Source organism: Streptomyces angustmyceticus (assembly GCF_040701845.1).
Lineage (GTDB): Bacteria > Actinomycetota > Actinomycetes > Streptomycetales > Streptomycetaceae > Streptomyces > Streptomyces angustmyceticus_A.
Window position 1 is genome coordinate 712,401 of the sequence record NZ_JBFBHQ010000001.1, and the last position, 57,671, is coordinate 770,071.

Below are 57,671 nucleotides of genomic sequence, written 5' to 3' on the forward strand. Positions count from 1 at the left end.
CGTCGCGCTCGGCACCGTGCTCGGGCTGATCGTCGCCCAGGTCAAGGCGGTACGGGCCGCGATCGGGCCGATCCTGAGCGGTCTGCAGTCGCTGCCGTCGGTGGCGTGGGTCCCGGCCGCGATCATCTGGTTCGGGCTGAGCGACGCCACGATCTACGCGGTGGTGCTGCTCGGCGCCGTCCCCTCCATCGCCAACGGCCTGGTGGCGGGCGTCGACCAGATCTCCCCGCTCTACCTGCGGGCCGGCCGCACCATCGGCGCCACGGGTCTGACGGGCGTACGGCATGTGCTGCTGCCGGCCGCCCTGCCCGGCTACATCGCCGGCCTCAAGCAGGGCTGGGCGTTCTCCTGGCGCTCCCTGATGGCCGCCGAGCTCATCGTCAACGCGCCCGACCTGGGCACCGGTCTGGGCCAGTTGCTGGAGCAGGGCCGCGAGATCCAGGACATGTCCTGGGTGCTCGCCGCGATCTTGCTCATCCTCATCGTCGGCATCGGCATCGAGCTGCTGATCTTCGCCCCGATCGAACGCCGGGTGCTGCGCAGCCGCGGCCTCCTCGTGAAGAGCTGACCCATGGACGTACGGCCCCCTCGCCCCACTCTCCTCGTCGTCGCCCACGGCAGCCGCGACCCGCGGCACGCGGCGGCCGTCTCGGCGCTCTGCGCGCGGGTCCGGTCGCTGCGGCCGGGGCTGCGCGTCGAGGTCGGCTACCTCGACTTCAACGCGCCGCGGGTGCCGCGGGTGCTGGAGCGCCTGGCGGCCGAAGGAGAGCGGGAGGTGGTGGCGCTGCCGCTGCTGCTGACCCGGGCCTTCCACGCGAAGTCCGACATCCCGGCGGTCCTGCGGGAGGCGGCCGCGCGGCTGCCGCTGCTGACCGTCCGCCAGGCCGAGGTGCTCGGCCCCTCTCCTCTCCTGACGGCCGCGCTGGAGCGCCGGCTGTCGGAGGCCGGGCTGCGGCCCGGCGACCGCCGCTCGACCGGGGTCGTCCTGGCCTCGGCGGGCTCCTCTGACCCGGAGGCGATCGCAGTGATCGCAGAAATCGCGCGGGAGTGGCGGCACACCGCAGGCTGGTGTGCCGTGCGACCTGCGTTCGCCTCCGCATCTCTTCCCCGCACGGCCGATGCCGTGCGCGCCCTGCGCGCCGAGGGCGTCGCCCGGGTGGCGGTGGCCCCGTACGTCATCGCCCCCGGCTTCCTCCCGGACCGCATCGCCGCCGGGGCCCGCGAGGCGCGGGCCGACGTCCTCGCCCCCGTCCTCGGTCCGGCGCCCGAGCTGGCCCGCCTGCTGCTGCGGCGCTACGACGGGGCGGCCCTGGCCGGCGCCCGCGGGGACCTGACGGCGCTGACCGCCTGACGGGCCCCCGCGGCGCGGCGGGTCAGGGCTGCGGGGCGCGCAGCCAGACCGTCGTCCAGGCCGGCAGCTCGTCGCCGGTGACCGGGGAGGAGGCCAGCAGCACCTCGCCGGGGGGCAGCGGCCGGGGCTCGCCGGACAGGTTGGTCACGCACTCCCAGCCGCCCGAGCGGCGGAAGTGGAGCACGTCCGGGGCGGCGGTCGGCGCGTCGTCGGCCCACTCCAGCGCCTCGTCGGCCAGCAGCCGGCGGCGGGTGGCCAGCGCCGCGCGGTACAGCTCCAGGGGGGACGACGCCACGCCCTGCTGTGCCTCGACGGACAGTTCGCCCCAGCCCGCCGGCTGCGGCAGCCAGGAGCCCCCGCTGCCGAAGCCGTACGAACTGCCCTCGCGGCGCCACGGCAGCGGCACCCGGCAGCCGTCCCGGCCCTTGAGCCGTCCTCCGCTACGGGTCCACACCGGGTCCTGGAGGCTGTCCCGGGAGAGCTCGGCGACCTCGGGCAGCCCCAGTTCCTCGCCCTGGTAGACGTAGCCGGAGCCGGGCAGCGCCAGCATCAGCAGGGTCGCGGCCAGCGCCCGGCGCAGCCCGAACTCCCGGTCCAGGACGGGCTCCTGCCCGTCGGACAGCAGCCAGGCCTCCTCGTCGCGGCCGTCCGGCAGGCCGTACCGCGAGGCGTGCCGGATCACATCGTGGTTGGAGAGCACCCAGGTCGCGGTCGCCCCGGCCGCCCGTGCGTCGGCGAGTGCGGTGTCGATGGCGGCGCGCAGCTCCCCGGCGTGCAGCGAGGTCTTGAGGAAGTCGAAGTTGAAGGCCTGGCCGAGTTCCTGCGGGGTGGCGTACGCGGTGCGGCGCGAGGCGCGCACCCAGGCCTCGGCGACGGCGACCCGCGGCGGGTCGTACTCGTTGAAGACCTTGCGCCAGTCGCGGAAGATGTCGTGCACCTCGTCGCGGTCCCAGAAGGGGTGGCTGCCGTCCTCGGGCAGGTCGCCGGGCGTGTAGCCCTCGACGGTGCCGATGTCGCGGAGCGGCGCGGCCAGGTCCTTGGCCAGGCCGTGGGCCACATCGACGCGGAAGCCGTCGACGCCGCGGTCGGACCAGAAGCGCAGGGTGTGCCGGAAGTCGGCGCGGACCTCGGGGTTGTCCCAGTTGAAGTCGGGCTGCTCGGGGGCGAAGAGGTGGAGGTACCACCAGCCGTCGGGCAACCGGGTCCAGGCGGGGCCGCCGAAGCAGGAGACCCAGTCGGTGGGCGGCAGTTCGCCGTGCTCGCCCTTGCCCTCGCGGAAGACATAGCGCTCGCGCGCGGCGGATCCGGGCTCGGCGCGCAGCGCCTCCTGGAACCAGACGTGCTGGTCGGAGGAGTGGTTGGGGACGATGTCCACCATCACCTTGAGGCCCAGGCGGTGCGCCTCGGCCACCATGGCGTCGAAGTCGTCGAGGGTGCCCAGACGCGGGTCGACATCGCGGTAGTCGTCGACGTCGTAGCCGCCGTCGGCCAGTTGCGAGGGGTAGAAGGGGCTCAGCCAGAGGGCGTCCACACCGAGGTCGGCGAGGTAGGGCAGCCGGGAGGTCACGCCGGGCAGGTCGCCGATGCCGTCGCCGTCGGCGTCGGCGAAGCTGCGCGGATACACCTGGTAGACGACGGCCTGCCGCCACCAGTCGGTGGTGTTGCGGTCGGTGCCGAGGTGCTGTGCGGTCACGGAAGGGCCTTTCGGTACGGGAGCGGTCGCATGGGCACCTCCCAGCGCTAGCTGGGGGAGGAATACGGCGCGGTGCGGCGCCGGGTGCGGTCGGGTGCGGCTGGGCCGGCGGGCCTTCGGGGTGCCGGTCTCATCCCTTCACCGCCCCGGAGGTCATGCCCGAGACGATCGAGCGGCGGAAGATCATGACGAGGATGCCGATGGGCAGGGTGGCCGCCACGGCCCCCGCGAAGAGCGTCCCGTAGGGGACCGTGTACTGGCTGGTGAACAGGGCGATGCCGACGGGGACGGTGCGGTGCCCGTCCTCGCTGTTGAAGGTCAGCGCGAGCAGGAACTCCGACCAGGTCGCGGTGAAGGTGAAGATGCCCGCGGTGAACAGCCCCGGCCGGGCCAGGGGGGCGATGACGGTCAGGACGGTGCGCAGCGGTCCCGCGCCGTCCACGGTGGCGGCCTCCTCCAGCTCGCGGGGGACGCCGGCCAGGTAGTTGCGCATGATCCAGATGGCGAACGGGAGGTTGAGCGCGACATAGGGCACGATCAGGCCCGCGTAGCTGTTGAGCAGCCCCAACTGCCGCTCCAGCAGGAAGAGCGGGACGACCAGCGCGATCGGCGGGAAGACGGACAGCATCAGCAGCGCGGTCATGATGGCGCCGCGCCCCCGCAGCGGGGTGCGGCCCAGGGCGTACCCCGCGAAGAAGGACAGCCCCAGCACGACGACCGTGGAAACCGACGCCACCAGCACGCTGTTGAGCAGATAGCGGCCGATGCCGTTGCGGACGAACGCCTCGGCGTAGTTGCCGAGCGTCGCGGCCTTCGGCACCAGGGTCGGCGGGGCGGCGCTGATCTCGCCCGGTCCCTTGAAGGACGACGCGATCATCCAGTACAGCGGCAGTGCCGACAGCACGACGATCGCCAGACCGCCCAGGTTGACGGCGTTGACGTACCGGCGGATGCCGGACGCCGGGGCACTGCGGCTCATGCCCGCCCTCCTTCGTCGGCCTGCGTCCTGAAGACCCGCAGGAAGAGCAGACAGCAACTGATCACGATGACGGCGGTGGTGGTCGCCACCGCCGCGCCACGGCCGATGGCGAGGTTCTGGAAGAGCGTCTTGTACCCGAGGATCGCCAGCGACTCGGTGGCGGTGCCCGGACCGCCCTGGGTCAGGACGAAGGGCAGGTCGAAGATGCCGAAGGCCTGCAGGATGCGGAAGAGGACGGCGATGGCCATGATCGGACGCAGTTGCGGCAGGGTCACCTTCCAGAACGTCGTCCAGGTGCCAGCGCCGTCGATCTCTGCCGCCTCGTAGACGTCGCCGGGAATCAGCATCAGCCCGGCGAGGACGACAATCGCGACAAAGGGTGTGGTCTTCCAGACGTCGACCACCACCATGGCGCCCATGGCGGAGGCGGGCTGCCCGAGGATGTCCGGCTGATGGCCGAGGAACTGCTCGAAGAGCCAGGTCAGCCCGCCGTAGGTGCCGTTGAAGAGATACCCCCACAGCTGGGCGGCGACGACATTGATCAGGGCCCAGGGCAGCAGCAGGACCGCCAGCACCCAGCCGCGGGCGGCCCCCAGCCGTTCCAGGACGAGGGCGGCCGCGGTGCCCAGCACCAGTTCCAGCAGGACGGTGACGACGGTGAACCCGAAGGTGAAGAAGAGCGCCTGGCGCCACTCCGGGCTGCTCAGCACGGCGGCGTAGTGGTCGCCGGTCAGGGACAGGATGCGGAATCCGCCGTACTCCAGACGGACATCGGCGAAGCTCAGCAGCACCGAGAAGAGCACCGGGAAGACGGTCACGGCGGCGATGGTCAGCAGCGCCGGGGAGGCGAAGAGCCAGCCGGTGCGCGCCCGGCGGCGCCTGCTCACCCGGCCGGGACCGTCGCCGCGCGGCGCCTGCGCCGGAGGCGGACCGGCCTGCTCCGCGGCGGGGCGGCGCGATGCGGGGGCGGAGGATGTCATGGCGTTCACAGCGCTCTGCCTTCCAGCGCGGTCCGGATGTCGGCGCGGGCGGCACGCAGCGCCTGGGCGGGCGTTGCCCGGCCGCCGATCACGGCGTTGGCCCGGGTGTAGAGCGCCTTGCTGACCTGGGGGTAGTACGGGGTCTGCACCGGCCGGGCGACCAGATGCAGTTCGCGGACCCGGGTGAGCGTCGGATCGCCCACCGCCCGGGCCTCCGGCCGGGTCAGCACCTCTTCCATCGCCGGGATCACCCCGGCGTGCTTCAGCAGGATCATCTGCGCCTCCTCACCGGCACAGAACCGGGCAAAAGCAACCGCGGCCCCGAGGTGGCGCGAGTTGGGGTTGACGAAGTTGCTCCAGCCCCCGGCGCAGCTCACCCCGCGCGGACCGGCACCCTCGAACCCGGGGCGCGGCGCGACGCCGACCCGGCCCGCCACCTTGGAGGCCGAGCGGTCGGCCGCATTGCCCCAGGCGTAGGACCAGTTCCGCAGAAAGACGCCGCGGCCGCCGGTGAAGGCGTCCTGCGAGTCCGCCTCCACATAGGTGGCGACCGTCGAGGGCGTCACCCCGGTCTCGGTGAACTCCCGCATCAGCGCGAAGGCCCGCTCCGCGCCCGCCCCGTCGAGCGCCACCCGCCCCGCGCCGTCCAGCACGGGGGCCTGGGCGTCGGCCAGGAACTCGGCGACGTTGCAGGTCAGCGACTCCGATACGGACCCCTGCCAGAGGAATCCGTACGCGGCGTCGCCGGCCCGCTGGATGGTGCGCGCGGTCCGCAGCAGCTCCTCCCAGGTGCGGGGCACCGGCCGGCCGTGCTTGGCCAGCAGGTCCTTGCGATAGAAGAGGAAGGCGCTGTCGGTGTAGAAGGGCAGCGCGTACACGGCGCCGCGGTATTCGCTGACCCGCCGCAGGGCCGCCGGGTAGGACGTCCAGAAGTCCTTGGGCAGCAGCGTCTGCAACGGCAGCGCCAGGGAGTTGCTGCCGAACTGGGCGGGCCAGGTGGTGTCGCCGAGATAGACATCGGGGGTCGGTGAGGCGCCCGCGAGCTGGGTGGTGACCGCGGCGCGGTTGGCGTCGGTGGCGCTCAGGGCGTTCGATTTTCGGACATGGATGTGCGGATGGCGGCGCTGGAAGGCGCGGATGATCAGGTCCGCCACCACGGGGCCGTTCCGGGCGGGGATTTCGGACACCCACCAGGTGAGAGTGGCCGGGGTACGCGGGACCTGGGCGGCCTGGGTCAGCAGGGTGTCCAAGGGCTTGCCCGCGCAACCGCTGGTGAGCCCGGCTCCGGCGGCGAGAGCGCCGGCGAGCAGGGTTCTGCGGCTCAAGGCCATGAGTGCTCCTCACGTCTTGGCTGTCATCGATGACAGCGCTTGCAGGCTAGAAGTGGCCTTGTCGTCAGGTCAACGGCTCGTGAACGAGAGATTTCGAGGGAATTCCCTGGCAACGCTGTCATCGCCCTTTTGTGCTAGCGTCCCCGCATGTCCTCAGCGCAGAGCGAGGCCACGATGGCCGACGTGGCCCAGCGGGCGGGGGTTTCGGTGTCCACCGTTTCGCGCACCTTGCGCGGACTGCCGACGGTTTCGGACACGACGCGCGCCCGAGTGGAAGCCGCAGCCCGCGAACTCTCCTTCGCGATCACCCGCAGCGCCTCCAGCCTCGTCACCGGCCGCACCGGCAGAGTCGCCGTCCTGATGCCGGACCTGGCCTCGTGGTTCCTGAGTTCGGCGCTGTCCGGCATGGCCCCCGCGTTGCGCGAGGCGGGCCTTGAGCTGCTGGTCTACAGCGTGACCGATGTGCACGAACGGGCCGACTTCTTCGACCGGTTGCCGGCCCGCCGCAACGCCGACGCCCTGCTCGTGGTCAGCTTCTCCCTCTCCCCCGCCGAACGCGCCCGGCTGGACCACCTCGGCATGCCCCTGGTCTTCGTCAGCCAGCACGCCCCGGGCCGGCCCAGCGTCTACGTGGACGACGAGGACGCCGCCCTGCGCGGCACCCGCCATCTGATCAACCTCGGGCACCGGCGGATAGCCTTCCTCCAGACCTCCGACACCACGGGCTTCGCCTGGAGCAGCAAGAACCGCCTCACCGGGCACCTGCGGGCCCTGGCCGAAGCCGGGCTGGAGCACGACGAGTCGCTCGTCATGAGCGTGCCGGACTGGAAGGGCGGCGGCATGGCCCCGGCCGTGGGCCGGCTGCTGAGCCTCCCGGACCCGCCGACCGCCCTGTTCACCGAGACCGACGACATGGCCTTCCGCCTGCTCGCAGCCCTGCGCGAGGCCAACGTCCCGGTACCGGGCCGGGTTTCGGTGATGGGCTTCGACGACCATGTCATGGCCGCGGTCATGGGCCTGACGACACTGGCCCAGCCCGCCGTGGAAATCGGCCGCGCCGCCGTCCGCCTCACCCGCGCCGTCATCGACGACTCCGACGGCGCCCACGAACGCCACATCGTGCTGCCGACCGAACTCGTCCCCCGCGGCAGCACGGGGCCGCCGCCGGGCAGGGGGTAGGGCAACCTCGCCTCCCCGCCTCGGCTGTGCCCGCACGGAGTTGGCCGTGCCGAGTGGTTCCCGGATGTTGACGGACGGGGGGTAGGGCTACGCGCTGCCGGCTGACGTGTGAGCCGGCAGGGAGGGCGACGAGGAACTACGAGGCCGGACCCAGTGTCGGCACCGGAACTGCCGCGGACCCGCGGCCCCGTGTACGGGCGCGGAGGCCCCGAGCCCGGGGCGAGCCCCGGAGCCGAGTGCGGGCCCCCGGAGCTGAATGCGGGCCCCGGAGCCGAGTGCGAGCCCCGGAGCTGAATGCGAGCCCCGGAGCCGAATGCGGACCCCTGGTGCCTGGTCCGGGCGCAGAGCCGGTGCGGGGCGCGGGCCGGCTACTGCCCCCGGGCCGTTCACCGGACACGAACCGGCTCCATGCACCGGACCGGAGCAGGACCGGAGCAGGACCGGATGCGGGCCCGAGCCAGGCTGCCGGCCGCGGGTCCGAGCCCGTTCACCCACCCCGGACCCGGCGCCGGGCGCGGGCCCGCCCCCTACCCACCCGGCACCCGCTCAGCCCGGACAGACGACCCCGGACCGGGAAGCTGACCTAACTGACCTTGCTGACCACCCCTGACTCTTCAACAGCGCCCTTCCTTCGGATGTCATGGGGACCGCACGCCCGCCGGTGCGGCCGGAGACGATCTGGGGGAACTGATGCTGGACAGGAGTTATGTCGTGCCCTGGGGGAAGCGGGGCAGCATCTCGGCCGGTGCCGAGGCGGCCGTACTGACCGAACTGGCCCGCGACACCGTCCCGTTGCCTGCGGGCAGTCGGCGCGAGGCGTTCGAGCGCTCCTTCGCCGACACCGTCGGCAGCCGCCACGCGATCTCGGTGACCAGCGGCACGATCGCCCTCCGCCTCGCGGTCCGCCTGCTCGGCCTGGCCCCCGGCGACGAGGTGATCGCCACCCCGCAGACCCACCGGGCCACCGTCCAGCCGCTGTGCGACCACGATGTACGCGTCCGGTTCTGCGACATCGACCCGGCGACCCTGAACATCGACCCGGCCGCGCTCGAAGCGCTGATCACTCCTCGCACCAGGGCCCTGCTGCTGGTCCACTACGGCGGCTGCCCGGCCGAGATGGACACCATCATGGCGCTGGCGCGGCGCCACGGCGTCGTCGTGCTGGAGGACTGCGCACATGCGCTGGGCGCCCGCTACCGCGGACGGAGTCCCGGGTCGCTGGCCGACCTCGCCGCCTTCAGCCTCCGCAACGCCAAGAACGGCGCCCTGACCGGCGAGGGCGGCGTGATCACCTGCGACCGGGACGACTGGGCCGAGCGCCTCCGTCTCCTGCGCACCGCCGACCGGGACACCCGGATCGTGCGCACCCCGCCGGCCGGGGCGGCGCGGCCGGGTCTGCTGCCGTGGACCGCGCACACCGAACCCCTGCACCGCGGCTCCCCACGACGGCCCGGCAGCGACGCGACGATGCCGGACGCGGTGGCCGCCCTCGGACAGGCCCAGCTCACCGGGCTGAGGGCCGCCGTCGGCCGCCGCCGCGCCCTCGCCGCACGGCTCGACGAGGTGCTCGCCCGCTACCCCTTCATCACACCCCAGTCGGCACCCCCGCACAGCGAGCACGCCTACCACCTCTACACCTGCTTCGCCGACCGGCAGGAACTGCGCGACCGGCTCGTCCTGGCCCTGGACCGCAGAGGCGTGGAGATCCAACTGCGCTACTTCCCCCAGCATCTGCTGCCCCAGTGGCGCCACCGGGGGCATCTGCGCGGCGAGTGCCCGGCCGCCGAACGCAGCTGGTTCGACCAGCACCTCAACCTCCCCTGCCACCCGCTCCTGACATCCCCTCAGGAGGACTACCTCGTCGAGGCCCTGGACGCATCGCTGGCCGAACTGAACGGCGGACCACCGACGCCGGCGGCGCTGCCGATGACGGCCTGCGGTCGGTACTAGGGAGGCAGGCGGGGGTCCGGCCATGGCCAATCCTCCCTGCACGGTTCCTAGGTTGCGGTCGTCGTGGCCTCCACGTGCTTCTTGATGAGTTCGTAGGAGCGAAGGCGGTCGCGGAGGTCGTAGACGGGTGTGGTCAGCATCAGTTCGTCCGCCCCGGTCTCGACCGCCAGTTGCGCGAGCCGGTGGACGACGGTCTCCGGCGTACCGACGGCTTGCTGCGCACGGAAGCCGGCCAGTGCCCGTCGCTCCTCGGCCGTGAAGACATGGGCCGCCGCGTCCGCGGGCGTGGGGAACGGGATCTCGCTCAGGCCCTTGAGGAGCCCGGCCTTGACGACGTCCATCGCCCCGACGCGCCACGCGGCCTCCTCTTCCGTCTCGGCGCACACCGCCTCCACGCACACCAGCACCCGAGGTCGCTCGCACCAACGGGACGGGGTGAACCCGGCCCGGTAACGCTCCAGCACCGCACGGGTGTTGTCCGGCCGGATGTGGTGCGCGACGGCGATGGGCAGGCCGAGCTCAGCGGCGAGCGCGGCACCTGCCGTGCTGGAGACCAACAGCCACGGCTCCGGCAACGGGCCGAGGGCCACTTCGTCGACCAGAAAGGACAGGATCGCGGCCACGTCGCCGTGGTACTCCGCATCCGTCGTGGGCCCGGCTCCGCGGCGCAGCGCACGGGCGGTGGCTTCGTCGAACGTGCCGGGACCGCGGCCGATCCCCAGATCGATCCGGTCCTCGTGCAAGGCCGCCAGCGTCCCGAACTGCTCCGCGAGGGTGAGGGGCGCGTGGTTGGGGGCCAGTACACCGCCCGAACCGAGACGGATGGCCGAGGTCGAAGCGGCGGCGTGCGCGGTCAGCACGACCGGTGGGAACGCGCCGATGGCGGGCGAGTGGTGATGCTCGGCGTACCAGATCCGGTGGTAGCCCAGCCGTTCCAGCCCCTGCGCGAAGGCGGTGGTGTCGCGCAGGGTCTCCACGGCTCGGGTACCCGCCTGAACCATCGCGACTTCCAGCGCTGAGAGAGGTACTTCGATCATGTCGTCAGCATAGGGATCGAATGTTCGAGAAGGGCCCTGTTATTCCTGTTCATGACCACGAAGTTCCCTTGGTGGGGAGGAGTTGGAATGGCAGGCGAGTTCGGATGGGGGCAAGTGGAGTGAGGTGGTGGGCCGGATGCGGATTCGGCATCTCCCTATCGATGCACGGCATGCGCATCCGGCTTTCCCCGCGCCCGGTTCCCCGGCACCCGAACCGCCAGGCCATGGAGGCGCTATAGGAGTGCGGTCGCGCCTGCCCGCACCCCGTCGCGCGTCTTACCTCTTTCCGCTTCTCACGCCGCCCCTACGGGAGTTGTCCGCTCCGGACGGTAATCGGCCCGTCCCTTTTCGTAGACCGTGAGCCCGCGCGACAGCCGCAGCGGAACCAGCAGGAGTTCCACGATGAGGGCCTTCCAGGCGTAGACGAGGTTGACGGCTTTGGTCGCGTAGACGCACGGAATGTTGCCCAGCACGCCCAGGACCGGGAGTTTGCGGCGGTGGGCGGCGTAGAGGAGCGGGGGGATCGTCAGCAGCAGTTCGGCTCCTGCCCACCAGGCTAAGGCGAGTGGGAGTGGCTGGTGGACCGTCGCGGCGACCACGAAGGGTGTCGCCCACCAGAGCGGTGCGGTGAGGATCTCCAGGAGGGCGAGGAGCACCCAGACCGCCAGCAGGGGTTTGCGGACGACCAGCCGTCCGAGGTGCAGCCGGACGTTCTGGCAGAAGCCGGCCATCCAGCGCCAGACCTGTTTGCGCAGGTAGGTGAGGTCTTCCGGATCGGCGGCGAGGGCCACGGCATCGGAGACGTAGACCGCGCGTCTGCCCGCGATCTGCTGGGACCAGGTGTAGTCCATGTCCTCGACGATGGTCCGTTCGGGAAATCCGCCGAAGGCCATCAGATCGTCGCGCCGGAAGACGGAGCAGCAACCCGAGCACACCATGGGGCTGTTGGCCCGGGCCTGGATGGGGCGGTGCCAATGGAAGCCGAAGAGATACTCGGTGGAGCGTCCGCGCTCCCAGATGGTGCGGGTATGGCGGGTGCGGACCGTGCCTGCCGCGACCGAGACCTCGGGGTCGTCGAAGACGGGCAGGACGGTCTCGAGGTAGTCCGGGGCGAGGACGGTGTCCGCGTCGACGGCCAGGACGAGGTCGGTGGTGCACTGCGGAAGGGCGTAGTTCTGCGCCTTGGCCTTGCTGCCGAGATTGGCCGGCGGGCGCAGCACGGTGACTCCGTGTGAGGCCGCCACCTCTCCCGTACGGTCCGTGGAGGCGTCGTCCACGACCAGGATCCGGTCAGGCCGGACCGTTTGCCCGGCGAGCGACTCCAGTGTGGCCGGCAGCCCCTCCTCCTCGTTGTGAGCGGGCACGATGACGGTGATGGTGTGCAACTCGATCTCCCCCTGTCTTGCGGATCGCGCCGACTACGACCGTGAACAGTCCGATCACGCCGTAGACCATGGTGCTGATGCCGATGAACGGCAGTCCTCCGTGCATGTCACCGACGGTAGCGAGACCCGGCCCCGAGCGGTTCCGGAGGAGACCTCCTGTGGATAACTCGGCGGAGCGGAAAGAGGAGTTGCCGAGTTGCGGGAAGAGGGAGGATCGGCCTACGCGCCTTCCGGAGTGGCCGGTGTCTGCCGCGGTGTGCCGTGGTGCTGGTCGAGCAGGCGGGTGCGGAAGAGGTCGAGCACCTCGTCCAGTGCGGCACGGGTCGGCTGGCCGGGTTCGTCGATGAGGTGCTCGGTCAGCACGGAGTGCGGCGGCAGCACGGCGTCGGGGTTCGCGGCGTCGTCGTCCAGTTCGACGGCGGTGAACGCGGCACCGAGTTGGCGGCGCAGGTAGGCGAACCGGTCGTCCGGCACCAACCGGTCCGAACGGAACCGCAGGCCCATGACCCCAAGGCCCTCGCGCTCGCAACGCCCCCGGACGGCGGCGAGGTCTTCGGCGGAGATGTCGATGCGTGCGGCCCGGCTCCTGGTGACGGGCAGCGGCAGGGACGGCTGGGACAGGACCGGGGCGACCAGGCGCTCATCGGCCGCCATGGCCAGGGCGAAGCCGCCGGTGAGGCACATCCCGACGGCACCGACGCCGGGACCGCCGCAGCGCTCGTGCTCGTACGCGGCCAGGGCCCGCAGCCAGGTCACCACGGGGGACGTCTTTCCGGTGGCCAGCACGGTGAATTCCCGGCTCACGCACACCTTCCACATCGACGAGGCCGTGTAGAGCCCGGCCTTCAGCCGGCCGGCGGACGCGGGGTCGGCGTCGCGGCCGGGCGTGCCGAAGAGCACCGGGAGCACGGCCGTACAGCCGATGGCGGCCACGCGTTCCGCGAAGGCCAGCACCTTGGGCGTGATGCCGGGGATTTCCGCCATCACGATCACCGCGGGCCCCGTACCGCGCCGCAGGACCCGGCGGGTGGCGCCGTCGTGGGTGAAGGTGCTGCGGTCGAATCCGGTCAGGTCGTGATCTGCCATGGACTGCCACCGTTCGGGTCGGTTGGGGTTGTTCACTGGTGGGGTCGTTCATTGAGCGGGCGCGGGCGGGGTCGGATGCCGTTGCACCCCGAAGCGACCCGGCTCACACACGTCAACGTGACCCTATCCAGAGGCAGTTGAGGCACTCGCATCCCCGCGCGAAACCAGCCCCCCACCATCCCCGCCCCTCACCGCAACGGCGCCGGCCGCCGCGCCCCGTGGGGGCGAGCGCGGCGGCCGGCGTGTGGTGCTGAGGAGGCGAGGTGGTTACTCGACGACCTTCAGCAGCTTGTTGGGCGTGCCCTCGCTCGGGTTGCTGATCTTGTCGGGCGTGGCGCCGGCCGTCAGGGCCTTCTCCACGTCCGCGGGCTTGGCGTCCTTGTGACCCGCCAGGTAGACCGCGGCGGCACCCACGACGTGCGGGGTGGCCATGGACGTACCGGAGATGGTCTTGGTGGCGCCGTCGTTCCAGTCCGAGGTGATGTCGGAGCCCGGAGCGTAGAGGTCGACCGCGCTGCCGAAGTTGGAGAAGTCGGACTGCTGGTCGCCCTTGGTGCTGGAGGCCACGGTGATGGCCTCCTTCACGCGCGCCGGCGAGCTCTGGCCCGCGTCGGAGGACTCGTTGCCCGCCGCGACACCGAAGGTGACACCGGCGTCGATGGCCTTCTTCACGGCCGAGTCCAGCGCCTCGTCCACGCCGCCGCCGAGCGACATGTTGGCGACCGAGGGGCCCTTGTGGTTCTTGGTGACCCAGTCGATGCCCGCGACGACCTGCTCGGTGGTGCCGGAGCCCTCGCCGTCGAGGACCTTGACGGCCACGACCTTGGCCTTCTTGGCGACACCGTGCTCGGTGCCGGCGATGGTGCCGGCGACGTGCGTGCCATGGCCGTTGTCGTCCTCGGCCTTGTCGCTCTTGTCGATGGCGTTGAAGCCGTACGACGCGCGACCGCCGAAGTCCTTGTGGCTGATGTGGATGCCGGTGTCGATGACGTACGCGGTGACGCCCTCACCCGCGGCCTCGGGGTACTTGTACTTCTTGTCGCCCTTGGTGTCCGTCTGGTCGATGCGGTCCAGGCCCCACGACGGCGGGTTGGCCTGGCTGGCGTCGATGTGGAACTTCTTGTTCTGCACGACCTTGTCGACGGACGGGTCGGCGGCGAGCTGCTTGGCCTCTTCCTCACTCAGGCCGGATGCCGAGAAGCCGTCGATGGCGGAGGAGTACTGCCGCTTGACCTGGCCGCCGTACTTGGACGCCAGATCACCGCTCTCGGCGGTGCGGACCGACTTCTTCAGCATGACGATGTAGCTGCCGTTCACGGCACCCTTGGCCTCGGCTCCGTAGATCTTGCCTTCGGCGGCGGGCGACGCACCCGCGGTGACCGCGGTGACGGCGGCGATACCAGTGGCGGCTACCGCGGCGGATATCGCCGTGACGAGCCGCTTCTTGCTGGAACGCTTGTGAGCCATTGCGAGGATTCTCCTCGTTCGTGGTGTGGGGGGAAAGCGTTGCGCAATAGCCCGAACAGACCGGAAGATCTGCGTCGGACTGGTTCGAAACCCTGTCTGATTGGTGAGTTCAATTCAAGGCTCGTCGGAGCGTGTGAGATAGCCAACAAGGGCCCCTGAGCCGAGAAATGTTTCAGAAGTGGTCAAAGGGAACGAGGAGTTGAACCGGAGCGACTCAACTCCGTTTACACAGGCGCAATAGAGGGTTTCGCCGAGATGGCGAAGGCCTCGGGCCCGGCGGACCGACACGGTCGGACGCGGCATGCCGCACGAGCGCTCCGTGCCAGGCCGGCGCCTTCATTTCCCTCTGTTTCAGGGGCAGTTGAGCGGCACGCCTGCCGGGGACCGCACCGGGACCGCTCAGCGCTGATAGCGGGCCAGGACCAGATTGCCGTCCCCGACGAGCCGCTTCTTCAGGGCGTTCAGGTCGATGGCCCCGCTGTAGTACTCCTGCAGACCGGGAGTGGCGACCTTGTCCTTCCACTCCGGATAGCCGCGGACGGACTGGGCGGGGGCGGAGCGCAGAGTGCTCGCGAGCGCGGTACCGGTTGCCCAGTCGTAGCGGGCGGCCCGGAGCGCCGGATGCCTGAGCGCCTCCCGGCCCGTGGGCAACAGCCAGTCCCCCAGGGCGAGCCGGACCATGTTCGGCGGCCGGAGGAAGAAGTCGATGAAAGCCATCGCCGCTTCCTTGTGCGGGCAGTCCTCCGCGATCGACAGGGTCTGCGGGCTCACCCCCTGGTCCAGGGCGCTGCCCTTGGGGGCGGGCAGCACCGTCCAGTCGAAGCCCTTGGGCGCCTGCTGGACGATCTGCTGACGGTAGGAGAAGCCGAGCGGCACCATCGCACAGCGCCCGGCGAAGAAGCCCGGGAGGGTGTCGGAGCCGCCCATGCCCAGGGTCGTACGGGAGGCGCTGCGGTCGACGTTCACCTGGTCATGGATGGTGCGCGGCACCACCTGGTCGACGGCGTCGAAGCGGACCTCCACCGTGCCGTCGGGGTGACGGTGGAACATCCGGCCGCCCGTGGACAGGGCGAGGTTGAGGGTGGCCGAGACGGGTTCCTTCAGCGGCCAGGCGACGCCGTGGTCGGTGCCGCGGGTCAGCCGCTGCGCCGCCTGGGCGAACTCCTCCCAGGTCCAGGGGTCCTCGGGGGTGGGGAGGCGCACCCCGGACCGGTGCAGTTTCGCGCGGTTGGCGATCAGCACCCGCGGTTCCTGGAGGAACGGGACGCCGTGGATCCGGCCGTCGAACGTGGCGGTCTCCCAGCTCCGCTGCGGGATGTCGCGTCGCAGGCGCGGGGGCAGGAGGGCGGTGAGGTCGGCGAGGTCCCCGCCGTAGGCGAAGTCCGCGAGGTCGTCGGTGGCGTCGTGGATGATGTCCGGTGCCTCGCCGCCCTCGAAGGAGGTCAGCAGCTGGTCGTGGACGGTGGGCCAGGCTCCCTGGACGTACTGCACCTGGATCTCGGGGTGCTGTCTGTTCCATTCGGCGACCAGTTGCTTGTTGGCCTTGAGGGAGTCCTGCTGCCAGGCCAGCGACTGGAAGCGCAGGGTGATCCGGCCGCCGGACGTGCGCCGCCGCCGGTCGCCGGAACAGCCCGGCAGCAGGGCGGCCGCGGGCAGTGCGGCGGTGGCCGCGAGCAGGCCCCGCCGGGTGAAACGGGCCGGGGGCGCGGGGGTGTGGTCGTGGCCCATCAGTTCTTCACCGCCCCGGCGAGCATCCCGCCCGTGATCCGCCGCTGGATGACGGCGAAGAGGAGCAGGCTCGGGAGGGTGGCGAGGAGCGCGGCGGCGGCGAGCGGGCCGAGGTCGGCGACGCCCTCCGTGCCGAGGAAGTGGGTCAGCACCACCGGCAGGGTCTGCTTTCCGGGCGACTTGAGCAGGACCAGGGCGAAGAAGAACTCGTTCCAGGCGGTGATGAAGGCGAACAGTGCGGTGGCGACGATTCCCGGGGCGAGCAGCGGTGCGGTGACCGAGACGAGCGTCCGGAGCCGGCCCGCGCCGTCCACGGCCGCGGCCTCCTCCAACTCGGGTGGTACGGCCCGGACATAGCCGGTCAGCATCCACAGGGCGAACGGCAGCGACCAGACGACATAGACCAGGATCAAACCGATCCGGGAGTCCACCAGATGGAGCCCCTTGAGGATCAGGAAGAGCGGGATGATCACCAACACCAGCGGGAAGGCCTGGCTGATCACGACCCAGCCGGTGGCCGCCCGCGAGAGCCGGGTGCGGTAGCGGGCCAGGACGTACGCCATCGGGGTCGCCAGCACGATCGCGATGAGCGCGGAGACCGCCGCGGCCAGCAGGCTGTTGGCCGCGGCCGCCGGCAGGGGCTGTTGGGCGAAGGCCTGCCGGAAGTTCTCCAGGGTGGGCGCCTCGGGTATCCACGTGGGGTGGAGGCTGCCGAGTTCCCGGGGTGGCTTGAAGGCGGTGGAGAGCAGCCAGAGGAACGGGAAGGCGAGGAAGACGAGATAGGCGAGGAGCGCGGTGTACTGGCCGGCGCGGGTGGCGGTGCGCCGGGCATAGGGGGCGGCACCCCGTCGGCGGGGGCGGGTGGGGGCCGTGTGCCGTCGGGCGGTGGGGGCGTTCCCCGTGCCGCTGCTCTCGCTGCCGCTCACCGGTCGTCGTCCCCCTTCAGCCGGCCGGCCAGGTAGAGCGCCAGCAGGACCGAGATCACCGCCACCATCGCCAGGCCCATCGTGGCGGCGTAGCCGAACTGCCCGTAGCGGAAGGCCTCTTCGTAGGCGAAGAGCATCGGCAGCCGGGTGCGGCCGCCCGGGCCGCCGTCGGTCAGCACGAAGACCAGGGCGAACGAATTGAAGTTCCAGATGAAATTGAGCGCGGTGACGGAGAGGGCGATGGGCCTGAGGGCGGGCCAGGTGACGGTGCGGAAGCGGCGCCAGGCGCCCGCGCCGTCCATGGCCGCGGCCTCGTGGAGTTCGCGCGGCACATGTTGCAGGCCGGCCAGGAGGGTCACGGTGGTCTGTGGCATCCCGGCCCAGATGCCGACGACGATGACCGCGGGCAGGGCGGTGGCCAGGCCGCTCAGCCAGTCCGGGCCGTCGGCGGCGCCGGACAGACCGAGGCCGCGCAGCGTCTCGTTCAGGATGCCGGCGTCCGGGTGGTAGACCAGCCGCCACATGATGCCGACGACGACCTCCGGCATCGCCCACGGGACGATCGCCAGCGCCCTGGCCAACCAGCGCAGCCGCAGCGGGAGGTGGAGCAGCAGGGCCAGGCCGAGGGCGAGGAAGAACTGCGGGACGGTGACCCCGAAGGCCCAGACCAGTCCGATCCGGAAGGAGTCCCAGAACAGGGTGTCGTGGAACAGGTCGGAGAAGTTCAGCAGCCCCACGGCGCGGGTGGCCTGGGTGCGGCCCGACTGGGCGTCGGTGAACGCCAGCCCGATGCCGTAGAGCAGCGGTCCGACGCTCAGCAGCAGGATCGGGATCAGTGCGGGCAGCACGAGGAACCAGGCGCCGTGATCGCGCCGGGTGCGGGCGGCGGGGTCCGCGGCCGCCGGCCCGGACCGCCGGGGCACGGTCGCCAGGCTCACGGCAGGGACTCCGCGGAGCACGGCCCGGCCGGTCCGCCGTCGGGTGGCCCCGCGGTCGGCGCTGCTGCCATCGCTTCCCCTCTCCCCCGTCGGCCGAGCCCGGTCGTGCGCCCGGCTGTTGCCGGCCAGGCCCGCTGCTACCGGCCGTGGCGAGCCGCTCCCGGCCGCCGTCATCGTCGTGACGGCGGCCACATCCGTCAAGGTCCCGGCCGGTTTCCTCGAAGGATCTCCCCATCCGGGAGGTCTTCCGGGGCGGCCCGGGCGACCTGCGACACTGGTCGCGTTCACGCACCGCAGGAGGCCCCGATGACCGAACCGAGCCCCGCCGCCTTCACGGAAGCGCGCGCCCGGGACGTACTGGCCGCGGCCGGGCGCCCCGAGGCGGCAGCCGACGCCGCGCTGCTCTCGCTCGGCGAGAACGCCGTCTTCGCCCTCGGCGGCAACGGGCCGGTCGTACGGGTGGGCCGCAGCGCCGAACTCCTGGCGCGGGCCGAGCGGGAGCTGCGGGTGGCGCAGTGGCTGGCGGCCGAGGGGGTGCCGGCCGTACGGGCCGCGGAGACCGTCGCCACCCTGGTCGACGGGCACCCCGTCACCTACTGGCACCGGCTGCCGGAGGCCGTCCGGCCGGCCGGACCGGACGATCTGGCCGCCCTGCTGAAGCTGGTCCACGCCCTGCCGGAGCCGCCGTTCGCGCTGCCCCGGCGCGAACTGCTCGGTGGCGTCGAGCGCTGGCTGCGGCTGGCCGGCGATGCCGTCTCGGCGCCGGACGCGGAGTATCTGCGCGGGCGGCGGGACGCGTTCGCGGCGGCCGCCACGGCCCTGGAACCGCATCTGCCCCGTGGTCCCATCCATGGCGATGCGCTGACCCGCAACGTGCATGTCGGGCCCGACGGACCGGTGCTGGTCGACCTGGAGACCTTCTCCTTCGACCTGCGGGAGCACGACCTGGTCGTGATGGCGCTCAGCCGGGACCGCTACGGCCTGTCCCCGGACGCGTACGACACCTTTGTGTCCGTCTACGGCTGGGACGTACGGGACTGGGAGGGCTGCGCCGTCCTGCGGGGGTCGCGGGAGACGGCGAGCTGCGCCTGGGTGTCCCAGCACGCGCCCGGAAACCCGGCAGCGCTCAAGGAGTTCCGCCGCCGGATCGCCTCGCTGCGCGAGAAGGACGCGACGGTGCGGTGGTACCCCTTCTGAGCCGGGCGACCGGAGCCGGGGGCCAACGGGCGCCCCGAGCCGGGCGAGCGGCTCCGTCCTGAGGGAGTCCGCCGAGCCCGTCGCACGTCACGGCCGGGACGGCACCTGCCGCTCGGTCAGACTCCGGCCTGGTACGGGATCAGGGGCCAGGCCGGCTCGACTATCGCCTGCGGGTCGCCGGAGCGCCGCAAATACGCCTGGAACGAGGCGGCCTGTTCGGCGGCCGCCTGCTCCTGGAGGGCGTGCAGCGCGCGGGGCGACGGGAGCGCGACGGCCGGGAACGTCTCCCCGATGCGCCGGGCGACCCCGGCCGCGGCCGCCGCGTCGGCACCCGCCTCGTGCGCGCCGTCCAACGGGACGCCGTAGTGGCCGCAGAGCGCCTGCAGTGCGCGCTTCCCCTTGCGGTAGCGGTCCACGTGCTTGTCCAGGACGAGGGGGTCGATGACCGGGGCGGGCGCGTGGCCGAGGCGTTCGGTCAGCGTCCGCAGGCCGTGGCGCCGGCACTCGCGGTCCAGGAGGGAGAGGTCGTAGCGGGCGTTCATCACCACCAGCGGGATGTCCGCGCGCAGGGCATCGGCCAGCGCTTCGGTGATCTCCTCTATGGCGGTCGCCGGCGGGCTGCCGTGCTCTCGGACATATGCGGTCGAAATGCCGTGAATGGCCGCGGCTTCCTCAGGGATCGGCACCCCGGGATCGAGCAGCCAGGTCTGCTGCGCGGCCGTGTGGCCGTCCCCCTCCAGCCGGATCAGCGCGGCGGTGACGATGCGGTCCTGCTCGACGTCGGTGCCCGTGGTCTCCAGATCGAAGCCGACCAGCAGCTCCTGATGCCAGCTCATGCCGAAACCTCACCGCGTCCGGTCGCGCACGCGCTCGGCGCGCACCCTTCCACAGTTCCCTCGCTACGCTCGCTCATACGGCCTCCTTCGGTGGTACTTCCCCCGTTGCCCGCCCACTCTCGCACGCACCACTGACAACCGACCGGCCGCCCGGCGCGACGGGCGGCCCCGGGCGGCCGCCGCCGTGGGGTGCGGCCGCCCACCCGGCTCCTCCCGGCGTCGGCCGGGGAAAGCGTCACGGGCCCACGGATACCGGAAGGACACCCCTAGGCTGACCGCCATGGACCTACGGCTGGCAGGACAGGGCGCCCTGGTGACGGGCAGCAGTTCGGGAATCGGGGCGACGATCGCCCACATGCTGGCGGACGAGGGCTGCGACGTCCTCGTCCACGGGCGGGACGCCGGGGCCGCGACGGTCGTCGCCGAACAGGTCGCGGCCCGGGGCGTACGGGCCGAAGTGGTGCTCGGCGATCTGACGGAACCGGGCGTCGCCGAGCAGGTCGCCCTCACCGCACGCGACTTCGGGGCCCGCATCCTCGTCAACAACGCGGGCCCGTTCGCCGAGCAGGACTGGGAGAGCTCGGGGCCGGCCGACTGGCGGGCCGCCTTCGAGGGAAACGTGCTGCCGACGGTGCGGGTCAGTCAGACACTCCTGCCGTCGCTGCGTGCGCACGGCTGGGGCCGGGTGATCACCATCGGCAGCCGGGCGGTACGGACACCCCTGCCCAACATGGCGGCGTACTCCGCCGCCAAGGCCGCCGTGGTGAACATGACCACCAGCCTGGCCCGGCACCTCGCCGGGACCGGCGTCACCGCGAACTGTGTGAGCCCGGGAGTGATCGTCACCCCCTCCATGGCCCGGATGTTCGAGGAACGGGCGGGCGCGGACGAGGGCTCCGGGGCGGGCGCCGCTGACGGACCGGACGAAGCGAAGATCGTCGCCGAGTACGCCCCCAACCCGAGCGGACGGCTGGGACGCCCGGAGGACATCGCCGCCGCGGTCACCTACCTTGCGAGCCCCCTCGCCGACTACGTCAACGGGATCGAGCTCCGGGTCGACGGCGGGATCACGGGGACTCCGTGAGCGACACCCTCCGTGAGCGGCCCCCGGGCCGGCGCCCCCGGTGCCGCCTTGCCGAGCCGCTTCCGCGCCACCCGGTGCCGCTCCGCCCCGGAGGCGCCCCCGCCGCTCAGGAAACCGGCCGCGAGTCCGCCCACATGCTCTCGAATTCCTCCCGGTAGGTCTCGAAGAGACCGTGGTCGCCGTCGCGGGCGTCCCTGGCGTCCTGGCGGACGACCTCCCTGCCGCCGCCGCGCAGGACGAGGACGGGCGACTCCATGCCGCGGCTCTTGCGGAGGTAGGGCTGGACGACGGCCACGCCGTCGGGGCCGTCGCCGTCGACGAGGTAGGCGGTGAAGCGGGGGGTCTCGTCGAAGACCTGGATCTCGAAGGCCCCGGGGTCGCGCAGCCGGGCGCGCACCCGCCGCATATGGAGGATGTTCATCTCGATGGAGCGGCTCATCTCGCCCTTCTTCAGGCCGATTTCGCGCTCCCTGCGGCGGACCGCGCTGCTGGCCGGGTTGAGGAAGAGCAGGCGGACGCGGCAGCCGGATTCGGCGAGCCGGACCAGGCGGCGGCCCGAGTAGTTCTGGACCAGGAGATTGAGTCCGATTCCCACGGCGTCGAGCCGGCGGGCGTTGCCGAAGAGGTCCTCGGCGGGGAGCTGGCGTTGCAGCCGCACCCGGTCGGAGTGCACCCCGATGACGTCGGCGTAGCGGTCGCCGACGAGGTCCTCCACCGCGTCAATGGGCAGCCGACCGGAGATACGGGTGCCGACGCCGGAGCCGAGGAGGTCCAGGAGGCGGGCGGAGGCGCGCTCGGCCTGGGCGAGGACCGTCTCGGACAGGGCCCGGTTGCGGGAGACGATGTTGCGGGCGACCTCGAGTTCGTCGAGGGCCAGCTCGACCTCGCGGCGGTCGTCGAAGTACGGCTCGAAGCAGGGCCAGTGCTGGACCATCAGTTCGCGGAGTTGCGGCAGCGTCAGAAAGCTGACGATGTTGTCGTCGGCGGGGTCGAGGAGGTAGCCCTTGCGGCGGCTGACCTCGCGGACGGCGACCGCGCGCTGGACCCACTCCTGTCCGGCGGGTCCGGCCGCGGCGATGACCCATTCGTCGCCGTGCACCGGCTCGTAGATGGGCCGCAGGACGGCCGCGACGACGGCCCGCAGCCGTTGCTCGACGAGATTCAGCCAGATATAGGCGCGTCCGGCCCGCCGGGCCCGGGTGCGCACCTCGCTCCAGGCGTCGGCGCCCCAGTCCAGCTCCGCCCCGATCTCCAGCGGGCGTGCCAGGGACACCGCGCCGGGCGGTGCGTCGACGGAGCCGCCCTCATGGCCCTCATGACTCTCGTCACCAGGGGGCAACTCCAGCCCGCCGCTCACCTGCCACCGCCTTCCGAACCCCCGTGCCAACGATCAAGGCAGACTACTGCGGTGCGGGAGGCGGTGCAGCAGGATGGATCGAGTCGGTTACCAACTCCCCTTATCCATAGTGCCCGTTGTGCCCGGACAGTGCGGGTGGAGTGAGCGGATTCATAGCCGTGACGTCACGGGGAACGAGCTGGAAGCCCTGCCAGTGAACAGGCATGGGCTCCTGGTCCTCGTCCCTGGCGATGTGGTGGAACCCGATGTTGACCCACGCGATGGGGTGTTTCAGCGGCTGGCCGTTGACCCAGGTGTCGACGCTCCGGCCGGCCCGGGCTCCGCAGTTGGCCAGGTTGTTGCTGGCGAACTGCTCACATTTGTTGTACTCGGTGAAGTAGATGTCGTGCCGGGTGTAACTGCGGCCGGTGTACTTGCTGCTGGCGCCCGGGACGATCTCGTACGAGCGCGGATGGCCGTCCCGGTTCTTGCCGGCGTTGCTCACCACCCGCCACCAGCGCAGCGCGCCGGTGTCCCCGGCCAGCTCCTTGGTGACGGGGGTGCGTGTGGTGCGGATGGTGGGGGTGCGGCCGCCGGGCCGGAGGGTGGTGGCGGAGTCGACCTGCTCGACCGTGTTGGCGGCGGAGCCGTCCAGGCCGAAGTTCAGCCGCCAGAAGACGTTGTGGCTGTGGCTGGTGGCGTAGTCCTTGGCGCCCTTGCCGAGGGGCGCGCCACGGCCGTCGCCGGCGTCGAAGTCGCCGGGCGAGACGGTGCCGGTGGCGCCGACCTGCAAGGTCATGGTGCCGTCACCGGAGAACCGCCACTCGCTGATGTACTCGTACCAGCCGACCTTGTTGACGGTGTAGAGCAGCAGGTCCTTGCCCTGGAGCTGGTAGGTCCTGGCGTGCTCGCCGGGGTAGGGGCCCATCCGGTAGGCGTGGCCGCGGGCGCGGGTGGTGGCGCACAGGCCGCTGACGTCGGGGTGTGCGGGGTCGTAGGCGCCGGGGACCCGGACGGTCTTGATGGTGCCGCCGGGGCATTCGGCGGGGTCGAGCTTCATCAGGCCCTGGGCGAAACCCTGACCGGTGAGGTCGTCGTACTCGTTGCCCCCGTCGTCGTAGGGGACGTGGATCTGGGCGAGTTTGGCGGTGGTGAGCACCTTGATCGGGGCGCGTTCGCCCTTGGGCTGGTAGGAGACGTCGTCCAGGACGAGGCCGGCGTTGCCCTCGTAGTGCCAGCACATCCGCCAGACGGTGCCGCCGTCGAGCGTCTGGGTGATGCGGTAGGCGGGGCTGCAGCGGGGGGCGGGTGCGGCGGCCGGCGGGCCGGCGGCTTCCGGGGCGGCCTGGGCCGGCGGGCCGGTGAGCAGGGCGGCCGCCGCGAGCAGTAAGGGGACCGCGGTGAGGGTCGCGGCGCGGCGGCGCGGACGGCGGGATCCGGCGGGGCTTCTCACGGGCATGCACGTGCTCCTGGGGAGGAGTGGTGGGGGCAGGGCGGTGCGGCGGGTCAGGCGAGACGGGCGACGGTGCGGGCGCTGAGGTCGATCACGAAGCGGCGGGTGTCGATCCACGGGCCGTTCTTCACCTTGGTGAACAGGCGGACGCAGCGGTGCTCCCCGCACTCCCCCAGGGCGCCGGGCGCCTCGCCTTCCGCACGGCCGCGGTAGACGAAGCCGGTGACGGAGAGCGGGTCGGGCCCGGTGAGGTCGCGACCGGTGGCCTTGCGGTAGTCCTGGCGCAGCCCGGATCCCAGCGGGGCGGCGATCAGCAGCCGGGCCGCCTCGACGGCCTCGGCGTGGCTGGGCGGCGGCTGGACGCCGTGCTGGGTGTCGGTCGACTCCACCGTCGAGGTCGTGAGGTTCACGGTCCTGACGAGGTAGCTGTCGCCGGCGTAGTCGTAGAAGGAGACCAGCGCCCGGCGCGGCGGGTCGGCGAGCCCGGCCTCCGAGGGCGCGAGTTCGGCCAGGTCGGTGGTGAGGGGCTCGGGCCCGGGCCGCCCGGTGACGTCGGCCGTGGCGCCGCGGCGGGCGCGCGGCAGCGCCAGCTCCCGGGCGCGGCGGAGTTCGTCGTCGGTGAGCGGGTCGCGTCCCCGGCCGCGTTCCCCCTGGGGGCCGGCCGCCTCGACGACGCCGGGCGGCGGTGGCCCCGGGTCGGGTCCGGGCGCGGACGGACCGGCCGCGCCGGTCCGTCTCCCGGTGCCCGTGCCGTCGGCGGCGCCCGCGCCGGCGGGCAGGGTGATCGCGGCCATGAGGGCGGTGCCGGTCAGCGCGAGGGCGGTGCCCGCGAGGACCTTGCCGAGGTGGCGGCGCATCAGCTGGTGCACGGTTCCCCCCTGCTGTCACGTCCTGTGACACGCATGTCGGACCTCCGTCCGTCCTCCGGTGAGGACGACCAATAGGACGATCCGACATCGCGACAGGTTGCCCACGAATGAGCGGAGATTCGGCGAAAGGCCCTCTGTGTGCGAGAAGTTGCGAAAAGTTGGGGAAGGATTTCGTTCCGTTCCGCGGATGTGTGTCGTGGAGTCGCCGCAGCGCCCGAGAAGAAAGTGGAAGAGTCTACCCATGCAGGTCTGGCCGGGACAGATGTATCCGCTGGGTGCCACCTATGACGGGGCGGGCACCAACTTCGCGGTGTTCTCCGAAGCCGCGAAGCGCATCGAACTGTGTCTGCTGCACGACGACGGTTCGGAGACCGCCGTCGAGCTGAGGGAGAGCGACGCCTTTGTGCGCCATGCCTATCTCCCGGGGGTGATGCCCGGACAGCGCTACGGCTTCCGGGCGCACGGTCCCTACGAACCCGAGCGGGGGCAGCGCTGCAACTCGGCGAAGCTGCTGCTCGATCCCTACGCACGGGCCATGAGCGGCCGGATCGACTGGGACGAGGCCGTCTACGGCTACCACTTCGGGCGTCCCGAGGTGCGCAACGACCTGGACTCGGCGCCGCACACCATGGCGTCGGTCGTGGTCAACCCGTACTTCGACTGGGGCGACGACCGTCCGCCGCGCACCGCGTACCACGAGACGGTGCTCTACGAGGCCCATGTGAAGGGCCTGACGATGCGCCATCCGGAGCTCCCCGAGGAGCTGCGCGGCACCTACGCCGCGCTGGCGCATCCGGCGGTCATCGACCACCTCACCAAGCTCGGGGTGACCGCGCTGGAACTGATGCCGGTGCATCAGTTCGTCCAGGACCACCGGCTGGTGGACGCGGGGCTGAAGAACTACTGGGGCTACAACACCATCGGTTTCTTCGCCCCGCACAACACCTACGCCTCCTGGGGCGACCGCGGCCAGCAGGTGCTGGAGTTCAAGACGGCGGTGCGGGCGCTGCACCAGGCCGGGATCGAGGTGATCCTCGATGTGGTCTACAACCACACCGCCGAGGGCAGCCACCTGGGCCCGACGCTGTCGTTCCGCGGGCTGGACAACGCCTCGTACTACCGCCTGTCGGACGACAAGCAGTACTACATGGACACCACGGGCACCGGGAACTCGCTGCTGATGCGCAGCCCGCACGTGCTGCAGCTGGTGATGGACTCGCTGCGCTACTGGGTGCAGGAGATGCGGGTGGACGGCTTCCGCTTCGATCTGGCGGCGACGCTGGCCCGGCAGTTCCACGAGGTGGACCGGCTGTCGTCGTTCTTCGACCTGGTCCACCAGGACCCGGTCGTCAGCCAGGTGAAGCTGATCGCCGAACCGTGGGACGTCGGCGAGGGCGGCTACCAGGTGGGGAACTTCCCGCCGCTGTGGACCGAGTGGAACGGGAAGTACCGCGACACCGTGCGGGACCTGTGGCGGGGCGAACCGCGCACCCTCGCGGAGTTCGGATCGCGGCTGACGGGCTCGTCGGACCTCTACCAGGAGGACGGGCGGCGGCCGCTGGCCTCGGTGAACTTCGTGACCTGCCACGACGGCTTCACGCTGCACGACCTGGTGGCGTACAACGAGAAGCACAACGAGGCCAACGGCGAGGACAACCGGGACGGTGAGCGCTTCAACCGGTCCTGGAACTGCGGTGCCGAGGGGCCGTCCGGCGATCCCGGGGTGCGGCGGCTGCGGGCCCGGCAGATGCGCAACTTCCTGGCCACGCTGATGCTCTCGCAGGGCGTGCCGATGCTCAGCCACGGGGACGAGTTCGGACGCAGCCAGGGCGGCAACAACAACGCGTACTGCCAGGACAACGAGCTGTCGTGGGTGTACTGGCCGCAGCGGGCACCGGGCGGGGACGAGGACCCGGCCGACGGGTCCGGTGCGGCGGACGAGGCGGACGAGGCGCCGGAGGGGGACGAGGAGCAGTTGGCGCTGCTGGCGTTCGTCCGGCAGATGGTGTGGCTGCGGCGCGACCATCCGGTGTTCCGCCGCCGGCGCTTCTTCCAGGGGCACCCGATGGAGGGCGCCCACGACGAGCTGTCCGACATCGCGTGGTTCACGGCGGGCGGCGAGGAGATGGGGCCGCGCGACTGGCAGTCGGTGCATGCCAAGGCGCTGACGGTGTTCCTCAACGGCAGCTCGATCTCCGAGCCGGGCCCCCGGGGCGAACCGATCACCGACGACTCGTTCCTGCTGATGTTCAACGCCCACGACCAGGAGAAGGAGTTCATGGTCCCCGAGCTCCTCGGCCGGCAGTGGCAGATCGTGGTGGACACCGACCGGCCGCAGGCGGTGGCGGACGGCGGCGGCGCCAAGGTGAAGGCCGGCGACCGGCTGACGCTCATCGGCCGGAGCCTGCTGGTGCTGCAGCGGCCGGCATAGGGACGGCGGACGTCCCGGCGCGGGAGCCGGCGGCGAGCGCGCAGATCAGGACGGCGGCCCCGACGGCGACGGCGAAGGCGGCCGCGGGGCCGTGGGCCTCGGCGAGCCGGCCGGAGGCGGCCAGGGACAGCGCCTGGCCGCCGACCACCGCACTGGTCAAGAACGCCATCGACTCGGCCAGCCGGCCGGCCGGCACCAGCCGTTCGGTGAGGCCGAAGACCGTGATCAGATGCGGGGCGAAGGCCACCCCGAGCACCACGACGACCAGATACAGCGCGCCCAGGGACCGTACCCACCACAGCGGCACGGACAGCACGACCAGCGCGGCCCCGGCCGCCCGCCACCGTGCGGGCAGCGTGATCCGGGCGGGGACGAGCGCCAGCAGGACACCGGCGACCGCGCTCATCACCCCCATCGCGGCATAGACGAGTCCGGCCTGGGCGGGCTGGTGGAGGCGTGCGGTGAGCGCGGTGATGCCGGCCTGGCAGGCGCCGAAGAGGACGCCCTGCAGCGCCATCGAGACGCGCAGGCCGTGCACCGCGCGGGGCATCCGGGCACGGGCGGGCCGGGCGCCGCGTGCCGGGCCGCGGTGTCCGGCCGAAGCGGGTGCGGGCGGCGCGGGTGCGGCCGGCGCGTCCGAGGGGCCCGCGCTTCGCGCGTCGGCGGGGGTGGGCGAGGGCGCGGCGGCGGACGGAGGCAGCACCGCGGCCGTCGGGTGCAGCGCGAAGGCCGAGCCGCAGACCGCGAGCAGCAGCACGGCCAGAAAGAGTGCCACGGCCGGGTGGGCGACCGTGGCGGACAGCCCGACCAGCGCCGGGCCGAGCACGAACGACATCTCGTCCAGGGTGCCTTCGAAGGACAGCGCGGTGTTGATCAGGCGGTCGTCCGCCCGTGCGCGCCGGGCGAGCGCCACGAGCCTGGTGCGGGCCAGCGGGCCGATCTGCGGGACACCGGCGCCGGCGAGCAAACCGGCCAGGACGAGCAGCGGCGTCCCGGTCCGGGCGAGGGCGGCGGCCACCAGCGCCGCCACCGCGAGCGCGTCGAACCAGCAGGCCGCCAGCACCACCGTCCGCTGTCCGTGCCGGTCGGCGAGCCGGCCGAGCAGCGGCCCGCCCACCGTCTGACCCGCCGCCAGCGCGCCCGCCACCAGCCCCGCGGTGGCCAGCGAGCCGCTCGTCCGCGCCACCAGCAGCAGGCTGCCGAGCTGGCACATGGCCGTGGGGAGCCGGCCGAGGAAGGAGACGGCGGGCAGCAACGGCCCGGTCAGCGCGAGCACCCGGCGATAGGTGGCCATGGCAACGGTCATCGGCCGACGCTAACCGGGCCCGGCCCGCGCACCCCACACACCGGACGTACGAAGATCCACGACCGGCGCACCCGGCCCGTTGGAGGAAGGAACGACACCAATGCCGGGCGAGGAGGACACAACGGGCCGTCAGCGGGGTACGGGTGTTCCCATGACGCAGCCACCGAGTCCGTCGCCGACCGCCACCTACCGGCTGCAGCTCCAGCCGGACTTCCCGTTCGCCGCCGCCGAGCGGGCCGTCCCGCATCTGGCCGCGCTGGGCGTCTCCCATCTGCACCTCTCGCCCGTGCTGGAAGCGGTGCCGGGGTCCACCCACGGCTACGACGTGGTCGACCACACGGCGGTACGCGCCGAGCTGGGCGGTGAGCGGGGACTGCGGGCGCTGGCGGCGACGGCCCGGCACCACGGCCTCGGGCTGGTCGTCGACGTCGTGCCGAACCATATGTCCGTGCCCGCGCCGGTGTCGCTGAACGAACCGCTGTGGCAGGTGCTGCGCGACGGCCCGGCGTCCCCGTACGCGCGGTGGTTCGACATCGACTGGGACGCCGGACACGGCGGTCGGCTGCTGCTGCCGGTGCTCGGCGGCCGGCTCGGCGAGGAGGCGCGCCACCTCCGCGTCGAGGGCGGGGTGCTGCGCTATCACGAGCAGGCCTTCCCGCTGCGCCCCGGTACGGAGGGGCTGTCGCTGATGCGCCTCCTGGAGGCCCAGTGGTACCGCCTCGCCTGGTGGCGGCTGGCCCGCAGTGAGCTCAACTACCGGCGGTTCTTCACCATTTCGGAGCTGATCGCCATCCGCGCCGAGGAGCCCGCGGTCTTCGAGGCGACCCATGGGACGCTGCTGCGGCTGGTCCGCGAGGGCGTCATCGACGGTCTGCGCATCGACCATCCGGACGGCCTGGCGGACCCGGCCGGCTACCTGGAACGGCTGCGGGAGGGGACCGGCGGCCGCTGGACGGTGGTCGAGAAGATCCTCACCGGCGACGAACGCCTGCCGGCGAGCTGGGCCTGCGCGGGCACCACGGGCTATGACGCCCTGCGCCGCATCAACGGCCTGTTCGTCTGCCCGCAGGGCGCCGGGCGGCTGTTCTCCCACTACCGGGACTTCGTCACCCCGCTGGCCGACGAGGGCGGCGACTGGGAGGAGACGGTGCGCCGGGCCGCGTACGAGGTCATCACGCACGACCTGGCCGCGGAGGTCGACCGGCTGGTGCGCACCGCGGCCCGGATCAGCGCACGCGTCCCCGCGCCCGGCGACCACGCGTCGTGGGCGCTCCGGCACGCCGTCCGTGAGCTGATGGTGCGGCTGCCGGTCTACCGTCCGTACGCCGGGGACGCGGGGCAGGCCGAGGCGGACGCGGCGATGCTCGGCACGGCAGCGGCGGGCGCGCGCACCGCCTTCCGGGTGCCCGAGGAGGCGCGGGCGGTGGACCTGATCCACGACCTGGCGCTCGGGCGGATGACGGGCGGACCGGGCCACGACGCCCCGGACCCCGAGGGCGCGGAGGGCGAGGGCGCGGACCGCGCCGACTTCGCCGCGCGGTTCGCCCAGACCGCGTCCGCGCTGCACGCCAAGTCCGTGGAGGACACCGCCTTCTACCGCTATCCGGTGCTGCTGTCGGCCTGTGAGGTCGGCGGCGCCCCCGGCGACCCGGCGCTCCCCCCGGAGGCGTTCCACGCGTACTGCGCGCGGATGCAGCGGGACCGTCCGACGGCCGGCACGGTCCTCTCCACGCACGACACCAAGCGCAGCGCCGATGTGCGGGCCCGGATCGCGGTGCTGTCGGAGTGCCCGGACCGGTGGCGGGACGCCCTGGGCGCGATGGCCGAGGACGCGGTGTGCGACCTCGGCGCCAGTGGGGTGGACGGCGCCGGTCCGGCGGATCCGATGGTGTCGTGGCTGGCCTGGCAGACCGTGTTCGGCCTGGGGGCGCCCGGCGACCCGGCCGCGGCGGAGCGGGTGACGCCCGCGGTCCTCAAGGCCGTGCGGGAGGCCGGGCTGCGCACCTCGTGGACGGAGCGGAACGCGGGCTACGAGGAGGCGGTCGCGGAGTTCGTCCGCAAGGGCCCCTGCGGTCCCACGGCCGCCCCGCTCGCCGCGCTGGAGGAGGAACTCGCCCCCTTCGTCCGCGCCAATGTGCTGGGCGCGGCGCTGCTGCACCTCACCATGCCGGGCGTCCCCGACCTCTACCAGGGCACCGAACGCGCCTATGCCGCACTGGTCGACCCGGACAACAGGGGGCCGGCCCGCTTTTGCCCGGAGCTGCTCGCCGAGCTGGACGGCGGCAGCGTGCCGCGCGACCTGTCCGCCGAAAAGCTCCGGCTGACCGCAGCGGCGCTGCGGCTGCGGCGCGACCATCCGCAGTGGTTCGGCGCCACCGCGTCGTACGAGCCGGTGTACGCGGAGGGCCCGGCCGCCGAGCACTGCGTGGCGTTCTGCCGCAGCGGCCGGGTGCTGACGGTGGTGACCCGCCTGTCGCTGCGCCTGGTGGAGACCGGCGGCTGGTGGGACACCCTGCTGCGGATGCCGCCGGGCGGCCCCTGGCGCGAACTGCTGACCGGCCGCGAGCTGCCGGGCGGCACGGCGGTGGCACTCAGCGAACTGCTGGCACCGTCGCCGGTGGCGTTGTTCGCGGCGGGGTGAGGGGGCGGGCGACGGCGCGTGCGGGGCGAGGGGGGCGTGCGGCGCGGCCGGGCGACGCATGCCGTGGGTGCGGCACGTGTCGTGGACCGCACGGACGCACGGCCCGTAATTCGGTTGCCGTGCCGCACACGACCGGCGAACCATGGCCCGGTACGCCCGATTCCCCCACCTCAGGAGCACAGCATGCGCGGATTCCTCGGAACTACTCAGTGCCCCGGCCGGACGACAGTTCTCGAGGAATCGCCTTTCCATGCTCCCTTCGCGCACCCTGAACATCGGGATTCTCGCCCACGTCGACGCGGGTAAGACCAGCCTCACCGAGCGACTGCTGTTCCACACCGGTGCCATCGGCCGGCTCGGCAGCGTCGACCGCGGTGACACCACGACGGACACCGGCGAGCTGGAGCGGCAGCGCGGCATCACGATCCGCTCCGCCGTCGCCTCCTTCACCGTCGGCGACACCCAGGTCAACCTGCTCGACACCCCCGGACACGCCGACTTCATCGCCGAGGTCGAACGCGCCCTGGGGGTGCTCGACGGCGCCGTACTGCTGCTGTCCGCGGTGGAGGGCGTGCAGGCCAGGACCCGGGTGCTGATGAGGACGCTGCGGCGGCTGCGGCTGCCCACCCTGCTGTTCCTCAACAAGATCGACCGGGCCGGCGCCCGGGACGAGGCGCTGCTCGCGGACGTCCGCCGGCTGCTGGCGCCGGCCGCCGTCCCGATGACGTCCGTCACCGGCCTCGGCACCCCGCAGGCCGAGGTGGTGCCGTACGCCCTGGAGGACCCCCGGTTCCGCGAGCGGGTCGCCGAAACGCTGGCCGAGGTGGACGACGCGGTCCTGGCCGAGCTGGTGGGCCCCGCCTCCGGGGCGGACCCGGGGCCGGGCGGCACGACGCCGGGCGGGCAGGGGCTGAGCGCGGACCGGGTCCGCGCGGCGCTCGCCGCCCGTACCGCGGACGGTTCGCTGCACCCGGTGTACTTCGGCTCCGCGCTCGGCGGCCAGGGTGTCGGCGCGCTCGTCGAGGGCATGGCCGGGTTGATCCCGCCGGCGCAGCCCCGCGCGGGCGCCACGCCCCGGGGCACCGTCTTCGCCGTCCATCAGCCGCCGCACGGCGAACGGACCGCCCATATCCGGCTCTACGAGGGAGAGTTGCGGCCACGGCAGCAGATCACCCTGCACCGGCCCGGGGCGGACGACGCCGGCGGTTCCCTGACCGGACGGATCACCTCTCTTCAGGTCGTCGGCCGGCCGCCCGGCGACGCCGCCCCGCTCACCGCGGGGAACATCGGGGTGCTCCGCGGGCTGCCCGGCGTCCGGACCGGGGACCGTCTCGGTCCGGCCCCCGAGGACCCCGCCGGAAGCACCCTGTTCCCCTCCCCCACCCTGGAGACCCTGGTGCGGGCCCGCCGTCCGGCGCAGGCCGCCGCGCTGCGCGCCGCGCTGCTGGCGCTCGCCGACCAGGACCCGCTGCTGCGGGCCCGCCCCGCGGCGGACGGCGCGACCTCGGTGCTGTTGCACGGCGAGGTGCAGAAGGAGATCGTCGCGGCCACCCTGCGTCAGGAGCACGGCATCGAGGCCGCGTTCGCACCCAGCCGGGTGGTGTGCGTCGAGCGGCCGTGCGGCGTCGGCGAGGCCTGGGAGGAGATCGCCAAGCGCGGCCACACCGGCCCCTGGGCCACTGTCGGCCTCCGCGTCGAGCCGGGCCCCCGCGGCTCCGGCCCGGTCTTCGCCTACGAGACCGAACTGGGCGCCCTGCCGCACGGCTTCCACCAGGCCGTCGAGGAGACCGCATTGGCCACCTTGCGGCACGGGCTGCACGGCCTGGCGGTGACGGACTGCCGGGTGGTACTGACCCGCTCCGGCTTCGTCGGCCCGCTCAGCACCGCCGGGGACTTCCGCACGGTCACCCCCGTCGTGCTGCGGCGGGCCCTGCGCCGGGCCGGCACCCGGGTCCACGAGCCGTACCACGCCTTCGAGGCCGACGTCCCCCTCACCGCGCTGGCGGCGGTGACCGCCCGCCTCGCGGCACTGGGCGCGACCTTCGCGGAGACCACCGGCGGGCGGCAGTCCTGGCTGGTCGGCGGGCACCTCCCGGCCCGTCATGTGCAGGAGTTCCAGGTGCTGTTGCCCGGCCTGACGCACGGGGAAGGGGTGTGGACCTCGTATCCGTCGGGGGACCGGCCGGTACGGGAGGGCGAAGCGGCGCGGGCAGAAGGCGGGCCCATCGGCGGACGGGACGGTTCCGGATGAGGACGGGGCGGGCCCTCAGGAGGACGGGGCGGGCCCTCAGAACCACGGAACGTGCCCGCGGAACCCCCGCGCCCTCACCGCTCCGTCAGGACGTAGTCCACCCGGCCGAAGGTGATGTGGTCGCCGGGGCCGACCGGCACCTCGCCCACCACCCGGCGGCCGTTGACGCAGGTCCCGTTGGTGGAGCCGAGGTCGCGCAGCACCCACCCCTTGCCCTCGCTGCGGAGTTCGGCGTGGGCGCGGGAGACCGTGTCGTGGTTGAGGCGCAGGCCCACGCCGGGCGCCCGCCCTATGAGCAGCGGGAGCGGGCCGGGCTCCGGCAGCAGCAGCTTCGGCAGCCGTTCCAGGCGCCAGGCGCGGCGCACCCGGAGGTGGAACGCCGACGCCCGGCCCACCATCCGCAGCATCATGCCCTGGACCTTGCCGCGGGCTGCCAAGTCGGCGGTGACCAGGTCGAGTTCGGACTGCTGCTCGGCGGTGAGGACAAGTTCCAGACGCCGGAGGAACGTGTCCTGGGACAGCCGTCCCTGCGCGGCACCGTCGCGCAGCAGGTCGAGGGCGCGTTCCCGGTCGGCGTCCGACGGGCGCGCGGGGCGCGCAGGGAACTCGAGCGAAGTCATACCGTGATTCTCGGGCCACCGTGAGCCGCTGTCCAGGCAAGGTGGCCGCGCGGGACGGTGCAGGTGGGGGCGCGGTTCGCCGGACGGTGCAGGTGAGCGCGCCGCTCGCCGAAGGGGCCCGGTGGAATGGCGCGATGTCGGCCCGTGCCGCCGCGCCGGGCTGTCGGACGGCCGGTCCGCATGCTTTCTTCGTCAGGGACCGGGACCGAACGAAGGAGGACGGCCGTGCTGTTCGAGGTGTGGGCGCCGAAGGCCGGGCGGGTCGCTCTCCAGTGGGCGGGTGAGCGGGCCGGTGAACCGGACGTGCCGATGGAACGCGCCGCGGGACGCGCGGGCTGGTGGCGTACCGAGGCACCGGCCCGTGACGGGGACCGCTACGGCTTCCGGCTCGACGGCGGGCCGCCGCTGCCCGATCCGCGGGCCGCACGGCTGCCGGAGGGCCCCGGCGGCCCCGCCGCGGTCGTCGAGCACGACCGGTTCGGGTGGCGCCACCCGTGGCCCGGCCGTCCGCTGCCCGGCGCGGCCCTCTACGAGCTGCACATCGGGACGTACACCCCCGAGGGCACCTTCGACGCGGCCGCCGCGCGGCTGCGCCACCTCGCCGACCTGGGGATCACCCATGTCTCCCTGATGCCGGTCTGCCCGTTCCCCGGCAACCACGGGTGGGGCTACGACGGGGTCGCACCCTGGGCGGTGCACGAGCCGTACGGCGGGCCGGACGGCCTCAAGCGGTTCGTGGACGCGGCGCACGGCCACGGGCTGGGGGTCGTGCTCGACGTGGTGCACAACCACCTCGGCCCGTCCGGCAACCATCTCCCCCGGTTCGGGCCGTACTTCACCGAGACCCATCACACGCCGTGGGGCGCCGCGGTCAATCTCGACGCCCCCGGCAGCGACGAGGTGCGCGGCTACCTCCTCGGCTGCGCGCTCTCCTGGCTGCGCGACTACCGGCTCGACGGGCTGCGGTTGGACGCCGTCCACGCGCTGCACGACGACGGCAGCCCGCACTTCCTGGCCGAACTGTCCGCCGCCGTGGACGCGCTGGCCGAGGAGCTGCGGCGGCCGCTGTTCCTCGTCGCCGAGTCCGATCTCAACGATCCGCGCACCACCGCTCCGCGGGCGGACGGCGGGCAGGGCCTGCACGCCCAGTGGAACGACGACTTCCACCACGCCCTGCACACCGCCCTCACCGGCGAATCCCAGGGCTATTACGCCGACTTCGCACGGGCCCCGCTCGCCGCCCTCGCCAAGACCCTGACCGGCGGCTTCTTCCACGACGGGACGTACTCCAGCTTCCGCGGCCAAACCCACGGCGCGCCCCTCGACCTGCGGGTGACGCCCGCGTACCGGCTGCTGGCCTACGCCCAGACGCACGATCAGATCGGCAACCGTGCCCTCGGTGACCGGCTCGCGGCCGGGCTCTCCCCGGGGCTGCTCGCGTGCGCCGCCGCGCTGGTGCTGTGCGCGCCGTTCACCCCGATGCTGTTCATGGGCGAGGAGTGGGGGGCGACCACCCCCTGGCAGTACTTCACCGATCACACGGATCCGGAGCTGGCGGAGGCGGTACGCGCCGGGCGGCGCCGCGAGTTCGCCGCGCACGAGTGGGCCGGGCACGCCGACGACTGGCCCGACCCGCAGGACCCGGCGACCCGCGACCGCTGCGTCCTGGACTGGAGCGAGCCCGCCGTGGAGCCGCACACCGCCCTGCTGGCCTGGCACCGTACGCTGCTGGCGCTGCGCCACGAGCTGCCGCCGCTGACCGACCCCGATCCACGCCACACCGCGGTCCGCTACGACGAACGGGCCCGCTGGCTCCTGCTGCGGCGCGGCCCGCTCCGGGTCGCGGTCAATCTCTCGCGGGACACCACGGCCGCCGTCCCGGTCGCCGAAGACGGCGCGGGCGGGCCCGGTCCTGGCGGAGGCGGCACGGACGGCTGGGGCAGCGGAGCCGGGCTGCAGGCGCTGGCGGGCTGGCCCGGCGCCCGGCTCCCCGGGGCGGACGGTGTGCTGCGGCTCCCCCCGGAGTCGGCGGTGGTGCTCGGGCCGTAGGGGTGTCCGCCCGCGTGGTTCACAGCGCGTCCCCGGGCCTCAGTGCGAGAACTCCGCGACGAACGCCGCGCAGAAGGCCTCCAGGTCGGCCGGCTTCCGGCTGGTGATCAGGGTGTTCGGCCCGCTGGTGCAGATGCTGACCTGCTCGTCGACCCAGGTGCCGCCCGCGTTGCGGATGTCCGTGCGCAGACTCGGCCAGGAGGTCAGGGTGCGGCCGCGCACCACATCGGCCTCGATGAGCGTCCACGGCGCATGGCAGATGGCGGCCACCGGCTTCCCGGCGTCGAAGAACGACTTGATGAACGCCACCGCCCGCTCGTCCAGACGCAGGGTGTCCGGGTTGGCGACCCCGCCGGGCAGCACCAGCCCGTCGAAGTCCGCCGCGGTCGCCTCGTCCACCGTCAGGTCGACGGGGAAGGTGTCCGCCTTGTCGAGGTGGTGGAAGGCCTGCACCTTGCCCGCGCGGGTGGAGACCAGCGTCGGACCGCCGCTCGCGTCGGTCACCGCCTGCCACGGCCGGGTCAGCTCGACCTGCTCGGTGCCCTCGGTGGCCACCAGAAACGCCGCCTGCATACTGCGCTCACGTCCCTTCGTCGGGTCGAGGAGCGGGGAACGGCCCCGCTCCCACACCTCTCGACCATAACGGGGCGAAGCGCCTTCACTCATCCGCAGCAGGCGGCCCCGCGGACCGGGCCGGACGGAGCCCCCGCAGGCCGCCCCCGACGGGCTCCAGCGGCCGCCGACGGGCCCACCGCCGGCGTCCGGCACCTACCCGGCCCACGCTCGCCCGATCGTCCACTCCACCGCCAGGTGATGGACACTGTGTCCATGCCCCTGCACCTCTCCGATCTGCTGGCCAGGACCGACCTCCGCCTGGCGGTCACCTACGACGTGCCGCCCGAGCAGCTGGCCCGCACCATCGAAGCGGCCACGGTCTCGGACCTGCCGACGCCGGGGAAGTGGCTGCAGGGCGGCGAACTCCTCATGACGATCGGCCTGTTGCTGCCGATGGAGCCGGCCGCCTGCCGGGCGTACGTCCGGGACGCGGCCGAGGGCGGGGCGGCCTGCCTGGCGCTCGGGCTGGGGCAGGGGCTGCCGTTCCAGGAGGCGCCGGAGCCGCTGGTGAGGGCGGCCGAGGAGGCCGGCCTGCCGCTGCTGACGGTGCCCGACGAGGTGCCCTTCATCGCCGTCACCAAAGCGGTCTTCGATGCCCGGGCCGACGAACAGCGCGAGCTGCTGCACCGGGCGTTCGCGACCCAGCGCCGGCTGACCGCCGCGGCGACCGGCGACGGGCTGCTGCCGATGCTGGCGGAGTGGACGGCCGCCACCGGCGTGGACGCGGCGGTACTCGACCCGCTCGGGCGGCTGCTCGCCACCAGCGGGCCCGAGCGGCGGCCCCTGCCGGCGCAGGCGCAGGAGCTGCTCGACCGGGTGGCCGCGCGCGGGCTGCGCGGCAGCGCGTCCAGCACCGCCGCGGGACAGCAGCTGGAGGTGCAGCCGCTCGGCGCGCGGCGGCTGCGCGGGCTGCTGCTGCTCACCGGCCGGCCGGACGACGCCGCCCGTTCGGTCGTGCCGGGCCTGGTCTCCCTGCTCTCCCTGGAGCTGGAGCGCCGCCACCTGAGCGACGAGCCGGAGCGCCGCCGCCGCTCGGCGCTGCTCTCGGAACTGCTGGCCGACGAGGACCCGTCCGCCGACCGGGCCCGGGACATGCTGCGCTCGGTGGGACTGACGGCCGAGCGGGTGCGGGGGGTCGTGGTGGAGGCCGCGGGCGCCCCTGGGGGACGTACGGCGAACGGGGCCGGGGCGGCCACCGGCACCGGGCCGGCGGGCGGGGCCGCGGACGGCGCCGCGCAGGAGATGGCCGCGGATCTGGCGCTGGCGGTGCCCGGCGGCCTGGTCAGGGTCGTGGACGGGGCGCCGGGCCCGGTCGTCGAGGCGGTGGTGGGCGAGGAGCTGGACATCCGCGAGGTGCTCGCCCGCTTCGCCCCGCGCTGCCCGGCCGGTATCGGCCCGGCCACCGCCCCCGAGGCGGTACGGGTGTCGCTGCGGCAGGCGGCCGGACTGCTCGCCGTCAGCCGGGCGGCCGGCGAGCCCGCGGAGGCCCGGCAGAGCCAGGCCAGCCGGCTGCTGCTCGACCTGGGCGACGGCACCACGCTGCACGGCTACGCCGACAGCGTGCTCGGCCCGCTCGACCTCGCCGACCACGGCGAGGAGCTGATCGCCACCCTGGCGGCCTGGCTGGAGACCGGCGGCGCCTGGGACGCCACCAGCCGGCGGCTCGGCGTCCACCGGCACACCGTGCGCAACCGCCTCGACAGGGCGATGGACCTCACCGGCCGCCGCCTCGACGACCCCGACGACCGCTTCGACCTCTGGCTGGCCACCCGCATCCGCCGCGGCGGCGCCACCGGGCCCGGCGGCCGGCCGGCGCCCCCACCGCCAGGCCGGTGACGCGGGGCCGCGCCACCCCGCCCGCCCTTCACTCTCCTGCCCGCACCGTCTTTACTTCGAGGGGTGACCTACGAGATCCGCACCCTCCCGCCCGACGCCACCGGCCCCTCCCCCACGCCCGCTCCCGTCTCGCCGCGAGGCGGCGGCCACGGCGGCACCCTCGTGGCCGTCAGCGATCTGCACGTCCGCTACCAGGAGAACCGCGACATCGTCGAGGACTTGAGACCGGAGTCCGACGACGACTGGCTGCTGGTCGCCGGGGACGTCGGCGAATGCGTCTCCGACATCCGCTGGGCGCTCACCCGGCTCGGCGAACGGTTCGCCAAGGTGGTGTGGGTGCCCGGCAACCACGAGCTGTGGACGCCGGAGCACGACCCGGTGCAGCTGCGCGGCGTCGCGCGCTACGAGCACCTGGTCGGAATCTGCCGGGAGTTGGGCGTCCTCACCCCCGAGGACCCCTATCCGCTGTGGGAGGGCGTCGGCGGTCCGGCCGTCATCGCGCCGCTCTTCCTCCTCTACGACTACTCCTTCCGGCAGCCCGGCGCGACGTCCAAGGAAGCGGCGCTCGCGCAGGCCGAGGAGGCCGGAGTGGTGTGCACCGACGAGTACTTCCTGCACCCCGACCCCTACCCCACGCGGGAGGACTGGTGCCGGGCGCGGGTCGCCGCCACCGAGGCCCGGCTCGCCGCCCTGCCGGAGGACCTGCCCACGGTCCTCGTCAACCACTGGCCGGTGGTGCGCGAGCCCACCCGGCCCCTGTGGTACCCGGACTTCGCGCTGTGGTGCGGCACGGAGGCGACCGCCGACTGGCCGCGCCGGTTCCGCGCCGCCACCGTGGTCTACGGCCACCTCCACATCCCACGCCTGCTGATCTGCGACGGCGTGCCCCACCAGGAGGTGTCCCTCGGCTACCCGCGCGAGTGGCGGCGCCGCTCCGCCGCCCCCGGCCGCCCGGTACGGATCCTGCCCGCGCCGGCCACCGCCCCCGCCGGAGCCACCGGGACCCGCGCATGATCGACAAGCTGCTGCCCGCCCCGATCGTGACCGCCGAGGCCTTCCACGACGCCCCGGTCTCCGAGATGTTCCCCGAGGAGTGGGCGCTGGTCTCCGGCGCCGTGCCCCTGCGGCAGAACGAGTTCGGCACCGTACGCGGCTGCGCCCGCCGCGCGCTGGCCGAACTCGGCATCGCCCCCGCCCCCCTGCTCCCCGGCCCGAACCGGGAACCGCGATGGCCCCCGGGCATCGTCGGCGCCATGACGCACTGCGCCGGCTACCGCGCCGCCGCCGTGGCCCGCGCGACGGACGTACGGACCGTCGGCCTGGACGCCGAACCCCACCTCCCCGTGGACGACCCCGGGGTCGTCGACCTCATCACCCTCCCCGAGGAACGCGCCCAACTGCGCCGCCTGGCCGCCGCACAGCCCGACATCTGCTGGGACCGCCTGATCTTCAGCGCCAAGGAGTCCGTCTACAAGGCCTGGTTCCCCCTCACCCACCGCTGGCTCGACTTCGAGGAGGCCCGCCTCACCCTCGACCCGTCCGACGCCACCTTCACCGCCCAACTCCTCGTCCCCGGCCCGGTGATCGACGGCACGGAGCTGACCGAGTTCACCGGGCGGTGGCTCGTCGGGTCGGGGCTGGTGGTGACGGCGGTCGTGGTGAGGAGGTAAGGGCCGCTGCGGCCCGGCAACCGGCGACGGGCACCGCGACCGGACGAGCGCCCGTCGGCGCGGCTACATTGGAAAAACCCCTCCGCGCCGGACAAAGATCTGTTGGGATGTGAGGTGGGAGAGAACGCACGGTCACGGGGGAATAGTTGGGGCTGCACTTCGGTCACCATCTGGGGTTGTCCGACGCTCTTAGAGGGCTGCCCGCGGCTCCCCTCGTGGCCCGGTACGGAGAGCTGGTCTCACTCCAGCAGGCGGTCGGCTACCGGCACGTGGGAGAGGTCTTCCTCCAGGAAGGCCGGACGTTCCGGGTGCTCGACGGACTGTTCATACCGGGGCAGGGGCGGGCCTGGCGGCGGGTCGACACAGCCGTGCTGCGCCGACTGGAACATGTCGGCCAGGCGACGGCACTGGCCGGACGGCTGGCCGAGATCAACGGCGGTGATCCGACCGCCCTGCGCCGAATACTCCTCTACCAGCTGCTCGGACTGCTGCGGGAGGGCGAGGCCCGCGCCGGTGACGCGGTCGCGCTCGGCGTCGATGCCGCCGAGGCCGCCGCGCTGGCACATGCGGCCCAGAGGCAGCCGGCAGCCACCGTGCAGCAGCGTGCCGCCGCCGATGGGCTGGAGGATGCCTGGCTGGAGAAGCGGTTATGCCTGGCGGGACGACTGGCCGGTGAGCTGCCTCCCGGGGCCCGCCAGGACCCCGGACTGGCTCGCCGGCTGAAGGAGATCGCTGCGGCCAGCCGTACCGCCGACCGTGAGACGGCCGCCGCCGGCGTCCACGAGGAACGAGGCGACCTTACGGCCGCGGCCGCCCACTACCTGCGGGCCCTCCGTCTCGTCCGTGATCAGGCCCGTGCGCTGCACGGTCTGGTACGCACCCATACCTCCGCCGACGGGAGCGTACGGGCCGAACCGACGCCGGATGCGGTCGAGTTGAGTTGGGACGACGACTCGGGAGCAACAGCCTGGCGGGTGCACCGGCTGACGGGTGCCGCGGAGACGAGCGGTGCTGTGGCGGAGGTCGCCGGGTCGGTGGCAGCACCGAGGGCGGAGGACCGGCGGGCCCCGTTGGGCAGCGAGGTCCGCTATGCCGTCGTGCCCTTGCGGGACGGAGTGCCCGACGGGCCCGTTCGGGTGTCACCAGCACTGCTGGTCGCCCCGGAGGTGACAGGGCTCCGGCTGTCCGACGGGCGCGAGCGCGTGGCAGGGAGCTGGCAGCGCCCCGATGGCGCGGCCTACGTCAGCGTGCGCCATACAGGTCCGGACGGCCGGTGCGTCTCCCTCCCTCCGCAGGAAGACGGGTTCGCCCTCCGAGGCCTCGGGCCGGGGGAACACCGTTTCCGGATCAGCTGTCACTACCGCGCCGGGGACCGGGACATCGCCTCACCGGGGATCGAAGCCGCCCGCACCGTCCACCGGTGGCCCGGAGCGGTCGGCACTTTCACCGCCGCGCCGGGGGCGGCGGAGGGCAGCGTGCGGTTCGCCTGGAGTGGCGCCGAGGACGCGGAGGTCCGGTTGGTGGCATTCCCCGGGCAGGCGCCCCCGTCCGGTACCGAGATGTTCCTGCCGGCTGCGCCGCTGCCGCCGGAACTGCCCTGGGCGCCGGCGGCCACCGCCCCGCAGTCCCCCGTGCGGACACGCGAGTTGCTGCCGTCGCACGGCACCGTCGCCGACGTCACTGCCGTCGCAGTCCGCGGCGACCGCGCCCTGACCGGGCCGTCGGTCCGCATCACCGTCCCGCATCCGGTCACCGCACTGCGCGCCGAGCGTACGGCGGACGGTCACACACGGGTGACGTTCGACTGGCCCGCGGACGCGAGTGGGGTGACCGTGGTGCGGACACAGGACGGGCAACGGCATGAGCAGCATGTGGTGCGCAGCCGGTTTCTGCGCGAAGGGCTGTACCTCCCCGTGGCCTCCTCCGCCGCCCGCCTGGAGGCCGGCCCCGCCCTCCCCACCACGACAGGCGTCGTGATCCCGCCCCCCGTGGCCTCGTACGCGCTGCCGCCGGACATCGCCATCGCCTACCGGGTCGTCCCGGGGCAGCGTCGTCCGCTGCGCAGAAAACCCGCGACGGTCGAGGTCACGCTCTCCTTACCCACGGAGGAGGAGGGACTCGACCTCCCGGAGTTCGTACTGGTCGCGCGCCCCGCGCCCGCGGGTGCGGGGCACCGGCCGCGGGACCCGGCCGACGGAACCACTGTGCTGCGGCTCAGCGGCACCCAGTTGCGTCGCTCCGGCAGGGTCCTGTGCCACATCGCTCCCGACGCCTGCCGTCCCCCGTACACCCTGCGCGGGTTTCTGCTCGGCGGCCGGGCCGCCGCCGTGCGGCTGCAAGAGCTCTCTCCGACGACTCTGGTGATGCGCTGACATGACGACCGTCATTTGCCCTTACTGTTTCGACCGCGCACCGGCCGCGCGGCTCCCCTACCGCTGTCTGATGCTGACGACGGGGGTCCGCGGCAGCTCCGCCTGCCAGGCCGAACGCGATGACACCTGGGCCGAGTTCATGGGCCCGACCGTGCCGCCGGCGCTGCGCATGCGCGGGCCGGTGTTCGCGCCGCCGCGGCGGGTTCACGGGCGGCGCGTGACCGGTTCGCGGGCGGACTGTCCCGACTGCGGGGTGTCCACACCGGTGCGAGTCTGCCGCCGCTGCCACAGCGACTTCCCCAGCGAGTACTGCGATCACGACAGCCGGATCATCGCGCTGGTCGGCGCCAAAGCATCCGGCAAGAGCACCTACGTCTCGGTTCTCGTCAATGAGCTGCGCCACCGGGTGGGGGTCGCCTACGACGCTTCACTGGCGGCGATGGGCAGCGAGACCCAGCGCCGCGACCAGGAGATGGCCGAGGACCTGTACGACCGGCTGCGGCTCCCGGATGCCACCCGTCCTGCCGCGATGGGCTTCAACGACCCACTGCTGTACCGGCTGAGCCTGCCCAGCCGCAGCCGGTTCGGTCACGGCAGCCGGCACACCACCCTCGTGTTCTTCGATGCGGCGGGTGAAGACCTCAAGAGTGCGGAAGCGATGGACCGCTACACCCAGTACCTGAGCGCCGCCGACGGCATCATCCTGCTCGTCGATCCGCTGCAGCTGGGTTCCGTGCGCGATCAACTGCCACCCGACGACGGCCCTCCGCTGCCCGTCGTGGAGACCCCGCCGCAGCAGATCGCGGCGGACCTCGCGGCGCAACTTCGCGCGCATGGACGGGGCGGGGCCCGCGGTCGGGTAGGCACCCCGATGGCCGTGGCACTCACCAAGACCGACATGCTGCGGTCGCTGGTCACCCCGCACACGCCGATGCTGCGCAATGCCACACACCGTGGAGGGCTGCTGGACGAGGCGGACCGGCAGGCCGTACACGAGGAGGTGCGGTCACTGCTGGAGGGCTGGGATTCCGGCGCGCTGTATCGCCAGCTCGAACGCGACTTCGCCGATATGTCGCTCTTCGGGCTCTCCGCGCTGGGAGCTCCCCCGCCCGCCGGCGCCCCGGCTGACGCACCGAAATCGGGGCCGCAGCCGCTGCGTATCGAGGATCCTCTGCTCTGGCTGCTCGGCCGGCGCGGGCTGCTGCCGGTCCGAAAGCCCGGCAGGACCACGGCGAAGGGAGCCGGCGCATGACGCTGTCCCAGGTGCACTACACCTCCGCTCCGCCGGGACCGGACGGCTCGGGGTTCCGGTTCACCGCGGTCACGCCCGGCGTGTCGCAGGCGCTCCTGCGCGAGGCGGAGCCACTCATCGGCTACGAACCTCCGCGGGACGCCCCGCCCCGTCCCACCACTGCCGAACTGGACTCCTTCCCACGGGCCTTCAGCCACAGCCTGCTCTCCGACGGAAGCCGGCTGCTGGCCCGCACCGTGTACACGGGCGCCGACTACAGCGGTCGGTGGGGGAACTTCCACGCCCATGCCGTGCATCTGCCGCAGGGCACCTGTCTGCCCGGCGGCGCGTTGCCCATCACGGCGTGGGAGGCCGCGCAGTGGGCCGACCGTACGCCGGACGGTCGGCCTGCCCCGCTGGAGGCACTCGTACCCGCGGGACGGTTCCAGCGTGACACTCTGCTGAGATTCGCGACCGCCCGCGCGCCCTGGATCGCGGGCTACTTCGCCGATCTGCACCGCCTGCACGAGGACCCCGCCGCGCCGCAGATCGTCCTGGTCGAGCGGGACAGCGCGGATGTGGCCCGGTGGATCGCCCTGGCCAGCGCCGTGCTTCCGCGGGAACAGGCGCATCAGCTCACCTTCACCACCTACACGCGCAGGCCGCAGCTCGCGCGCCAGCAGATCATCGGGGTTCTCCCGGACGATGCCCGTGGCGTTCTCGGCCAGGGCCACCGCTACCGGGTGCACGACTGCTCCGGAGATCCACCGGCAGGCGAGCCGGTGCCCGATTCCTGGGCCGAGGTCGCCGCTTCCGTCTGGCTGTCCGGGGCGCCGGAGTTGTTCAAGCAGGCGGCCGCCTTGCCGGGCGGCGACCCTTTCGATGCCGGGCCGCTGGCGGCCGCCGGGCTGTGCGCGGGGATCGAGCTGGGCCCCGTAGGCCGTACGGCCGCCGCCGACTGGGCTGCCCGCCACGCCACGACGCTCGGCGGCGAGTGGCTGCTCCGCTTTACCGAGGCTCTGTGCGCACCCGGGGCGGACCGTCCGGCAGCGGAATCGACGGCTCTCGCACGGTTGCTCGCGGCGCTCGAACCCGGCGCACCACCTGCCACGACCGCCCCGCTCGCCGCGCTCGTCCTCACCACGGCCGTCCGTCACCCCGACCGCCTGCAGCTGCCCTGTCTGCGTCCCTCGGCGCTCACCGGTGACCTACGGCGCCGGCTCGCGATGGACCTGGCACCCCAGCTGCGGGACGGCATCGCCGGTGACGAGGCCGAGCCCGACGGGCCTGCCACCGAGCGCGCCGTGGAGCTGCTGCGGGTCGCCGACCTGCTCGGCGTGGACTGCCGGGACCTGCTGCCGGGACTCGCCTGGCGGCTGGCCCGTGCGGTGCTGGCCGACCCCGACTTGGCTCGCGCCCCAGTCGTCCGCCGCGCGGTGGAGGAACGCTTCGAGTTGCGAGCCGCGCTGCTCGACAAGCTCGACGGGCTGGCCGCCGGGGACCCGCCGGCCGCCGCCCTGCTGATGGCGCGCGCTGCCCTGCCCTTCACCGCGGAGCAGCCGCTGCCCCATCTGCGGATGTGTGACGAGGCGAACAGGCTGGGGACGGAGGACCGGATCACCTCCCTGCACTCCGTGCTGCGCGCCTGCGGTGTCTCACCGTTCGCGGAACCGCTCGTACTGCGGACCGCAGTCCGGCTGGTGTGGGACGGCGCTGCGCCGACCGCGGCGGAGGGCCGCCTGCTGCTCGGGGAGACAGGCTCGGACGCGCACCGCACGGCGGGCACCTGGCGCGAGCTCATCAGGGCTGCCCTCGAAAGCCCCGCGGACGACCAGGACGCGCCCGAGCTCGCCCGCGACCTGCTGCGGTCGTTCTCCGAGGAACTCGCGCCGCGGGAACGCGGAGCCCTCTTGCTCCTGGAGTTCGCCGGGGACCTGCGCGAAGGGGCGGCCGGAGCGCGCTGGACAGACCGGGCGGTGTCCCTGCGCGCCGTCGCCGAACCGGTGCCGGCCGGTGTGCTGGAACAGGCCTACCGCGCTGTTGCCGAACGGCTGCTGGGCGAGGAGGTGCCCGCCGACGAGCTGTCCGCGCTGACGCGGTCGGGCGATGCGGAGCTCCTCGCGGCGTACGACCGGGCCGCCCGGTCGAAGCGGACCGCCGACCGGCTGCGGGTCGTGCCGGCGTACGCGGCCGCATGCTATGTCGCCTGGTCCGCGCACCCCGGTGCCGGCCGCGCCTGGGAGGGGGTGCGCACCGGGCTGCTGGACAAGGTGCTGCGTCCGGTCGTGCGCGCACTGCCCGAGGAGGACATCACGGCGCTCGAAGGGTTCCTGCGGGAGGAGGGGGCCCGGTGGGTGGAGGAGTTCCGGTCCTGGAACCGACCGGGGGCCTTCGGCCGGTTCGGCCGGCGGTTCGGCGGCCGGGGACGCAGAAGCGATGCAGAGGCGCCTCGTTGGGGTGACGTGGAACCACCGCGAAAGGACGGTCGGCCGTCGTGAGTTCTGCTTCCGGCTTCTTCACCTTTGCCCTGGCTCTCACCGGTGCAGTGGGCCTGCCCCTGTGCCTGGGCCACACGCTCTGGCGGTTCATCGGCCTGTCCCTGTCGGCTGCCACCCGGGTCCTCGGCCCGCGGCAGCCCGGCGTCCCCGACCCCCGGATCCCCCTCGTCACCGGGGAGCCGGCGCAGCGTGCCTACTGGGCACAGCAGATGTGGGTGGACACCCGGTCCGTCGCCGTGAGCGCCCTGGGCAGCATCTGGTACGAGCTGAACACCGAGTGGCTGCAGCGCAAGGCCCAACGGCTCTTCCTCGGGCAGCGGCCCGCGAACGGCTACCGGGGCGATCCGCCGATCGGACGCCTGATGTTGATCCTCGCCGCGCCCGGGACGGCCGCGGGAGCCGTTGCGGGTGCCCTGCTCGCCGCGGTGTTCAGCTGTCTGGTGCTGGCCTGGTTCGGGCTGCTGTTGGGCGGCTGGTGGCTGGTGTGCGGGGGCGCCGTGGTGACGCTGCGGGGCGCCGAGGGCCTGCGGAAGCTCGTCCGCGGTATCCGTATGAAGTGCCCGTACCCCAGCTGCTACCGGCCCTTCCCGCTGGCCGTCCACCGCTGCCCGGAATGCGGCGCGGCCCACCGCGCTCTGCGGCCCGGCCGGCTCGGGGTGCTGTGGCACGTCTGCACCTGTGGAAAGCGGCTGGTCACCACCGCGCCGGCCGGCAGCGGCCGGTACGCCACCCGCTGTCCGCACTGTGACCGGCAGCTCCCCGCGGCGGTGGGAACCACCCGGGTGGTCCATCTGCCGTTGGTCGGCGGCACGTCGTCGGGCAAGACCATGCTGCTGGCCGCGATGACGGCGGGCCTGCAGTCATGGTCCCGGCGCGGCGCGCTCACCGTGGAGTACGCCTCCGCCACCGACCAGCAGGATGCCGGATCGCTCCATCAGCAGCTGAACACCGCGGGGTGGGCACTCAAGACCCAAGGCGGCCAGCCGCGGGCCTTCATGCTGTGCGTGGGGCACGGCAGGCGGCGCCGGTTGCTCTACCTCTACGACCCGATGGGCGAATCGCTGCGTGAAGCGGGGACCGTCCGCGAGCAGCAGTACCTGGCCCACGCCGACGGGGTGATCCTGGTGGCGGATGTCCTCGCCGAGCCGCAAATACAGCGCGCTCTGGACGACACGGACACCGCGCGGGTGACCTCTGCCCGCCCCTCAGACCAGGGCCCGATGGAGACCTACCAGCGGCTGACCGGCGAACTGGCGGCGCTGACGGGCCGGCGCGGTCGTATCCCGGTGGCCACGGTGGTCACCAAGCGGGATGTGCTGGACCAGATCACGACGCTTCCGGTGCCGGGCGCCAGGATCGATACCTGGCTGACGGCCGTGGGCCTCGGCGCGCTGGTCCGTGGGCTGACGCACGACTTCGGCGCCACCCGCTACTGGGCGGTGAGCGCCCATGCCGCCACCGGAGCCGGCGCACTCGACAGCGAACAACGGCGGGCGGCCGAACCAGTGCTGTGGGTGCTGGCCCGGACAGGTCTGCGCACGGGCTCGCTGAACGCGGAAGCACCACCCGTCGGTGTGCCCGGGCCTCGCGGCGGGACCGTCGCGGACCGGTCGCGGGGCTGAGGGCGCAGTGGAGCGGCGGCGCAGGCCATGCGACGCCCGAGTAAGCACATGACGGAAGGTTGTGGAGCGCGATGACGGTTGTGACACCACCTATCGCCCGGGGACGACGCCTGGCCGTGGGCCTGTTCGCCGCGGCAGTGGTGGGCACCATCTGCTCCCTGGGAGCACTGGCCGTGTACGGCCTGGTCACGTTCAGCGGCTGACACGCCGTAGCCGTGGCAGTACCCGAAGAGAACCGACAAGGAAACGGAGGACACTCAGTGAGCGACATCCCCGGCGGGCCGATGGCGAACCGGCCCGTCCACTTCATCTGGCTGATCGACCGCTCGTACTCCATGCAGGGCGAGAAGATGGGCCAGCTCAACTATGCGATCAGGGAGGCCGTCCCGGAAATGCGGTCGGTCGCCCACGACAATCCCGCGGCCCAGCTGCTGCTGCGCACGCTCACCTTCTCCAGCACCGCACAGTGGCACCACAAGGTCCCGGTGCCGGTCGACGACTTCACCTGGGAGGACATCCAGGTCGACGGCATGACGAATCTGGGCGAGGCGCTGCAGCTCGTCGCGCGTGAGCTCCAGACGCCGCCGATGCCGCAGCGTGCGCTGAAGCCGGTGCTGGCACTGGTCTCGGACGGTGTGCCCACCGACGACTGGAAGTCCGGTCTGGCGGCTCTCGACGCCACGCCGTGGGGCAAGAAGGCGGTCCGGGTCGCGATCGCGATCGGTGCGGACGCCGACCGGGACGTGCTCCAGGAGTTCCTCGGCAACCCCGAGCTCCAGCCGCTGGACGCCAACAGCCCGAAGAAGCTGGCAGCGGCCATCCGCTGGGCCTCGACCGCCGCGGTCAAGGCCGCCTCACAGCCGCTCGCGGGCTCGTCCGACGCTCTGACGAAGCAGCCCTACGCGCCGCCGGTGCTGGACGACGACGATGACGACGACGTGTGGTGAGCGGCCCGAACGCATCGCCCTGGGAGACGCTCTCGGTGAGCGTCCAGGGCGTCAACAAGCAGCGCAATCAGGACTGGTCCGCGGCGGAAGGCCGCGGCACCACCGAGGAGCCGCTGATCCTCGCCGCCGCGGACGGGCACGGCTCCGCGGCACACGCCCGCAGTCACGTCGGCGCGCGCATCGCGGTCGATGTGTTCACGGCCTGCGCCACCCAGTTCACCCAGCTCGCCCGGCCGCGCGGCACGGACGACCCGCCGAGTCTGTCGTGGCTGATGCACTACGCCCAGCACACCCTTCCCCGCCGGCTCAGCGCCACGTGGCGCGAGGAGGTGCTCCGGCACTGGTCCCGGCAGCCCGAGGAGGGCGAACCGGCTCTGTCCGACGAGGAGAAGGTGCTGCTGTACGGCACCACACTCCTCGGCGCCGTGCTCACTCCGCAGCTGTTCGCCGCCTGGCAGCTCGGCGACGGTGAACTGACGGTGATCGGTGAGGACGGAGCGGCTGTCCTTCCCCTCGCGCCGGTGGAGGCCGAGCTCGGGGACGAGACGGAGTCGCTGTGCACCCGTGCCGCATGGCGGCTCGTACGGGTGCACTGGGCTCCGATCGTGGACCCGGCGCGCACCCCCCGTCTCATCGCCCTGTCCACCGACGGCCTGTCCAAGAGTTTCGCCTCCGACGAGGGGTTCACCCAGTTCATGACCGGCCTGGACCAGCGGCTCGATGACGAGGGCACGGAGGCCGTCAGCAGCGTGCTGCCCGAGTGGCTGGCGCGGGCCGCGCAGCACTCCGGCGACGACACCACCCTGGCGGCGGGCCGCCGGCCGAACCACCGCAGCGGAACAGACAGATGACGGAGACAACCATGACCGGCATGCTCGACAGCGGGACTCGCCTCACCGCTGACAACGGCGAAGAGATCCAGGTCAGCGAGATGCTCGGGGCCGGTGGTCAGGGCGAGGTGTACCGAGTGCGGACCAAGGATGGCGACAAGGCCCTCAAGTGGTACTTCCCGCAGTGCGCCACCCGTGAACAGCAGGCGATCGTGCGTGAGTTGGTGGACCGGGAGTTCGACGACGACCGCTTTCTGTGGCCGACGGCCCATGTTGCGGACGGTCAGGACGCGTTCGGCTACCTCATGGGCATCCGGCCGGACCGCTTCAAGGGACTGCCGGATCTCTTCCGGCGAAAGCTGACCACCACCCCCAGGGCGCTGCTGACCGCCTGCCTCTACACCGTGGAGGCGTACCAGGCACTGCACTCACGCGGAATCGCCTACCGCGACATCTCCTGGGGCAACATCTTCTTCGATCCCGTCACCGGCGACGTCCTGGTCTGCGACAACGACAATGCCGTGGTGGAGGGGGACAGCAGCGGCATCTCCGGAACGATGGAGTTCATGGCTCCCGAGCTGGTGCGCGGCGACCCCGGCGCCCGCCCGGGTACCCAGACCGATCTGCACTCGCTGTCCGTGCTGCTCTTCATGCTCCTGATGAATCACCATCCGCTCAAGGGCAAACAGGAATTGCGTATTCACTGTCTCGACGAGGCCGCGGAGAAACGGCTGTACGGCAAGCAGCCCCTGTTCGTCTTCGACCCGATGGACCACGCGAACGAGCCCGACCCCTCCGAACACGCCACGGTCCTGGCGACCTGGGCTGCGGCCGCCGAGGAACTGCAGGACCTCTTCACCCACAACTTCACCGAGGGGCTGCGCGAGCCGGCAGCCCGGGTCCGTGAATCGCAATGGCGTGATGCGCTGCGGGCGGTGCTCGACGCAGTGGTCGACTGTCCCGCCTGTGGTCGGCAGAACATGACCGAGCCGACGGCGGTCACCGCGGGCACCTGCTGGGGCTGGGACTGCCGCACCGCTCTGGCCCTGCCACCCCGGCTGGTCATCACCACTCCCTCACCGCGCACGGAACGGCACATCCGGCTGCGCCGCACCGCCCGGGTGCACACCCACCACCTGGTGGCGGAACCCTCTCGGCACGACTACAGCGACGCCACGCTCGTCGCTGAACTCACCGAACACCCGCAGAAGCCGGGAAGGTTCGGGCTCGCCAACCGCTCGGACAGCGCCTGGTCGGGCACCCGCTCCGACGGCACGAGCCAGCAGATCGAACCGGGCCAGACCGTCCCACTGCGCGCCGGACTCGAACTCGGCCTCCGTGGCGCCCAGGCGGTCGTACAGGCAAAGTGACACGGGCGGGGCCCCACTCCGGGGCCCCGCCTGCGGGCGTCTCACAGCGCCCGCCCTCCGCGTCACAGGCCGAGGGCACGTCCCAGCTCCTGGGCCAGGGCCAGACCTCCGCTGCCGGCCGCCAGCCCCATGGAGATCGTCTCCAGCGCCTGCCGGACCCGCCCCTGGTCGGCAGGTCGGCCCTCCTGCCCGGCCTGCGCCAGTTCACCCCGCAGCACGTCCGCCTGCGCGGCGAGCGCCGGCTGCTGCTCAGCCTGCAGCCGGCGTACGAGCTCGCCGGCCAGGCGCAGCGCCTCGGCAGGGCTCGCACCGTGGTGGTGTATCTCGATCTTTCCGCCGTCACCGAAGTTGCTCGGCCCGGAGACCTCGCCGTGGAAGTTGAAGGTGCTCATCATGTGCTCCTGTCGTCAGGGCTGTCCGGCAGCCGGGGCACCGGGCGCACCGGACGGCTGGTGCCCCGGCCCGTAGGCGATCTGCCCGTTGTTGCCGAAATTGCTCGGCCCGCTGATGTCCCCGGAGAAGTTGTACGTCTGTGTGTTGATGACCTGCTGGGCCCGGTCGAAGGAGCTGGTATCGACATGGTGACTCTTCAGGAACCGTTCCGTGGCGATGAGTACGCCTTGCTGAAGGCGGTGCAGGAAATCCTGGGAATCCGTACGCTCCGAGTGTCCCAACTCGTCCCAGGAGGCGACCCTTTCGCGCAGGCTGTCCACGGCCCCGTAGTCGAAATTTGCGTGCCTCTTGCTGATGTCACGGCGTGTCCTGTCGAGGCTGCGCGCCGCGCGTGCCTGTCCCGAGGTGCGTCGGTGCATACGGCCGACGGCACCACGGAGAGCCGGCCAGGTGTGCCGTGTGGCGAAACGGACCAGACTCCACCATCGCTCGAGGCCGTCCAGCGGCAGCTGGTCAACGCCGTAGTACCGCCTGTGGAGCGGGGGAATCGCATACGCGGCGACTTCCCACGACAGGCTGGGTGGCTGCAGCCGGGCCCGCAGATGCATGGACACGATGACGCGTCCGCCCTCGCCCACCCGTTCCAGGCTCAGATAGGTGCGCATCCCGGCTCCGGGTCGGAGCAGGCCGGCCTTCACCAATGGCTTGGGGATCTGCGCGCGCGGGCGGCCGAGCGGGTCCGGAAGCACTTCGGAGCCGAGCATCCGGACATGGTCGCCGCGCACATACAACCGGTTCTGGGCCCGCAGTCCCTCCAGACCCGCGATGTTCGCCATCTCCTGCGCGACATAGGTGTGCAGATCGACCGCGTCGAACGGTTTGATGGTCAGCTTGCCCCCGCTGGGGTCGGTGGCGGGCCGGCTGATGTCGATGGGCTGCCAGACCGCTTCCCTGACCTTCCGGCCACTGCCCACAAACGGATGGGTGCGTTCGGCGGCTGCCGAATACGGCATCACATTCGGTCGCCGGAGTTCCTTGAGCCGGGTCTCCACTTCGGACGAGGCAGGCGGAACGAGGCCCTTGGGATCCGCGAAGCCCCGGAAGACATCGAGCGCCGCGGCCCGGGCCTGGCTCTCCGCCCGGTGCACGACCCACCATGCGGATGCGAGGACACCTACGAGGCCGAAGCCGCCGGACGCCCGCGGCACGGACGCACCACTGCCGAGCCCGTAGACGAGCAGGATCACAGCGACCCCCAGAGCCATGAACAGCCACGCCAGTTGCCGGTCACGGGCCGCCCGACGGGCCACTGCGGCGCGGGCGTGCCGCACCAGCGCCACCAGATGGATGCCGAGCGGCAGCCCGATCGCCGTCATCCGGTCCGCCGTGAACTCCTCGTGCACCGATTGGGCGAACGACTCGTCGAGATGGACCGCAGCGCACAGCCGTCTGGTCACCGCATCCGTCCGGTACGTCGGTAACTGCGGTAACTGCCGCTGTGTCATGCATCCCTCCCCTTGCGCAGGTCCCCTTCACCCTAGGCAACCATCATCGGCCTGTCCGTGGGTTTGCTGATCACCGGCCCCACATACCGGTGCCGGCACCTCGCACGGCCTTCTCTCCGTCCTCGGTCGACATCGCCGGCCAAAGACGGCATCCGCAGTACAGGGCAGGGAAACATCGCGCCCGGAACGTCACCGCCAAGTCACTCCGCATCACCGTGCGTTCTTCCCCACCCCTCGCCCGCTCCGATCTGCGGCAACCGCGTGACGACCGCCGGGGCCGTCGACGTCGTACGGTAACTTTTATTGACCGTCAGGACGTTGAAGGGTCAGCTGCCCACTCATGCAAGAGCACTGCGACACCACCGGTGGGACAGCACCCTCCGATACCGAGCTGGTCCGGCGCATCCGGGCGGCAGGCAGGGCCGGCGACCGGGCGGCGGACGCTCCGTTCGGCACCCCTGCTGCGGACGGTACGGCCCGGGCGGGGCAGGAAGCCCTCCACGAGTTCCACCAACGGCACTACGCTGCCGTGCTGGCCCACGCCCGTGACTGCTGCCGCTCGTCCCAGGCCGCGGCGGATCTGGCGAAGGAGGCCATCGGCCACGTCCTGTACTCCCCCGGTCCGGACGAGGGTGCCGATCCGGCCTGGCGGGCCGCCCTGGTCGCGGCGGTGGGGCACACCGCCGCCACCTGGAACCGCACCGCCCGGAACACCGAGCTGCGTGACGACTTCGCGGCCTGGCTGGCCGCCCAGCCGGGGGAAGGCCCCGGCCCCGCCGCCGGCGCCCGGCCGTTCGGCGCCGGCGGCGCGGCCACGGCCGGCCCGAGCTTCTCGGGGACGGTTCCGTCCGCCGCGGCGGACCAGCCCCGGCGGGCGCGCCTCTCACCGGCGCGGATCACCGTGCTCGCGGTCGCCGTGGCCGTCCTGGCCGGCGTCGCGATATCCGTCGGCCCGCTGTTCGGCTCGGAGCGCGACGATGCCGCGGCCGGGCGCCAGGACCGGTCGGACCACTCCTCGGCCCCCGCCACGGACCAGCCGCCGTCGTCGTCCGCCAGGAGTTCGGCGACCGCATCCCGTTCGCCGTCGGGCTCTCCGTCCCCCACGCACAGCAAGAAGCCGAAGCACCCGAGCTCCCCGCCCCCGGCGCCGGCGAAGCCGTCGCACTCGCCCCGCCCCGGTCCCGCGGACACACCGCCGGCCGGCCACACCGTGCCGCTGGGCAGCCGGCCGTGGAGCTCCCAGAGGTACAGCCACGCGCCGTTCAGGCAGGACAGCAGCATCGACGGACACCCCCTCACCATCCAGGGAGTCACCTACTCCCAGGGGCTGGGCGCGCACGCCTACAACGAGATCACCTACGACCTCGGCGGCGCCTGCTCCGCCCTGGGCGTGGACGTCGGCATCGACGACGAGGTGGGCGCGAACGGCTCCGTGGTCTTCCAGATCTACCGGGACGACACGAAGGTCGCCGACAGCGGTCTGATGACGGTCGACCAGCCCGCGAAGCACCTCACCGCGGACCTCACCGGCGGCAGCCGACTGCGGCTGGTGGTCGGCGACGGCGGCAACGGGATCGACTCCGACCACGCCGACTGGGGCGGGCCCCGCATCACCTGCAGGTGATGCGGACGGGCCGCGGGGGGGAGTTCGCCGGACGCTGCCGTCCTCCCCCCCGCCCCGCTCACTCCTCGTCCGGAGCCAGCCGCAGGGAGATCGAGTTGATGCAGTAGCGCTGGTCGGTGGGGGTGGAGTAGCCCTCGCCCTCGAAGACGTGGCCCAGGTGGGAGCCGCAGCGGGCGCAGCGGACCTCGGTGCGGACCATGCCGTGGCTGCGGTCCTCGATGAGTTCCACGGCCTCGGAGTTCTTGGGGTCGTAGAAGGACGGCCAGCCGCAGTGGCTCTCGAATTTGGTGTCGGAGCGGAACAGCTCGGCGCCGCAGGCGCGGCAGGAGTAGACACCGGCGGTCTTGGTGTCGGTGTACTCGCCGACGAAGGCGGGCTCGGTGCCGGCCTGGCGGAGCACCTGGTACTCCGCGGGGGTCAGCTCGGCGCGCCACTGCTCGTCGGGCTTGTCGATCTCGTACGGCATCTGGGGTCCTCCTCAGCTCAGCTGCCCAGGCGGGACAGGATGGCGGGGCCGAGGTCGGTCACATCGCCCGCGCCCATGGTGAGAACAAGGTCACCGGGCTTCGCCATTCCGGCGATCACGTCCGGGACGGCGGCCTGGTCGCTCTCGGGGGTGACGTCGGCACCGGCGGTGCGCGCGGCGTCGATGATCAGGGTGCTGGTGACGCCCGGGATCGGGTCCTCGCGGGCCGGGTAGATGTCCAGGACGACGGAGGCGTCGGCGAGGGCGAGCGCCTGGCCCATCTCCGTGCCCAGCTCCTGGGTGCGGGAGAAGAGGTGCGGCTGGAAGACCACCAGCACGCGGGAGCCCTCGGCGGCGCCGCGGATGGCTTCGAGGTCGGCGGTCATCTCCGTGGGGTGGTGGGCGTAGGAGTCGATGACCTGCACACCGGCCGCCTCGCCCTTGAGCTGGAGGCGGCGCTTGACGCCGGTGTACTTGCCGAGCGCGGAGGCGAGGTTGTGCGGCGCGAGGCCCAGGGCGACGCCGGCGGCCAGGGCGGCGACGGCGTTGTGGGCGTAGTGCCGGCCGGGGACGGAGACCGTGAAGGTGAGGATCTTGCCGCTGGTCAGGGTGACGGTGACATCGCTGGTCAGGCCGCGGGGGTTGACCTTGAGGATGCGGACGTCGGCTTCCGGCGACTCGCCGTAGGTGACGACCTCGATGTCGTAGCGGCCGGAGATCCGCTCGGTCAGCTCGCGGGCGCCGGGGTGGTCGGCGGCGATGACCAGGGTGCCGCCGGGGCGGACGCGGCCGACGAAGGTCTCGAAGGACTCGTAGATCTCGTCCATCGAGGCGTAGTTGGCGTGGTGGTCCAGCTCCACGTTGAGGATGATCGCGACCTCGGGCGCGTACTTGTGGAAGCTGCGGTCGCTCTCGTCGGCCTCGGCGACGAAGATCTCGCCGGAGCCGTGCTCGGCGTTGGACCCCGGGGCGTCGAGGTCGCCGCCGATGGCGTAGGACGGCTTGAGGCCGAGGGCGCCGAGGGAGACGGCGAGCATGGAGGTCGTGGTCGTCTTGCCGTGGGTGCCGGCGACGGCGATGGGGCGCAGGCCGTCCATGAGGGAGGCGAGCGCGTCGGAGCGGTGCACGACCGGGATGCCGCGCTCATGGGCGGCGGCCAGCTCGGGGTTGTCCTCGCGGATCGCGGAGGAGACGACGACGCTGGTGGCGTCCGGGGCGAGATGCCCGGCGGCGTGGCCGATGTGGACGGTGACGCCGAGGGCGCGCAGGGCCTGGGCGGTCGCGGAGTCCTTCGCGTCGCTGCCCGCCACCTGGGCGCCACGCTGCGCGAGGATCTTGGCGATGCCCGACATACCGGCTCCGCCGATGCCGATGAAGTGCGGCCGGTCCATCGAGGCTGGGATGGCGGGTGCCATGGGCGGGTCTCCCTGATCGTCGATCATCGCGAGCGGTGGTGCTGTCCATGATTCTCGCACCCGGCACCGACAGCGCCGGTCCGTGGACCCCCGGCGGGCGCGGGAGGTGGTCCGGCGCGCGGCGTTCAGCGGCGGATCAGGCCCTGTGCGGTGGCGGCGGCGACCGCCGAGGTACGGGAGTCGACGCCCAGCTTGGCGTAGATGTGGACGAGGTGGGACTTGACGGTCGCCTGGCTGAGGAAGAGCTGTTTGCTGATCGCCGCGTTCGACAGGCCGTCGGCGACGAGCTGGAGGACCTCGGTCTCCCGGCGGGAGAGCGCGGTGGCGGGGGTGCGCATGCGGTCCATGAGGCGCAGCGCGACGGTCGGGGCGAGGGCGGACTTCCCGGCGGCGGCGGTGCGGACCGCGGCGGCCAGTTCCTCCGGCGGTGCGTCCTTGAGGAGGTAGCCGGTGGCGCCGGCCTCGATGGCGGCGAGGATGTCGACGTCGGTGTCGTACGTGGTCAGGACAAGGACGCGGGGGCCTCCGGGGCGGGCGGTGATCGCCGCGGTGGCCTGGGAGCCGAGCATCCGGCCGCCGAACTGGAGGTCCATGAGGACGACGTCCGCGGCGAGCCGCGCGGCGAGGTCGACGGCCTCTTCGGCGGTGGGGACGTCGGCGACGATCTCGAAGTCGTCCTCGGTCTCCAGGACCGCGCGCAGCCCGGCGCGGACCACGGGGTGGTCGTCGGCGAGCAGCAGCCGGATGGGGGTGGGCACGTCGGTCACGGGGCGGCCTCGACCGCGGTGCCGGGCGCGGCGGCGGGGCAGGGCAGGGTGACGGCGACGGCGGTGCCCTCCCCGGGGGCGGACTCCACGACGAGGGTGCCCTTCAGGGCGCGGGCCCGGGCGCGCATCGCGGCGAGCCCGAAGCCGGTGCCGTCCGCCGCCGCCGAGCCCGGGGCGGGCACCTCGGCGGGGACGAACCCCACGCCGTCGTCGACGACGTCCAGCGCGACCTCGCTGCCCATGTAGCTGAGGGTCAGCTCGGCCCGTCCGGCGCCGGCGTGCCGCACGGTGTTGGCGAGCGCGGACTGGGCGATGCGCAGCAGGGCGACCTCGTGCGCGGTGGGGAGGGCGGTGGGTGTGCCGGAGACCTGGCAGTGCACGGCGAGCGGGGAGGTGCGGGCCGTGGT

The 57,671-nt window shown here is 72.7% G+C and carries 46 protein-coding genes (2 of these 46 cut by a window edge); 22 read left to right on the forward strand and 24 right to left on the reverse strand.

Features of this window, described 5'->3' with window-relative positions:
- Positions 1-568: the 3' portion of an ABC transporter permease gene (locus AB0411_RS03050; RefSeq protein ID WP_366415419.1), read on the forward strand. The gene continues 362 nt to the left of window position 1, outside the view; only the last 568 of its 930 coding nucleotides appear in the window; its start codon lies off the left edge, out of view; it ends in the stop codon at positions 566-568.
- Between the two features lie 3 nt (positions 569-571).
- A complete protein-coding gene (locus AB0411_RS03055) occupies positions 572-1,351 on the forward strand; it encodes a sirohydrochlorin chelatase (protein WP_366415420.1) in 780 nt (259 codons plus the stop codon).
- Positions 1,352-1,373: 22 nt separating this feature from the next.
- On the opposite strand, the gene AB0411_RS03060 is transcribed toward AB0411_RS03055, so the two are convergent.
- The 4 genes from AB0411_RS03060 to AB0411_RS03075 all read right to left on the reverse strand — a co-directional run bounded on the left by AB0411_RS03060 (position 1,374) and on the right by AB0411_RS03075 (position 6,334).
- Positions 1,374-3,044, reverse strand: a complete 1,671-nt coding sequence (locus AB0411_RS03060; protein ID WP_366415421.1) for a glycoside hydrolase family 13 protein — start codon at positions 3,042-3,044, stop codon at positions 1,374-1,376.
- Positions 3,045-3,174: 130 nt separating this feature from the next.
- Positions 3,175-4,023, reverse strand: coding sequence for a carbohydrate ABC transporter permease (locus AB0411_RS03065; protein WP_366415422.1), 849 nt, complete (start codon positions 4,021-4,023; stop codon positions 3,175-3,177).
- Positions 4,020-5,003, reverse strand: coding sequence for a carbohydrate ABC transporter permease (locus tag AB0411_RS03070; protein WP_366415633.1), 984 nt, complete (start codon positions 5,001-5,003; stop codon positions 4,020-4,022). The genes AB0411_RS03065 and AB0411_RS03070 overlap by 4 nt, the downstream gene beginning before the upstream one ends.
- Positions 5,004-5,008: 5 nt before the next feature.
- Positions 5,009-6,334, reverse strand: a complete 1,326-nt coding sequence (locus AB0411_RS03075) for an extracellular solute-binding protein (RefSeq protein WP_366415423.1) — start codon at positions 6,332-6,334, stop codon at positions 5,009-5,011.
- A 147-nt stretch (positions 6,335-6,481) separates the two neighbouring features.
- On the opposite strand from AB0411_RS03075, the gene AB0411_RS03080 reads away from it, so the two are divergent.
- The gene (locus AB0411_RS03080) at positions 6,482-7,513 is read left to right on the forward strand and encodes a LacI family DNA-binding transcriptional regulator (protein WP_366415424.1); all 1,032 of its coding nucleotides are present in this window, start codon (positions 6,482-6,484) and stop codon (positions 7,511-7,513) included.
- A 690-nt stretch (positions 7,514-8,203) separates the two neighbouring features.
- A complete protein-coding gene (locus AB0411_RS03085; RefSeq protein ID WP_366415425.1) occupies positions 8,204-9,463 on the forward strand; it encodes a DegT/DnrJ/EryC1/StrS family aminotransferase in 1,260 nt (419 codons plus the stop codon).
- 47 nt (positions 9,464-9,510) lie between these two features.
- Here the strand turns inward: AB0411_RS03085 and AB0411_RS03090 are convergent, their stop codons facing one another.
- The 7 genes from AB0411_RS03090 to AB0411_RS03120 form a co-directional block, all read right to left on the reverse strand.
- Positions 9,511-10,500: an MsnO8 family LLM class oxidoreductase gene (locus AB0411_RS03090; RefSeq protein WP_366415426.1), complete on the reverse strand. Its 990-nt coding sequence runs from the start codon at positions 10,498-10,500 to the stop codon at positions 9,511-9,513.
- A gap of 293 nt (positions 10,501-10,793) precedes the next feature.
- Positions 10,794-11,885, reverse strand: coding sequence for a glycosyltransferase family 2 protein (locus AB0411_RS03095; protein ID WP_366415427.1), 1,092 nt, complete (start codon positions 11,883-11,885; stop codon positions 10,794-10,796).
- Between the two features lie 219 nt (positions 11,886-12,104).
- Positions 12,105-12,971, reverse strand: coding sequence for a dienelactone hydrolase family protein (locus AB0411_RS03100; RefSeq protein WP_366415428.1), 867 nt, complete (start codon positions 12,969-12,971; stop codon positions 12,105-12,107).
- A 267-nt stretch (positions 12,972-13,238) separates the two neighbouring features.
- On the reverse strand, positions 13,239-14,438 hold the full coding sequence (locus tag AB0411_RS03105; RefSeq protein ID WP_366415429.1) for a S8 family peptidase: 1,200 nt from the start codon (positions 14,436-14,438) through the stop codon (positions 13,239-13,241).
- A 399-nt stretch (positions 14,439-14,837) separates the two neighbouring features.
- Positions 14,838-16,166, reverse strand: a complete 1,329-nt coding sequence (locus tag AB0411_RS03110; RefSeq protein ID WP_366415430.1) for an ABC transporter substrate-binding protein — start codon at positions 16,164-16,166, stop codon at positions 14,838-14,840.
- Entirely contained in the window at positions 16,166-17,092 is a 927-nt protein-coding gene (locus AB0411_RS03115) for a carbohydrate ABC transporter permease (RefSeq protein ID WP_366415431.1), read from the reverse strand. The genes AB0411_RS03110 and AB0411_RS03115 overlap by 1 nt, the downstream gene beginning before the upstream one ends.
- Positions 17,089-18,024, reverse strand: a complete 936-nt coding sequence (locus AB0411_RS03120) for a carbohydrate ABC transporter permease (protein ID WP_437041261.1) — start codon at positions 18,022-18,024, stop codon at positions 17,089-17,091. Before AB0411_RS03120 ends, AB0411_RS03115 begins: the two co-directional genes overlap by 4 nt.
- A 312-nt stretch (positions 18,025-18,336) precedes the next feature.
- On the opposite strand from AB0411_RS03120, the gene AB0411_RS03125 reads away from it, so the two are divergent.
- Positions 18,337-19,227, forward strand: coding sequence for an aminoglycoside phosphotransferase family protein (locus AB0411_RS03125; RefSeq protein WP_366415432.1), 891 nt, complete (start codon positions 18,337-18,339; stop codon positions 19,225-19,227).
- Positions 19,228-19,343: 116 nt separating this feature from the next.
- On the opposite strand, the gene AB0411_RS03130 is transcribed toward AB0411_RS03125, so the two are convergent.
- Positions 19,344-20,063 carry an exonuclease domain-containing protein gene (locus AB0411_RS03130; RefSeq protein WP_366415433.1) on the reverse strand — a complete coding sequence of 240 codons (720 nt, stop codon included), beginning with the start codon at positions 20,061-20,063 and terminating at the stop codon, positions 19,344-19,346.
- A gap of 280 nt (positions 20,064-20,343) precedes the next feature.
- Here AB0411_RS03130 and AB0411_RS03135 point away from each other — a divergent pair, with 280 nt between their 5' ends.
- Positions 20,344-21,147 (forward strand): SDR family NAD(P)-dependent oxidoreductase, encoded by an 804-nt coding sequence (locus tag AB0411_RS03135; RefSeq protein WP_366415434.1) that lies wholly within the window; start codon positions 20,344-20,346, stop codon positions 21,145-21,147.
- Positions 21,148-21,253: 106 nt separating this feature from the next.
- Here the strand turns inward: AB0411_RS03135 and AB0411_RS03140 are convergent, their stop codons facing one another.
- From AB0411_RS03140 to AB0411_RS03150, 3 genes are all read right to left on the reverse strand, one after another.
- On the reverse strand, positions 21,254-22,504 hold the full coding sequence (locus tag AB0411_RS03140) for an SAV2148 family HEPN domain-containing protein (RefSeq protein ID WP_366415435.1): 1,251 nt from the start codon (positions 22,502-22,504) through the stop codon (positions 21,254-21,256).
- A 100-nt stretch (positions 22,505-22,604) separates the two neighbouring features.
- On the reverse strand, positions 22,605-23,942 hold the full coding sequence (locus AB0411_RS03145) for a copper amine oxidase (protein ID WP_366415436.1): 1,338 nt from the start codon (positions 23,940-23,942) through the stop codon (positions 22,605-22,607).
- Between the two features lie 47 nt (positions 23,943-23,989).
- The gene (locus tag AB0411_RS03150; RefSeq protein ID WP_366415437.1) at positions 23,990-24,805 is read right to left on the reverse strand and encodes a Tat pathway signal sequence domain protein; all 816 of its coding nucleotides are present in this window, start codon (positions 24,803-24,805) and stop codon (positions 23,990-23,992) included.
- 241 nt (positions 24,806-25,046) lie between these two features.
- On the opposite strand from AB0411_RS03150, the gene glgX reads away from it, so the two are divergent.
- The gene (glgX, locus tag AB0411_RS03155; protein WP_366415438.1) at positions 25,047-27,236 is read left to right on the forward strand and encodes a glycogen debranching protein GlgX; all 2,190 of its coding nucleotides are present in this window, start codon (positions 25,047-25,049) and stop codon (positions 27,234-27,236) included.
- Here the strand turns inward: glgX and AB0411_RS03160 are convergent.
- Positions 27,196-28,542 carry an MFS transporter gene (locus AB0411_RS03160; protein ID WP_366415439.1) on the reverse strand — a complete coding sequence of 449 codons (1,347 nt, stop codon included), beginning with the start codon at positions 28,540-28,542 and terminating at the stop codon, positions 27,196-27,198. The two genes, glgX and AB0411_RS03160, sit on opposite strands and share 41 nt — an antisense overlap.
- Before the next feature lie 151 nt (positions 28,543-28,693).
- Between AB0411_RS03160 and treY the strand changes: the two genes are divergently transcribed.
- Together treY and otr(A) are read left to right on the forward strand one after the other, a co-directional pair.
- Positions 28,694-31,183, forward strand: coding sequence for a malto-oligosyltrehalose synthase (treY, locus tag AB0411_RS03165; RefSeq protein WP_366415440.1), 2,490 nt, complete (start codon positions 28,694-28,696; stop codon positions 31,181-31,183).
- A 250-nt stretch (positions 31,184-31,433) separates the two neighbouring features.
- On the forward strand, positions 31,434-33,434 hold the full coding sequence (gene otr(A), locus AB0411_RS03170) for a tetracycline resistance ribosomal protection protein Otr(A) (protein WP_366415441.1): 2,001 nt from the start codon (positions 31,434-31,436) through the stop codon (positions 33,432-33,434).
- 74 nt (positions 33,435-33,508) lie between these two features.
- Here the strand turns inward: otr(A) and AB0411_RS03175 are convergent, their stop codons facing one another.
- Positions 33,509-34,054: a DUF1707 and FHA domain-containing protein gene (locus AB0411_RS03175; RefSeq protein ID WP_366415442.1), complete on the reverse strand. Its 546-nt coding sequence runs from the start codon at positions 34,052-34,054 to the stop codon at positions 33,509-33,511.
- Between the two features lie 225 nt (positions 34,055-34,279).
- Here AB0411_RS03175 and treZ point away from each other — a divergent pair, with 225 nt between their 5' ends.
- Positions 34,280-36,103: a malto-oligosyltrehalose trehalohydrolase gene (gene treZ / locus AB0411_RS03180; protein WP_366415443.1), complete on the forward strand. Its 1,824-nt coding sequence runs from the start codon at positions 34,280-34,282 to the stop codon at positions 36,101-36,103.
- A gap of 39 nt (positions 36,104-36,142) precedes the next feature.
- On the opposite strand, the gene AB0411_RS03185 is transcribed toward treZ, so the two are convergent.
- The gene (locus AB0411_RS03185) at positions 36,143-36,676 is read right to left on the reverse strand and encodes a type 1 glutamine amidotransferase domain-containing protein (RefSeq protein WP_366415636.1); all 534 of its coding nucleotides are present in this window, start codon (positions 36,674-36,676) and stop codon (positions 36,143-36,145) included.
- A 255-nt stretch (positions 36,677-36,931) separates the two neighbouring features.
- Here AB0411_RS03185 and AB0411_RS03190 point away from each other — a divergent pair, with 255 nt between their 5' ends.
- The 11 genes from AB0411_RS03190 (at position 36,932) to AB0411_RS03240 (ending at position 51,094) form a co-directional block, all read left to right on the forward strand.
- A complete protein-coding gene (locus tag AB0411_RS03190; protein ID WP_366415444.1) occupies positions 36,932-38,554 on the forward strand; it encodes a PucR family transcriptional regulator in 1,623 nt (540 codons plus the stop codon).
- Positions 38,555-38,617: 63 nt separating this feature from the next.
- Entirely contained in the window at positions 38,618-39,568 is a 951-nt protein-coding gene (locus AB0411_RS03195; RefSeq protein WP_437041212.1) for a metallophosphoesterase family protein, read from the forward strand.
- Positions 39,565-40,224 carry a 4'-phosphopantetheinyl transferase family protein gene (locus AB0411_RS03200; protein ID WP_366415445.1) on the forward strand — a complete coding sequence of 220 codons (660 nt, stop codon included), beginning with the start codon at positions 39,565-39,567 and terminating at the stop codon, positions 40,222-40,224. The genes AB0411_RS03195 and AB0411_RS03200 overlap by 4 nt, the downstream gene beginning before the upstream one ends.
- A 176-nt stretch (positions 40,225-40,400) precedes the next feature.
- Positions 40,401-42,596 carry a hypothetical protein gene (locus tag AB0411_RS03205; protein WP_366415446.1) on the forward strand — a complete coding sequence of 732 codons (2,196 nt, stop codon included), beginning with the start codon at positions 40,401-40,403 and terminating at the stop codon, positions 42,594-42,596.
- 1 nt (position 42,597) lies between these two features.
- Positions 42,598-43,848: a TRAFAC clade GTPase domain-containing protein gene (locus AB0411_RS03210; protein ID WP_366415447.1), complete on the forward strand. Its 1,251-nt coding sequence runs from the start codon at positions 42,598-42,600 to the stop codon at positions 43,846-43,848.
- Entirely contained in the window at positions 43,845-46,325 is a 2,481-nt protein-coding gene (locus AB0411_RS03215) for a GTPase-associated protein 1-related protein (protein ID WP_366415449.1), read from the forward strand. Before AB0411_RS03210 ends, AB0411_RS03215 begins: the two co-directional genes overlap by 4 nt.
- Positions 46,322-47,947, forward strand: a complete 1,626-nt coding sequence (locus tag AB0411_RS03220; protein WP_366415450.1) for a TRAFAC clade GTPase domain-containing protein — start codon at positions 46,322-46,324, stop codon at positions 47,945-47,947. The genes AB0411_RS03215 and AB0411_RS03220 overlap by 4 nt, the downstream gene beginning before the upstream one ends.
- Positions 47,948-48,018: 71 nt before the next feature.
- Positions 48,019-48,150 carry a hypothetical protein gene (locus AB0411_RS03225; protein WP_366415451.1) on the forward strand — a complete coding sequence of 44 codons (132 nt, stop codon included), beginning with the start codon at positions 48,019-48,021 and terminating at the stop codon, positions 48,148-48,150.
- Positions 48,151-48,231: 81 nt separating this feature from the next.
- Positions 48,232-48,894, forward strand: coding sequence for a vWA domain-containing protein (locus AB0411_RS03230; RefSeq protein ID WP_366415638.1), 663 nt, complete (start codon positions 48,232-48,234; stop codon positions 48,892-48,894).
- Entirely contained in the window at positions 48,891-49,745 is an 855-nt protein-coding gene (locus tag AB0411_RS03235) for a PP2C family serine/threonine-protein phosphatase (protein WP_366415452.1), read from the forward strand. The genes AB0411_RS03230 and AB0411_RS03235 overlap by 4 nt, the downstream gene beginning before the upstream one ends.
- Positions 49,746-49,756: 11 nt before the next feature.
- Positions 49,757-51,094, forward strand: coding sequence for a protein kinase domain-containing protein (locus AB0411_RS03240; RefSeq protein WP_366415639.1), 1,338 nt, complete (start codon positions 49,757-49,759; stop codon positions 51,092-51,094).
- Between the two features lie 62 nt (positions 51,095-51,156).
- On the opposite strand, the gene AB0411_RS03245 is transcribed toward AB0411_RS03240, so the two are convergent.
- Together AB0411_RS03245 and AB0411_RS03250 are read right to left on the reverse strand one after the other, a co-directional pair.
- Entirely contained in the window at positions 51,157-51,486 is a 330-nt protein-coding gene (locus tag AB0411_RS03245) for a hypothetical protein (protein ID WP_366415453.1), read from the reverse strand.
- Between the two features lie 15 nt (positions 51,487-51,501).
- Entirely contained in the window at positions 51,502-52,992 is a 1,491-nt protein-coding gene (locus AB0411_RS03250) for a hypothetical protein (protein WP_366415454.1), read from the reverse strand.
- 340 nt (positions 52,993-53,332) lie between these two features.
- Here AB0411_RS03250 and AB0411_RS03255 point away from each other — a divergent pair, with 340 nt between their 5' ends.
- Positions 53,333-54,616 carry an NPCBM/NEW2 domain-containing protein gene (locus tag AB0411_RS03255; protein ID WP_366415455.1) on the forward strand — a complete coding sequence of 428 codons (1,284 nt, stop codon included), beginning with the start codon at positions 53,333-53,335 and terminating at the stop codon, positions 54,614-54,616.
- 58 nt (positions 54,617-54,674) lie between these two features.
- Here the strand turns inward: AB0411_RS03255 and msrB are convergent, their stop codons facing one another.
- The 4 genes from msrB to AB0411_RS03275 form a co-directional block, all read right to left on the reverse strand.
- Positions 54,675-55,082 (reverse strand): peptide-methionine (R)-S-oxide reductase MsrB, encoded by a 408-nt coding sequence (gene msrB, locus AB0411_RS03260; RefSeq protein ID WP_366415456.1) that lies wholly within the window; start codon positions 55,080-55,082, stop codon positions 54,675-54,677.
- Between the two features lie 17 nt (positions 55,083-55,099).
- Positions 55,100-56,497, reverse strand: coding sequence for a UDP-N-acetylmuramate--L-alanine ligase (murC, locus tag AB0411_RS03265; RefSeq protein WP_366415457.1), 1,398 nt, complete (start codon positions 56,495-56,497; stop codon positions 55,100-55,102).
- Positions 56,498-56,622: 125 nt separating this feature from the next.
- The gene (locus AB0411_RS03270; RefSeq protein ID WP_366415640.1) at positions 56,623-57,255 is read right to left on the reverse strand and encodes a response regulator transcription factor; all 633 of its coding nucleotides are present in this window, start codon (positions 57,253-57,255) and stop codon (positions 56,623-56,625) included.
- Positions 57,256-57,260: 5 nt separating this feature from the next.
- Positions 57,261-57,671: the 3' end of a sensor histidine kinase gene (locus AB0411_RS03275; protein WP_366415458.1), read on the reverse strand. Its footprint extends 831 nt past the window's final position; only the last 411 of its 1,242 coding nucleotides appear in the window; its start codon lies beyond the right edge, outside the window — the gene reads right to left on this strand; the stop codon is at positions 57,261-57,263.

What these genes read in the sequence shown, in the direction of transcription:
- glgX (WP_366415438.1), top strand. Translation starts at nt 25,047, where the DNA reads ATGCAGGTCTGGCCGGGACAGATGTATCCGCTGGGTGCCACCTATGAC.
- AB0411_RS03105 (WP_366415429.1), bottom strand. Translation starts at nt 14,438, where the DNA reads ATGGCTCACAAGCGTTCCAGCAAGAAGCGGCTCGTCACGGCGATATCC.
- AB0411_RS03245 (WP_366415453.1), bottom strand. Translation starts at nt 51,486, where the DNA reads ATGAGCACCTTCAACTTCCACGGCGAGGTCTCCGGGCCGAGCAACTTC.
- msrB (WP_366415456.1), bottom strand. Translation starts at nt 55,082, where the DNA reads ATGCCGTACGAGATCGACAAGCCCGACGAGCAGTGGCGCGCCGAGCTG.
- AB0411_RS03085 (WP_366415425.1), top strand. Translation starts at nt 8,204, where the DNA reads ATGCTGGACAGGAGTTATGTCGTGCCCTGGGGGAAGCGGGGCAGCATC.
- AB0411_RS03065 (WP_366415422.1), bottom strand. Translation starts at nt 4,023, where the DNA reads ATGAGCCGCAGTGCCCCGGCGTCCGGCATCCGCCGGTACGTCAACGCC.
- AB0411_RS03090 (WP_366415426.1), bottom strand. Translation starts at nt 10,500, where the DNA reads ATGATCGAAGTACCTCTCTCAGCGCTGGAAGTCGCGATGGTTCAGGCG.
- AB0411_RS03100 (WP_366415428.1), bottom strand. Translation starts at nt 12,971, where the DNA reads ATGGCAGATCACGACCTGACCGGATTCGACCGCAGCACCTTCACCCAC.
- murC (WP_366415457.1), bottom strand. Translation starts at nt 56,497, where the DNA reads ATGGCACCCGCCATCCCAGCCTCGATGGACCGGCCGCACTTCATCGGC.
- AB0411_RS03215 (WP_366415449.1), top strand. Translation starts at nt 43,845, where the DNA reads ATGACGCTGTCCCAGGTGCACTACACCTCCGCTCCGCCGGGACCGGAC.
- AB0411_RS03080 (WP_366415424.1), top strand. Translation starts at nt 6,482, where the DNA reads ATGTCCTCAGCGCAGAGCGAGGCCACGATGGCCGACGTGGCCCAGCGG.
- AB0411_RS03160 (WP_366415439.1), bottom strand. Translation starts at nt 28,542, where the DNA reads ATGACCGTTGCCATGGCCACCTATCGCCGGGTGCTCGCGCTGACCGGG.
- AB0411_RS03145 (WP_366415436.1), bottom strand. Translation starts at nt 23,942, where the DNA reads ATGCCCGTGAGAAGCCCCGCCGGATCCCGCCGTCCGCGCCGCCGCGCC.
- AB0411_RS03185 (WP_366415636.1), bottom strand. Translation starts at nt 36,676, where the DNA reads ATGCAGGCGGCGTTTCTGGTGGCCACCGAGGGCACCGAGCAGGTCGAG.
- AB0411_RS03225 (WP_366415451.1), top strand. Translation starts at nt 48,019, where the DNA reads ATGACGGTTGTGACACCACCTATCGCCCGGGGACGACGCCTGGCCGTG.
- AB0411_RS03210 (WP_366415447.1), top strand. Translation starts at nt 42,598, where the DNA reads ATGACGACCGTCATTTGCCCTTACTGTTTCGACCGCGCACCGGCCGCG.
- AB0411_RS03230 (WP_366415638.1), top strand. Translation starts at nt 48,232, where the DNA reads ATGGCGAACCGGCCCGTCCACTTCATCTGGCTGATCGACCGCTCGTAC.
- treY (WP_366415440.1), top strand. Translation starts at nt 28,694, where the DNA reads ATGACGCAGCCACCGAGTCCGTCGCCGACCGCCACCTACCGGCTGCAG.
- AB0411_RS03130 (WP_366415433.1), bottom strand. Translation starts at nt 20,063, where the DNA reads ATGAGCTGGCATCAGGAGCTGCTGGTCGGCTTCGATCTGGAGACCACG.
- AB0411_RS03175 (WP_366415442.1), bottom strand. Translation starts at nt 34,054, where the DNA reads ATGACTTCGCTCGAGTTCCCTGCGCGCCCCGCGCGCCCGTCGGACGCC.
- AB0411_RS03110 (WP_366415430.1), bottom strand. Translation starts at nt 16,166, where the DNA reads ATGGGCCACGACCACACCCCCGCGCCCCCGGCCCGTTTCACCCGGCGG.
- AB0411_RS03190 (WP_366415444.1), top strand. Translation starts at nt 36,932, where the DNA reads ATGCCCCTGCACCTCTCCGATCTGCTGGCCAGGACCGACCTCCGCCTG.
- AB0411_RS03055 (WP_366415420.1), top strand. Translation starts at nt 572, where the DNA reads ATGGACGTACGGCCCCCTCGCCCCACTCTCCTCGTCGTCGCCCACGGC.
- AB0411_RS03240 (WP_366415639.1), top strand. Translation starts at nt 49,757, where the DNA reads ATGACCGGCATGCTCGACAGCGGGACTCGCCTCACCGCTGACAACGGC.
- AB0411_RS03200 (WP_366415445.1), top strand. Translation starts at nt 39,565, where the DNA reads ATGATCGACAAGCTGCTGCCCGCCCCGATCGTGACCGCCGAGGCCTTC.
- AB0411_RS03070 (WP_366415633.1), bottom strand. Translation starts at nt 5,003, where the DNA reads ATGACATCCTCCGCCCCCGCATCGCGCCGCCCCGCCGCGGAGCAGGCC.
- AB0411_RS03135 (WP_366415434.1), top strand. Translation starts at nt 20,344, where the DNA reads ATGGACCTACGGCTGGCAGGACAGGGCGCCCTGGTGACGGGCAGCAGT.
- AB0411_RS03250 (WP_366415454.1), bottom strand. Translation starts at nt 52,992, where the DNA reads ATGACACAGCGGCAGTTACCGCAGTTACCGACGTACCGGACGGATGCG.
- AB0411_RS03255 (WP_366415455.1), top strand. Translation starts at nt 53,333, where the DNA reads ATGCAAGAGCACTGCGACACCACCGGTGGGACAGCACCCTCCGATACC.
- AB0411_RS03125 (WP_366415432.1), top strand. Translation starts at nt 18,337, where the DNA reads ATGACCGAACCGAGCCCCGCCGCCTTCACGGAAGCGCGCGCCCGGGAC.
- AB0411_RS03075 (WP_366415423.1), bottom strand. Translation starts at nt 6,334, where the DNA reads ATGGCCTTGAGCCGCAGAACCCTGCTCGCCGGCGCTCTCGCCGCCGGA.